Here is a 57,671-nt window from a genome sequence, read left to right on the forward strand (position 1 = left end):
ATTGGCGTGGACGCAGGAGCGCGACGTCGACATCGATTACCATGTCCGCCGCTCGGCGCTGCCCGCGCCGGGCAGCATGACCCAACTGCTGGATCTGGCGTCCAGCCTGCACGGTTCGCTGCTGGACCGGCACCGCCCGCTATGGGAGATCCACCTCATCGAGGGCCTGACCGACGGCCGTTTCGCACTGTATTCGAAGATGCACCACGCGTTGATCGACGGCGTCTCCGCCCAGCGCGTGCTGCAGCGCACGCTCACCAGCGAGCCGAGCTCGACCGAAACCAAGGTGCCGTGGCATCTGCCGCGCCGCGGGCCGCGAACCGAAAGGTCGGCATCGGCGCTGGGCGGCGTCGCGCGAAACCTGATATCGGCGGCCGCATCCGCGCCGACCGCGCTGCGGGTGGCCAGGGCCGCACTGCTGCGCCAGCAGCTGACGCTGCCGTTCGAGGCCCCGCGCACCATGTTCAACGTGCCGATCGGCGGCGCACGCCGCTGTGTAGTGCGGTCCTGGTCGCTGGAGCGGGTCAAGCAGGTGAAGAAGGCGACCGGTTCGACCGTCAACGATGTGGTGCTCACCATGGCGGCGGGTGCCCTGCGCGCCTACCTGCTGGAGCGAAACGCGTTGCCGGACAAGCCGTTGATCGCCATGGTGCCGATCTCACTGCGCAGCGACGAGGACGGGCAGGACAGCGGCGTCAAGGTCGGCGCGATCCTGTGCAATCTGGCCACCGATGTGGCGGATCCGCTCACCCGGCTGGCCGTCATCCGCGAGTCGATGCTGCGCAGCAAGGAGGTCTACCGCGAGCTGTCGCCGCGCCAGACGATGGCGCTCTCGGCGCTGATGCTGAGCCCGGTGGTGTTGAGCCTGGTGCCCGGCCTGGTCTCGCTGACCAGCCCGCCGTTCAATATCGTCATCTCGAATGTGCCGGGACCGCGAGAACCCATGTACTGGAACGGCGCTCGGCTCGACGCCACCTATCCGCTGTCCATCCCGTTCGACGGGCAGGCCGTCAACATCACCCTCACCACCAACGCGGGCAACCTGGACTTCGGCGTCGTCGGTTGCCGCCGCAGCGTCCCGGAGCTGCCCCGCCTGCTCGACCATCTGGAATCCGCGCTCACCGCACTGGAGGACGCCGCCCGCTGAGCGTCAGCGCATCTGGGTGATCCGCCAGAGTTTGCGCGGCAACTCGCCCTCCTCGAAGGGCGCCACCTCCACCAGCCGCCAGCCCGCGGCGACGGCATCCACCAGCGCACGGGTGAAGAAATGCACGGCGAAGCCACCGTGCTCGTAGATGTCGTCGCCGTGGGCCAGGCCCGCGCCGTAATGCGCGTCGCCGGTGTGGCGGACGGTGTAGACCATGGCGCCGCCGGGACGCAGCACGCGACGGATCTCCGCGGCCAGCGCGAGGATCTGCGCGGTGGACAGGTTCATGCACAGCAGCATGTGCGCGAAGACCGCGTCGACGCTGTGGTCCGGTAACGGAATCGGTTGGCGCACATCGTATTCGATGGTGTGGATCAGATCGTTCAGCCCGGCGGCGGCCGCGGTCTCGGTGAGCTGGGCCAGACCGGTGCCGCTGAAGTCGGCGGCGGTGACCCGGAACCCGTTGCGGGCGAAGTGGATCGCATCCCTGCCGTGGCCGCAGCCGAGCTCCAGCACCTCGATCGCGCCCGCCGCACGGAAGGTCGCGGCCGCGTGCACGGCCGCCGTCGACGGCCGCTCGCCGTACATGCCGGGATGGGCCAGGTAGGTCCGCTCCCAATGCTCGTGCTGGTCAACCATGCCGCGCCGCCTTCCCGCCGGAGGTCCCGCCGCTACAGCTTGCCCGAGTCCGGGACGGCCCGGTACTGCCGGGTCAAACTAGAACGTGTTACTGTCGAAATGTGGTGGTGACACCTGTCGGATTCGCCACGGCCGCACCATGGCGATAACCGCGGCCGACGGCGAATCCGACCCTGCCTCAGGGCAGTCTTTTTGACACCAGTTCTAGAACAGCGCGGTCGGCAGCCGCACCAGCGAGTAGGGAGATCCGCACCTATGCGTACCGAAATCTGCGACCGGCTGGGAATCGAATTTCCCATCTTCGCCTTCACCCACTGCCGCGATGTCGCGGCCGCGGTCAGCAATGCCGGCGGGCTCGGCGTGCTCGGCGCGGTCGGCTTCACCGCCGAGGAGTTGGAGGTGGAGCTGGCGTGGCTGGACGAGCACGTGCACGGCGTATACGGCGTCGATCTGGTGATCCCGTCCAAGTACGAGGGCCAGGGCATCGAGGGACTCACCCCCGATGAGCTGGAAACCAAACTGGCGGAACTGGTTCCGCAGGGCCACCGCGATTTCGCGGAGAAGATCCTGGCCGACCACGGGGTACCGCCGCTGCCGGAGGGCGAGCACCACAATCAGCTGCTCGGCTGGACCGCGACAACGGCGGCACCGCAGGTCGAGGTGATCCTGCGGCATCCGAAGGCCAAGCTGGTGGCCAATGCGCTCGGCACCCCGCCGCCGGATGTCGTTGCGCAGGTACAGGATTCGGGCAGGCTGATCGGCGCGCTGTGCGGTTCGGTGAAACATGCGCTCAACCACAAGGCCGCCGGGCTGGATTTCGTCGTCTGCCAAGGCACCGAGGGCGGCGGCCACTGCGGTGAGATCTCCTCGCTGGTGTTGTGGCCGCAGGTGATCGACGCGGTCGGCGAACTGCCGGTGCTGGCGGCCGGCGGCATCGGCAACGGCCGCCAGGTCGCGGCCGCGCTGGCGATGGGCGCGCAGGGCGCGTGGACCGGTTCGCTGTGGCTGACCGTGGAGGAGGCCAACGTGCCGCCCGCGCAGATGCGGACCTACATCGACGCCAGCAGCCACGACACCGTGCGCTCCCGCTCCTGGACCGGCAAACCGTGCCGGATGCTGCGCAACGACTGGACCGACGCCTGGGAACAGGCCGACACCCCGGACCCGCTGCCCATGCCGCTGCAGATGATGGTGGCACTGGACGGCGTCAAGCGCGGGCACCGCTATCCCGATGCCGCACGGGACGTCAACTTCAACCCGGTCGGTCAGGTGGTCGGCATGATGAACCGGGTGGAGCGCTCGGCCGATGTGGTGCAGCGGTTGATCGGGGAGTACGTGGAGGCGTGCGACCGGCTGAACAAACTGAACGGTTAGCGACGGTGGATCGAAACTCCTTACCGCCCAGCCGGATATCGGCTACCGAACAGTTGGACTCACTATTTTCCCGTCCGATTGCTAGGCTCCCTCTTCGCGTATTGCGGACCCGGATGCGAATCCGGTTGGGAGGTAGGGATGTATCCGTGCACGAACCCGCTGTGCGACAGCGGCGAGCACGAGTCGGCGACCTGTCCGGACCTGGTTCCCCGCGAGGAGCCGCGCGTCCGGAATCTGATCATCGTCGCGACCATGGCACTGCTGATCATTGCCGCGCTGGTGATCGCGGCGGCAGCGGCGGTGCATCGGTAAGCGCACCGCCCTTTCCGTCTGAGACAGATGGTTTGCCCAGTACTGGACGGCAATTCGGGCCCGGATCGGTCTCGACCCGAAAACGGCTCGGCACCGGGTCGACCAACCGGTTACCTTGCGGCGGAGGAATTCACGAACGATCAGGCGGTCGCGGCGTGCCCATCGGCGGCATCGCCATCGGCTCCGGCGCCGAGCAGTTCGACGAACCGGGCCACCACCTTCTCGTGGTACATCCCGAACAGATCCTCGAACAGCGCGAGCTGCGCATCCGACGGTCCGCTGCCCGAATCCCACACGGCCGCCAGGGCGCGCCACACCAGCACGTGCAGATCGGCGGCCCCGGCGAAGTACGCCTGCACCGCCTCCGGCACCTCGAGCACCATCTCGCCGACCGAGTTCAGAATGGCCCGCTGCATGCTCAGGCCGAGGTGGCCGAGCAGACGGCGCACCAGGCCGACCTCGATCGCGAGAATCCGGCGTAGATCCGGATTATCCAGCCGGGCAAGCGATTCCAGCTCATCTATATCGGCCTTGAGTATCGCGGGATCGATGAGCTCGTCGAGTCCGGTGTATGCGAGCAGCGCGTCCATCACGATACCGCGCTCCACCTCGACGATGTCGCGGAACATCTCGATCGCGACATCCGGCATCGGAATCGAAAAACGGAACAGGTGCCGGTACACATCGATACCGCCTGCCTCGCGAACGTCGCGAATGGTGAAACCCTTACCGCGCCGGGCCTCGACGAATCCGTACGATTCCAACCTGCCGAGGGTCAGCTGGGCGGTCGCGCGGTTCATATCGAATTCCTCGGCGACCTGACGGACCGACGGCATGAGATCGCCCGGCTGATATTCCCCCGCGGCAACCCGGCGTGCCAGCTCGTCGGCAACGTCGGCGACTACCGTTTGGGATCCCATCAGTTGTCACCTTTCGACTACTTGCGATTACGTCCCAGACAGTCTAAGCCCTGCCGTGCCCGACCGCACGTGTGTAACACTGGTCAGCGCACAGTGTGAGGTGAGTCATGGCTAAGCGATGGGGCAGCGGTCAACAGAATGACGAATCGTCAATGGGGCGTGCTCGGCTGTTCGCGGTGGGCGCGAACGGGAAGCTTCCGGTCAGCGGCGCTGTGCGAAATACCAAATTGGCCGCGCTGCCGGTGGCATTCGCCGGGCGCCAGGCCGCCGGCGTCGGCAAACGGGTACTCGGGCGATCGGCCGCCGAGGTCAACCGGGAAATCCAATTACGAACGGCCCAGCACATTTTCGAGGTACTCGGCGAGCTGAAGGGCTGTGCCGCGAAATTGGGCCAGCTGCTGGCCATCTACGAGCTGGCGCTGCCGCCGGATATCGCCGAACCGTACAAGATCGCGCTGAGCCAGCTCCAGGATTCCGCGCCCGCCATGCTGCCGCGCACCGTGCACGCCGCGATGGCGGCCTCCATGGGCGACAATTGGCGTTGGCATTTCCGGGAATTCGACGATCGGCGCGCCGCGGCGGCCTCGATCGGCCAAGTGCACCGGGCGATCTGGCGCGACGGCACGCCCGTCGCGGTGAAGGTGATGTATCCGGGTTCGCGACAGTCGGTCGCGGCGGATCTGGAGCAGCTGCGCCGAATCTCCATGCTGGCCACCGTATTTCTGCCGGGCGCCGACGTGAAGGCGGTGACCGAGGAGATCTGCCGGTGCGTCGAGGCCGAACTCGACTACGCCGCGGAAGCGGAGTACCAGCGCGCGTTCGCGGCCGCGTACGCCGACGATCCGGACTTCTACGTACCGCGGGTGATCGATCAGCGCGGCGATGTGCTGATCACCGAATGGCTGGACGGCACCCCGGTGCCACGCGTCGTCGCCGCGGGCGCCCGGGCCGAGCGGGACCGGGTCGGCATGCTGATGCTGCGCTTCGTGCTCTCGGGTTGGGCCGACCACGGATTGCTCTACAGCGATCCACATCCCGGCAATTTCCGGATACTGCCGGACGGCAGGCTCGGCGTCGTCGACTTCGGCGCGTGCTGCGCCTGGCCGCCCGACGGCTTCACCGAACTCGCGGTCGACTACTGCAACGCCATGTTCAACGGCGGCCCGCTCGATCTGGCGGCGGCCACGCGGCGGCACGGATTCGTCTCGGCGGGAAGGGCTTTCGACACCGAGGAGCTGTTCGCCTCGGTGATCCCGTGCACCGAGCCGTTCCGGTTCGACACCTTCCGGCTGACCATGCGCTGGTTACGCAAGCAGGTATTGCGCACAACCAATCCGCGATTATCCAATGTGACAAGACAATTGACGATGCCGAGCTATTTCACCCCGTTCGCGCGGTCGTGCCTGACCCTGATCGGCACGATGTGCCAACTGGAGACCGAGGGCGCGTTCCGCTCGGAGATCCTGCACTGGCTGCCGATGCTCGACGAGGTGGCGCAGGACGCGGATATGCCGGTGGATCTGGCGGCGGTGCGACAGCGGCGGGCCGGCGCGCGGCGGCCGGATATCTCCGGCGTCGGCTAATCTGGATAACTGTCCCAGACATTGTTATCGTCATGCTATGACCGCTCCGACCCGGCCGCTCAATCGGCTGGTGACCCACTTCTTCGACCGGGCCGCCCGCGCCTACGACCAGGCGGCACTGCAGCGGATCGCGTACCGCCCGCCGCAAGACGAAATGCTGCGCGAACTGCGCGCGGCTGGTTCCCGGCGGATCGCCGATATCGGTTGCGGTACGGGCATTTTCACCACTCGGCTGCTGCGTGAGCTGGAACCGGAAGCGATATACGGCATCGACCTGTCGGAGGGCATGCTCGAACAGGCCCGCGCCAGATCCGGCGAGGTGACCTGGCTGCACAGCCGCGCGGAGAGTCTCCCGTTCGTCGACGGTGAACTCGATGCGGTGGTCACCACCTCGGCATTCCACTTCTTCGACCAGCCCGCGGCGGTCGCGGAATTCCGCCGGGTGCTGATGCCGGACGGGCTGGCGGCAGTCGCCACCATGCACCCCAAGACCCGGCTGGGCCAGCTGTTGATGGACGGCCCGCTCGGCGTCGCCCACTGGCCGACACCGGCGGAGGTACGAAAATTGTTCGGCGACTTGGATTTCGAGGTGGTCGCCCAGCGCAGGGTGCACCGGCCGATCCCGGAATGGCTGGTGCCGGACGTCATCACGGTTGGGCGCAAACGTTATTGACCGGAGCCCCACCCGATCAACTCCCACGTCGGACTCACTCCCGCCTGCACAGGTGTGCGAGGCGGCCGAGCCGACCACACATTAGGCGTACCTCCGCATTCGCTCCGGCCGTGCACGGTCCGTGGGCGGGCTTCGCCCGGCAGCGCATATTAGGATCGCGGGGAGCTCTTTCGGGAGGGAGACACGGTGACGGTGGAATCGGTGCTACCCGCACCCCCGGTACCGCAGTGGTTTGCGGATTTGTTCGCGCATCGGCGCTGGGTGCGGCGGAACAAGCCGTTCCCGCACGTATATGCGAGGGACGTATTCGTGCCGGAGTTCTATCAGCGGCTGGCCGATGAATTCTTCCGGGTGCAGCGCGAACGGCCGGACGATTTCGGCAAGGTCGGCGAGAACTACAGCGCTACCGGCATATCGCTGGGCGCGCTGCGCAACGGCCCGCTCGCGCTGTTCATCTCGCGGGAGTGGCACGACCTGATCGCCAAGGTGGCTGGGATTTCGGTCACCGGTGATATGGACGGTTCGCTGCACCATCATCCGCCGGGCAGCCCGTACGGCTGGCCGCACAACGACCTGAACCCGGCCTGGTTCCCCGGCGACCCGCCGGGGCCGAACGAGGTCAAACTGGCCGACAGCTCGGTGGCGATCAAGAACGGCACGCGGGCGCCGGGCGTCACCGCCAGGGAGACGGTGCGCGCGGTCGCGGTGCTGTTCTATCTGGCCAATCCGGACTGGCAGCCGGGCGACGGCGGGGAGACCGCGCTGTACGAACATATCGGCGATGGCACAACAACGCCGACTTTGGTTCCGCCGCTGGACAATTCGCTGGTGATGTTCGAATGCACGCCGCGGTCGTGGCATACCTACGCGGGCAACAACCGCCATCAGCGCAACAGCGTGGTGATGTGGCTGCACCGGCCGAAGGACGATGTGGTGCAGCGTTGGGGAGAGGATCGCATTGAGTACTGGTGAACGCCGAGTCTGCCTGCTGACCGGCGCGGGCGGACTACTCGGCGACGCGTTCTGTCGCGCCTACTACCAGCAGTACGACATCGTGGCGGTCTGCCGCGGCCGCACCCCGGCCGCGCCGTCGCAGGACGAGTGGTATGTCGATCCGCTGGATCCGGAAACGCCGGTGCCGGAGAACGATTCGCGCATCCACGTGCTGCGGGCCGAACTGCTGGAGCCGGGTGAGGTAGAACGGGTCGTCGATCTGACGCTGGCCAAATTCGGCCGGGTGGACCTGTTGGTCAACAATGCCGCCTACGTATCGCTGCAACCGCGCGGCGTGGTGGACGGCGAGACCGCGCTCGACGAGTTCTACACCCATATGGCGGTGAATGTCGGTGTGCCGCTGCGCTTCGCGACGCGGCTGGCGCAGCGGTCCTGGATGCACGACAACGGCGAGAACCGGGCGAACAACCGGAATGTCGTGAATATCTCCAGCATTTCGGGGTCGAACGTCTATCGCGGGCAGACCGTGTACGGCACGTCCAAGGCCGCGCTGAACCAGCTCACCCGCGCGCTCGCCGCCGAATTCGCCGAATTCGGGGTGCGGGTGAACGCACTGGCGCCCAACAGTTTTCCCGCTCTCGTGCCCACCGAGCGGGTGGCGCAGGCGATCACCGAACTCGACGAGGGCACGATGACGGGTGAGGTATACAGCGTCGGGGCCTAGCGCGTAGCTATTCGGCGAGACCGGTCGCGCGCGCGGAGAACTCCCAAAGCTGTTCGGCCAGTTCCGGATCCGCCGCCTGCCTGGTGCGCGGCGGCTCCTCCAGCTTGAATCGGTTGTAATACTTGCCGTTGATGTCATCGGACGTGGTGGCCAGGTGTACCAGCGGGTCCGCGCCCTTGTCCGGCTGGATGAAGAACGGCCGGGACAGCGGCGAACGGATGAGCCTGCCGAGGCCGAGCGGGGCATGATCGTAGACGTGGGTGGCGACCGAGCCGGGATGGAATGCGGCGGTGACCAATCCGCTGCCGGCGGTCCGCCGGGCCAGCTCCCTGGTGAACAGGATGTTCGCCAATTTGGTTGTGGCATAGGCGCCGAACTGGCTGAAGGCGCCGGTCGGCGCGTTCACCGTGGTCAGGTCGAGCCTCGCGAAGCGATAGGTCAGGCTCGCGGTGTTGATCACCCTGGCCTTCGCCCGGCGCAACTCGTCGAGCAGCAGGTTGGTGAGCAGGAACGGCGCCAGGTGGTTGATCTGGAAGGTCAGCTCATTACCGTCCTCGGTGACCGCGCGCCGGGGTAGCGCACCGCCCGCGTTATTGGCCAGTATGTCGATGCGCGGATACCGATCTCGCAATTGGTCGGCGAGTTTGCGCACCTCGCCGAGCTTGGCGAAATCGGCGAGGAACGCCTCGCCACCCACCTGACGCGCCACCTCGGCCGTGCGCTCCGGCGAACGCCCGACCACCGCGACGGTCGCGCCGCGGGCCGCCAACTTCTTCGCGGCCTGCGCGCCGATGCCCAGGCTCGCGCCCGTTATCACCACCGTCTTCCCGGCCAGATCGGTTTCCGCCATCGCTACCTCCCACGCACGATCGTCAATTGCCTCCGATAGTTGTCGCTACCGCCGGTAACGGCAAGAGTTTCGGCGCGGTGTGCGGCGATCTCGTCGGCGCTCCGATCGCTGACCTGCCGACCGGTCGAGTCCCGCGTGTTGGTGTGTATGGTGCGGCTGGCCCTCCTACATACTCACAGGAGCATTCGGCCGCACGTCCTGGCCGAGGCAGGTGTGAGGTGGCGAGGGCCGACGCAGCTTCAAACTCGATCGAAAGTGCCGAAACGACATGCGAGTCGACGGGCGGGACATCCCGGTCACGGGCAGCCTGCTACAGCCGCTGACCCGGCGGACAAGTGACATCATCCGGGTCGTGCTCGCCGCGCTGTGGCTCGCGGTGGTCGTCGCAGGTTCGCTGATCACCCGCCCGGAATGGCTCGCGCTGGAACGGTCCGTCTCCAATATCGTCGGCTTCCTCAACCCGGATCAGTCCAATCTGATCTACCTGGTCTACGGCATGGCGATCCTGGCGCTGCCGTTCGCGATCCTGCTGGAGCTGATCATCGGCAGGCAGTGGAAACTGCTCGCCGGATACGCCGCGGCAGGCGCGATGGCCGGGCTGCTGCTCTCCATCACCGGCACCGGGCTGTCCGCGCCGAAATGGCATCTGCAGGTGCCGGATCGGCTGGACACCTTCCTGTCCCAGTTCCTCGACGATCCGCGCTGGATCGCCATGATCGCGGCGATGCTCACCGTGTCGAGTCCGTGGCTGCCGACCCGGCCGCGCCGCTGGCTGTGGTTCCTGCTGCTCGCCTTCGCACCCATCCACCTGGTGGTCAGCCTCGTCGTGCCCGCCAGGGCGATGTTCGGGCTCGCGATCGGCTGGCTGGTCGGCGCGGTGATCGTGCTGCTGGTCGGCACGCCGGCGCTGGAGGTACCGCTGGAGGCCGCCGTCCGGGTACTGGCCCGGCGCGGCCATACCGTCACCGCGATCCGGGTGATCCGGCCCGGCGGTCCAGGGCCGCTCGTGCTCAACGCGACCGTCGACGGGCCGGAGCGCATGCTGGTGGTCGATATGTACGGCCGCAATCAGCGCAGCCACGGCGCGCTGCGAATATTGTGGCGCTGGTTGACCTTTCGCAGCGGCGAGGTAGCCGCGCTGCACGCGTCGATGCACCGCGCCGTGGAACATCGCGCGCTGATGGCGCTGGCCATCGACGATATCGGGCTGGCGGCGCATGCACCGGTCGCGGTGGCCGCGCTGGAACGCGGCTGGATGGTGTACGCGCACACCGTGCCCAAAGGCACCCCGATCAACGAATTGCCAAGCGACGTATTGCCTTCGGTGTGGAAGTCGCTGGCGACGCTGCACGCCGAACAGATCGCGCACGGCGATCTGAACCCGCACGAGATCCGGATCGACAACGGCACCACCCTTTTCGGCGGATTCAATGCCGCCGAATACGGCGCGTCCGACGCTCAGATCCACGCCGACGCCGCCCAGTTGATGGTCGCGACAACGGCGCTGTTCGGCGCGGAGACCGCGGTGCGCGCCGCGATGGATTCCCTTGGGCAGCAGGCGGTGCTGGCCGCCTCTGGACGACTCATCAAGTCCGCCATGCCATCCGGCCTGCGCAAGGCGATACCCGATTGGTCCGCCGCGGTTTCGGCGGCCCGCGACGAGGTCGGCAAACAGACCGGCCGCGACCGCATCGAGGCCGACCGGGTCACCCGGTTCAGCCGCAACCAGCTCATCCAGCTGGTGCTGCTGATCGGATTGGTCTATGTCGCATACCCGTTCATCAGCCAGGTGCCCACCTTCTTCACCCAGCTGCTCACCGCGAACTGGTGGTGGGCGCTGTTCGGGCTCGGTGCGTCGGCGCTCACCTATCTCGGCACCGCGGCGGCGCTGTGGGCCTGCGCCTCCGGGCTGGTGAAATTCACCAACCTGGTGATCATGCAGGTGGCAAACACCTATGCGGCCACCACGACGCCCGCCGGTATCGGCGGTCTGGCGTTGAGCGTGCGGTTCCTGCAGAAGGGCGGGCTCGGCGCGGTCCGGGCGACGGCGGCGGTCGCCCTCCAGCAGGCGGTGCAGGTGATCACCCACATCGGCCTGCTGCTCGTATTCAGCGTGCTCGCCGGTACCTCGGCCGATCTTTCGCATATCGTGCCCGACCCGACGGTGCTCTATCTGCTCGGCGGTGTCGGGGTCGGCATCGTCGGCGCGTTCATGTTCGTACCGAAACTGCGTGGCTGGCTGAATGATTCGTTCCGGCCACAGTTACGTCAGGTCCTCAGCGAACTCGGCGAGCTGGCCAGGGATCCGAAACGTTCCTCGGTGATCATTCTCGGCTGTGCGGCGCTGACGCTAGGCCAGGCGCTCGCGCTGTGGGGCAGCGTCCAGGCGTTCGGCGGCGGCACCACCTTCATCACCGTCACCATCGTCACGATGATCGGCGGCACGCTGGCGTCCGCGGCGCCGACGCCGGGCGGTGTCGGCGCCGTCGAGGCCGCGCTGATCGGTGGTCTGGCGGCCTTCGGTCTTCCCGCGGAGATCGCGGTGCCGTCGGTACTGCTCTACCGCGTGCTCACCTGCTGGCTGCCGGTATTCGGCGGCTGGTGGATCATGCGCTGGCTCACCGCGCGCGACATGATCTGACGGTGGATAGTAACGTCCGTTAGCTCAAGGGACGGTTAAGAACGACACCGACTCCCGACTCGAGCAAATGTACTCGAGCAGAATGTTGTTCATTTCCGGTCAGCTGTTCATGATCGGAGGGACGCGTCGAGTGCGCCATAGGGCATGCGGCGCAATCTGTTCCGCTCGGGACGGATCGGCGAAGTTGTTCGAAAGTGGGGAGGACCATGGACCGCCGTGTCCACCGGACCAGAAGCGTGCTGCATCGCGCCTTGATAGAGCTGATGCTGGAACGCGGCTACGACCGAATCACCGTGCGCGACATACTCGCTCGCGCCGATGTCGGACGATCGACGTTCTACGCGCACTTCCGGGACAAGGATGATCTGCTGCTGGTGAGCAGCACCGAATATCTGCGCGCCGCGGTGGCGGCGGCCAGGTCGGAGCGGGCGAGCGCGGAACCGCTCGCGCCGATCGCGACGCTGTTCCGGCTGGCCGCCGAACATCCCGAGGTATACCGGGCGCTGTTGGGCCGCAAGAGCAGTGGCGTACTGCTGCGCGCGACCCAGCGCATGGTGGCGGAGATCCTCACCGAACAGCTCACCGGTCGGCTCGGCCTGGATGAGGCCGAATTGGCAAGCACCATCACATTTTTGGCATGGGGTGTGGTCGGTCTGCTCGGCGCGATCGCCGAAGCCGATCCGCCGATCACCGCGGACCAGGCATACGAGCGCTTCGTCCAGTTGGTGGGGCCGGGGCTCATCGCCGAGGTCGCCTGAGCCGAAAGACGCCGCGCGGGAATCAGTTTCCGTACTGCAGGGTGTCGGGCCGCTCGACCAGGAGGACGTGCGCCGGATCATCGGCCACCGGGCGGTGCCGAACACCCTTGGGCACCACGAAGATTTCGCCGGCCCGCAGGATTACCGGCTCGCGCCCCTCGAGTTCGATCCGGAACGAACCATCCCAGCACAGGAACATCTCGTCCTCGTCGTGATGGTGCCACGGGAACTCGCCGTGCAGTTGGGCGACGCGGACCACCGAATCGTTGACCACCGCCAGCTCCCGCTGCTGGAAGGGCCCCGGCAGGCCCGCGATGACCTCGGGTATCGAAACCGGTTCGGTGCTTCGTGCTGTCGTCATAGCGCCATCGTCCGGCGGCTCCGCGTGCCGATCCAGCGCCAATTCGGCAGAATTGGTTTGCTCATGGATCCAATCAAGGTGACCGAACGACTCGGCCGCTGGTCGGCAGGCCGCGGACCGCTCTATGTGCTGCTCGCCGCGCGGCTGCGCCAGCTCATCGACGACGGCGAACTGCCGCCGGGCACCCGGCTGCCGCCGGATCGGGTATTCGCGAGTGCACTCGCGGTGGGGCGCAGCACCGTGGTGGCCGCGTACGACCTGCTGCACGGCGAGGGCCGGATCGTCCGGCGGCAGGGCAGCGGCACCCGGGTCGCGGGACCGGCCACCGCGAGCGGTCCCGACACCACCGCCGAACCGATGTTCCTCGATCTGTTGGAGCCGCGGGCCGGTGTCGTCTCGCTGGCCTGTGCGGCGCCCGATACGCCGCCGCCGGAACTGATCGAGGCGTACACCGCGATACTGCCCGCGCTCGCCCGGACCACCGATGACATGGGCTATCACCCGGCCGGTCATTCGGCGCTGCGCCGTGCCATCGCCAGTCGTTTCGCCGAGCGCGGCGTGCCGACCGAACCGGCCCAGATCCTGGTGACAACCGGTGGGCAGCAAGCGCTTTCGCTGCTGGCCCGGGCGTTTTCCCGGCCCGGGGACCGGGTGCTCGTCGAGGCGCCGACCCACCCCGGCGCGCTGGAGGTGTTCCGGGAGGCGGCGACGGTGCTGCGCGGCCTGCCGCCCGGGTTGGCGGGCTTCGCGACGGCGGTGCGCGAGCACCGTCCGGCGCTGGCGTACGTCATCCCGACCTTCCACAATCCGACCGGCGCGGTGCTGACCGCGCTGGAACGCGCCCGGCTCGCGGAAATGGCTGTCGCGCAGGATATTCCGGTTATCGACGACGAGGTGCTGGCCGAACTCGGCTTCCCCGGCGTCGAAACGCCGCTGCCGTTGGCCGCGTATATGGACAACGGCATAACCACTGGTTCGCTGAGTAAAACCATCTGGGGCGGCCTTCGCATCGGCTGGATCAGGGCGGATGCGGCCGTTGTCGGCCGGATGGCCCGGCTGCGCGCGGTACACGACCTCGGCGGCAATCTGCCCGCCCAGCTGGCCGCGGCCGAATTGCTGCCGCTGATGGGAAAGGTGTTGCGGCGCACGGCCGTCGAGCGACAGCAGCGCCACGACCACTTGCGCGCGGAACTGGGCAGGCTGCTGCCCGAATGGCCGGTGCCGCCGGTCACCGGCGGGCAGACACTGTGGGTGTGCCTGCCGCGCGGCGACGGCACCTCGTTCACCCAAATCGCGCTGCGCCACGGCGTTTCGGTGCTACCGGGCAGCGGGCTGGACCCCGGTGACGAGTACACCGACCACATCCGCCTGCATTTCATGCACCCGCCGGAGGTGCTGAGCCGGGCGGCCGAGCGGCTCGCCGACGCGTGGCGCGACTACCGGCCACCGGCGCACGCGCCGAAAGTGCCTTCGCCGTTGGCCATCTGAGCGCGTGCGATCAGCGTGCGTCGAGCAGTTCGAGCGCCTCGGCGGCGGTGCGGCAACCGTTCGTGACCAACTCCAGGCTGGCCAGCGACGCGGTGTGCATATCTTCGGTCATCGCGGCGACGCAATCCGACACCGGATATACGGTGAACCCGAGATCCGTTGCGTGCCTGGCTGTTTGCTCGACGGTGATATTGGTGGCGACGCCGGTGACGAACAGGGTGTCGATACCGCGCTCGGTGAGCCAGGCCGCGGCTCGGTTACCGGCCAGCCCGGAGAGCTTCTGGTTGTCGAACACCTCGGTCGCCTGGTCGATCATTTCCGGAATCAACTGGCTGCCAGGAGACTCCGGGCGCAGCTCGGTCTGCGCCGCACCCACCGACCGCATGAATCCGGTATTGCGCACCAGTTCGCCCTCGCCGACCGGAATGGTGAACCTGGTGAACAGCACCGGTACCGAACGATCCAGAGCGGCCCGATGGAACGCGACCGCGCGCGGGACCACCCCGCTCTTCGCCACCGGCGCAGCGAAGATCGGCCCGAAGAACCCCTCCGGCTTGATCACATTCACCTGCCAGTGCAACGCGAGCACCGCCGCGCGAATTCGTGGGACTGCCATGCGCCCGAAGATAGCAGCCGCGCGTCGTTGTCAAGCCGAGCCGACTTCCCGCAGTTGGGATTTCACCACCTTGCCGCTTGCGTTGCGCGGCAGCTCCGGCACCAGCACCAAAGCCTTCGGATGCTTGTAGCGGGCCAGATTCTCGTTGAGGAACGGCTCCAGTTCGGCCAGTGTCAGCTCATCGCTCGAATCATTCAGTGCGACAACGGCGACCGGCACCTCGCCCCACTTCTCGTGCGCCCGGCCGACCACCGCCGCCTCCCGGATCTTCGGATGCGCGAACAGCGCGTTCTCCACCTCGGCGCAGTAGATGTTCTCACCGCCGGAGATGATCATGTCCTTCTTGCGGTCCACCACCCAGATGAAGCCCTCCGGGTCCTGGCGCACCAGATCGCCGGAGTGGAACCAGCCGCCGGCGAACGCCTCGGCCGTCGCCTCCGGCTTGTTCCAGTAGCCCTGCATGAGAGTCGGTCCGCGGTAGACGATTTCGCCGACCTCGCCGGGCGCGACATCGTTCATCTCGTCGTCGACGATGCGGGCCTGGATGGTCGGGATCGGTTTGCCGACCGAGCCCAGTTTGCGCAGCGCGTCCCGGCCCTCCAGCACACAGGTGATCGGCGACATCTCGGTCTGGCCGAATACCGCGACGCTCACCGCGTCCGGGAAGCAGTCCGCCATCGCCCGCAGCACCGTCTCCGATGCGGGCGCCGCGCCCCAACCGAGCACGCGCAGTGCGAGTTTGCGCTGTTTGACGGTCGGATGGTCACAGATGAGCTGCCATTGCGCCGGGACGCAGAATGCGGAGGTCGCGCCCTCCGCCTCCACCGCGTCGAGATATTCGCCCGCGTCGAAGGCGCCGAGCGGATGCAGAACGGTCTTGGCGCCCAACAGGAACGCCGGCGCCAAGCTGCCGAGCCCGGCGATGTGGAACAGCGGCGACGAGCAGAAGCCGATGGTCTCCTGATCCAGCTGCATCGCCCGGATACAGGTCAGCGCTTGGGAATTCATATTGGCGTAGGAGAGCACCGCACCCTTCGGGCTGCCGGTGGTGCCCGACGTATACATGATCAGCGCGGGAGTATCTTCCGGGATATCAAGGGGCACATGGGGTTCGCCCGGCTCGGCAAGCGCGTCTTCGAAGCCGACCACACCGTCGCCCGTTCGGCCGCCGATGACGAAACAGGTTTTCAGCTCGGCGAACTGGGCCGTCATCGCCGTCGCCAGCGGTTGCAGCAGCGTATCGGTGACGATCGCCTTGGCGCCGCTGTCGCCGACGATGTAGGCGACCTCGGGCGGGGTGAGCCGGAAATTCACCGGGACCGCGATCGCGCCGAGCGCGTTGACGCCGAAGACGGCCTCCAGATATTCCGGATAGTTCAGCGCGAGGATCAGCACCCGATCGCCGAAGCCGACGCCGCGCCGGGCGAGCGCGTCGGCGAATCGCAGTGAACGCTCGTGCAGCTGCCGCCAGGTGGTGTCGACGCCGCGAAACCGCACCGCCACCGCGTCCGGGCGCATGGCCGCATGGGTGGCGATCTGGTTGTTCCAGTGGTTGCGCCGCGACCGGATCGGCTCGTCGAACGCCTGGGTGGGAGTGGTCATCCACTGACTCCTCTCGGGCCGTCGGCCGGGTGGGTGCTGCTGCGCCGACGGGCTGAACTGCGAGCAGATTAGCAAGTAACTTATTTACACATCAAGGGAAACGAGCGTTAATCGTTCGCCGCTGGCCACCGCTGTGGAACAACCACTTCTAGCTGCCACTTTACCGCCGGACACATAGTACGAGCGGCATCGCATCGCCACTTCAGATGCGAATGGCGACTCACTTATGAGTTGACAGCAAGCAGTATCGCACCGCACGATCGGGGAAGGTCCGGGCGCGCCGCCCGGTATGCGGGGATCGGCCGACGCCGCGAAACGACAGGAGAGCGCCATGCTGCGGACCAGGTTCACCGAGACCTTCGGGGTGGAACACCCGATCGTCCAAGGCGGCATGATGTGGGTCGGGCGAGCCGAACTGGTCGCGGCCGTCGCCAATGCGGGCGGCCTCGGCTTCATCACCGCGCTCACCCAGCCGACCCCCGACGACCTGCGCCGGGAGATCGCGCGCACCCGGGAGCTCACCGACAAGCCGTTCGGCGTGAACGTCACCATCCTGCCGTCGATCAACCCGCCGCCGTACCAGGAGTACGTGCGGGCGATCATCGAGAGCGGCGTGCCGATCGTCGAGACCGCGGGCAGCAATCCGGAACCGTTCCTGCCGTACTACCGCGATGCCGGAATCAAGGTGCTGCACAAGTGCACCAGCGTCCGGCACGCGCTGAAGGCGCAGCGGATCGGCGTCGACGGCGTGAGCATCGATGGCTTCGAATGCGCGGGCCACCCCGGTGAGGACGATATTCCCGGTTTGGTGCTGATCCCCGCCGCCGCAAGGGTTTTGGATATTCCGATGATCGCCTCCGGCGGTATCGCCGACGCCAGGGGACTGGTCGCCGCGCTGGCGCTCGGCGCGGACGGCGTCAATATGGGCACCCGCTTCCTGTGCACCCAGGAGTCGTCGATCGCGCACCGGGTGAAGGAGCAGATCGTCGCCAACTCCGAGCGCGACACTCAGCTGATCTTCCGCACCATGCACAACACGGCCCGCGTCGCCGATAACGCGATCAGCCGCAAGGTTGTCGAAATCGAAAAGGCCGGAGGCACTTTCGACGATGTCCGGGACCTCGTCTCCGGCGCCCGCGGCCGCCGGGTCTTCGAGGACGGCGACCTCGACGCTGGCATCTGGTCGGCGGGCCTGTGCCAGGGGCTGATTCACGACATCCCGACCTGCGCCGAACTCATCACCCGCATGGTCGGCGAGGCGGAGGAGCTCATCACCGCGCGGCTCGCCGAAAAGGTGGTCCTCGCCTGACTCAGGCCAGATATATGACGGCGATGCCCGCGGTGACGGCGCAGGTAGCCAGGATCCGCGGCATTCCGAAACCCTCCTTGAACAGGACAGCACCCAACACGGCGCCGACGATGATGCTGGATTCGCGCATGGCGGCGATATCGGCGAGGGCGCCGCGGGTCTGCGCCCACAGAATCAGGCCGTAGGCGAGCACGCTGAGTACGCCGCCGGTCAGGCCGATTCGCCATACCGGGCGCACCGCGGTCACCAGGGCACGGCCGCGCACGGCGAATGCGGCGATCGGCAGGGCGGCCTGGCCCAGCAGCATCAACCAGGCGATGTAACCAAGTGTGCTGTGCGCCAGCCGAACTCCGATACCGTCCACCGTCGTGTATGCGGCGATCACCAGCCCCGTCGCGAATGCGGCGCCGATGGCGGCCGGCCTGCTCGGATGTATGCGATGACCCCAGAACACCAGGCAGGCAAGGCCGATCGAGATCAGCAGGACTCCGGCGAGTTGCCCGGCGCTGGGAATCTCACCCAGCACCAGTGCGGCGAGCAGGGTGACCACCAGCGGCGAGGTGCCGCGGGCCAGCGGGTAGGTCTGACTGAGATCGCCGAACCGGTAGGACAGCATCAGCAGGCAGTTGTACGCGATATGCAATGCCGCCGAAGCCGCCAGATACGGCCAGCTGCGTGGATCCGGCCCAATCGCGAGACATACCAACGGAATTGCGCAGAGCGTGCAACCCAGCGTTACCAGCGTCAGCGACGCCGTCTTATCCGGAATCCAGTGCGCGATGGCATTCCAGCCGGCATGCAGTAGCGCCGCGACCAGGGCGGCGAGTACGACCTCGACCGGAATTCCGGACGTCGACAGGTTCGCTGCGTTCATGGCGGACTCTCTCGCTCGGCCCGTTTCCGGGCAGGTTGATGGAGTCCTCCAGGCTTTTATCCCGTCAGATGTCGGCCGCGGCCTCGGCGTAGCTCGGTCCAGTCCGCGCGGACCTGATTATGTTGCGGCTGAGTGCGATTGGTGCTCGCACCGGCGGCCCGCACGCGGAACCCTATACGCGATCAATGTTTTCGACCCTAGCCGTTGCGGGCCGGTAGCACGAGTGGGTTTTCGGTCACTTCTTGGCGGCGCGGGCGGTGACCGCCGCGTAGTCGTGACCAGCGATCAGCTCGATACCGTCGGGGAGGGCGTGCAGGCGGTGAATGGTCTCGAAAGTGGCATCCCGGTCTGCATCGAACAGGTTGCCCGGCATCGGCGCCTTCTCCCGAATCAGCTCCACCTGCAGCTTGTTCCACACCGCGTCGCCCGCTAGCAGCACCCGACTGCCGTCGTCGACGGCGAGCAGCACCCCGATGCTGCCGGGGGTGTGGCCCGCGAGATCGACGAGCACGACCGAACCGTCGCCGAACAGATCCATGCTGCGCGGGAAGGTCAGCACCGGTGGCCCGTCGAGTTCGAAGGTGTCGAAGGTGCGGGCGCGCAGCGGGCCGCGGGCGACGCCGATCGGCGCGTGCGGACCGCCCATCGCCCATGCGTATTCGACCGCGGGCAGCCGGATCGAGACCGACGACGGCAGCTCCAGCAAACCGGAGACATGATCCCAGTGCAGGTGGGTCGGTATTACGAAATCGATGGAATCGGCCGGGATATCGCGCGCGGCCAGCGCATCGGACAGGCCGAGCACCGGCTTATCCGGCGCGACCAGCAACGGGATCGGGAACGGCAGCTCCGGCAGCACCCGCCGGTGCACACCCGAGCACAGCGCCGGATCCACCAGGAAACGCGCCCGCGGATGTTCGATCAGGAAGGCGGACATCGTCATCCGGATTTCCCGCAGGCTGCGCGCGCCCTCCGCGACGATCGTGGTGGGCGCGGACATGGTGGCCTGCGCCAGCACCGTCAACCGGACAGTGTTGGCGGCGGCGGGTGCGGGATGCGCGACCAACCGGGCGAGCAGTTCGGTATCGGCGGGGCGGGGGCGGACCAGGCGGGCCGGTGTCGCCGCGACGGCGGCACAGCAGCGCAAGACCGTTGACAAGGTCGGAGTGCGCTGTGCGCGGGCGTTTCCGGTGGCTGAGTCGGGCACGCAGTCACCGTAGGCGATCGGCGACGGGCAGCGGAAGGGCAGGGCGGACCCGCGAAAGACCGGGTTGTCCGGCCCCCGATCTCCGGCATAATCGCGGGAGTACCGTGCACGGCGGCAACAACTGCCCGGAAGCGGGTAGGGAGGGTGGCGCGATGCGGACCGGACTTCCGGGCGGACAAGGTTTTTCTCGTTACGGCACCGCGAGCCGTGGCAGCGCGCTGCCCATCGGACGCGCGATGTTCACCGTCCTATACAACCCCCCTGGCAACGCCGATCCGGCCGACCGCCGATCGCGATGAACGCGCACAGCGCGTCCGGCCCCCCGGTATCGATCATCGGAATCGGTTGCAGGCTGCCGGGAGCGAGCGGAGTCGACGAATTCTGGCGGCTGCTGCGCACGGGCCAGGACGCCATCACCGACCCACCCCCCGGCCGGCTCGGGGCAGGGCCCGGCGGATACCTGCGCGATATCGAATGGTTCGACAGCGACTGGTTCGCCATCTCGGCGCGCGCGGCCGCGACGATGGATCCGCAGCAGCGGCTCGCGCTGGCGGTCTCGGTCGAGGCGCTCGACGATTCGGGAATCGGCTATCGGACAAGGGGTTCCGGTGCGGCGGTGGTGTTCGGGGCCGGTGGTTACGAGCACGGTAGCGCGCTACTCGGCGGCGGCGGGCACGACGCGCCGTACGCGATCACCGGATCGGCGCTGAGCATCATCGCGAACCGGGTCTCCTACGTACTGGATCTGCACGGGCCGAGTTTCGTTGTGGACAGCGCCTGTTCGTCCGCGCTGGCGGCGATCGACCTCGCGGTGCGGCTGCTCGACGATCCCGCCGTGCCGTTCGCGATCGTCGGCGGCGTCAACCTCGCGCTGCTGCCGCATACCGCGAATTACCTTGCGGAGAGCGGTTTCCTGGCGCCGGACGGGCGGGTCAAACCGTTCGACGCGGACGCCGACGGATACGCCAGGGCCGAGGGCTGCGCGGTGGTCGTGCTGCGGCGCACCGCCGACGCGCTGCGCGACGGTGACCGGATCTATGCCGAAATCGCCGGTACCGCGGTGGGTTCCGACGGCAGAACCGAGGTGTTGACCGCGCCGAACGGGTCAGCGCAGCGGCAGGTCATCCGAACCGCCTGGGACCGAGCCGGACTCGACCCCGGTGCCGCGGGCTATATCGAATGCCACGGTATCGGAACCCAATTGGGTGACACGGTCGAGGTGGCCGCGCTCGCCGCGGCGCTCGGCCCGCACACCGCACCGGTATGGATCGGCTCGGTGAAATCGAATCTCGGCCATCTCGAGGCGGCCGCGGGCATTACCGGCCTGATCAAGGCCGCCCTCTCGATCCGGCACGGGACCATCGTGCCGACGATCAACCTGCACAGCGAGAATCCGGCGCTGCGACTCGCCGAACACGGGCTCCGCGTCCCAACCGAACCCGTCGACTGGAGCGGCACCCCGCTGCCGGAACGGTTCGCCGGTGTCAGCTCATTCGGCCTCGGCGGCACCAATGCCCATGCGGTGCTGCGCGGCATCGCCGCCCCGCCGTACACCCGCGGCGACGAACCGCCGTACCTGATCCCGGTCACCGGCCGCGATATCGCCGCGCTGCGCGCACAGGCCGATCACCTCGCCGACTATTTCTCGGTCGACCGCAACGCATCTCAGCCCGAGTCCGATATCGGGACACACGACGACGTCGCCTCCGGAACCCGCGTCCGCAAGCGCCCGGACGAGCCGGTGTCTGCGCGCCACGATTCCGCCCACCGCGCGGTACGGAACCGGAATGCGAACACGGCCGCACCGGTTTCCGACCGGGACAGCGGCGAGTTGGTCGACGCGCGTCGAACGGCGGCCGACCCTGTCGAATCGATCGGTGCGCGGCAGCAGATGCCTACCGACGAAGCGCGAGCGGCGAGCCGAAGCACAGCCCTGCCCAGCCTCCTGTCGAATCCGGCTGCGGCGGTTGGGGACCAGGGTTTCGATAACCCGAATCGCACCGTGACCCATTCCGGTGAGGCGAGCGCCTCGGCGGGTGTGGCCGACGATCGAGCTACGGGGACCGGCTGGGCCGAGGGTGAATCCCTGCGCAATACCGGCCAACTGCGCGCTGCCGTCGCGGCGGTCGCGCGGCTGATTCCGGAGACCGCGCGTGCGGCGGTGATCGCCAGGGACAGGGCCGATGCGGTCGAGCGGCTGCGGGTGTTGGCGCAGGGCGGCTCCGATGCCGGGGTGGTCGGCCCGACGACGGTTACCCGGACGGGCGGGGTGGTGTTCCTGTTCTCCGGGCAGGGCGGGCAGCACGCGAAGATGGGGCGGGCGCTGGCTGCCCGGTATCCGGTATTCGCGCGGGCGCTGACCGAGGCAGTGGACGCCGTCGCCGCGGCGGGCGGGCCGCGAATCTGGACGCCGCGCAACGGATTCACTCTTGAGCGCGCGGCGCTCGGCGAAACCGGCAGCGCGGCAACCGAACTCGTGCAACCCGCCATATTCGCCTTTCAGGTCGCGATGGCGGCGTTGCTGGCGGCATGGGGTGTCCGGCCGGGCGCGGTGATCGGGCACAGCCTCGGCGAGGTGGCGGCCGCCGTGGTGGGCGGCGCGTTGACGCTGCCGGATGCGGCGCGAGTCGTGATGTGGCGCAGCCGAATACTGTCCCAATTGGATGGGCGCGGCGCGATGGCACTGCTGGACGCGCCCCCGGACGAGGTCGCCACGCTGGTGGAGCCGATGCGAACGGAGATCGGGATCGCCGCGGTGAACGGCCCGCGCTCGGTGGTGGTCTCCGGCACCCCGCGCTACATCGATACGCTCGTGCGCCGGGCCGAGCGGCGCAATATCTTCGCGCAGCGCATCGCCGTCGCTTTCGCGGCGCACAGCCCGCAGGTCGCGCCGCTGGTCCCGGAATTGCTCGGCGCACTGGCCGGATTGGCGCCGCGCACCCCGCACACCACCATCTATTCCACCGCCCGCGACGGCAGCTCGGTCACCACCATGGACGCCGCGTACTGGGCCGAAAGCGCCACGGGCACGGTCGAACTCGCCGCTGCCCTGGAATGCGTTGCCGCGGACGGTTTCTCGACCGTCGTCGAGATCTCGCCGCATCCGGTGCTCACCGGGGCGGTACGCGAATACCCGGAACTGCGTGACGCGGCATACGCGGCCTGCGGCCGGGAGGACGAGGCCGCCGCATATCTCACCTGCCTGGCCCGGCTGCATGCCGATGGGCGGCCGGTGGAATGGGCGGCGCAGGGACCGTTCACCGGCGCACCGCCACTACGCAATTGGACCGAACGCAAATTCCCGCTGCTCACCGGTTCGGCCCAGGAGCCGACCGAAACCCGCACGCCCACCGAGGATCTCGCCGACCATATGGTGCTCGGCATGCCGACCGTACCGGCCGCGTACTGGTTGCACCGGCTGCTCGAGCTCACCCGCACCCAAGGATGGCAGGAGGCACCCGGGTGGGTGAGCTCTACGGCGGTAACCGATTTCGTGATCCATGAGCGGATAGATCTGGCCGAACTGCCCGCCGTCACCTACCGCCGCAACGGCGATGGAAGTATGCGGGCGGAGGCCACCGGCGGCGGAGCGCTGGCATCGTCCCGGCCCGCCGGTGGGCCAACGCCCGCCGATATCGTCGCATGGATGCGGTCGGTCGATGGTAATCGGGCCCGGCATCACCGCATGCGGCCGATTTCACCAGGCCTTTTCTATGACACGCTGCGCATGCGCGGCCTGGCGTACGGGCCGCGCTTCCGCCCGCTGCGCGCCATCGCGGCCGAACGCGACGGTGCGAGCGGAACAGCCAGCGCCCTGGGTATTTTCGAGGCCGCACCGCTGCATCGCACGGCGACATTGGACGGCTGCCTCCAGCTGCTCGCCGCCGCGGCGTCCGATGAACTGCCCGCCGAGGCGGTGCCGCTGCCCATCGCCATCGAATCCGGTTGGGTCTCCGGCGAATCCGACCGGGTGCTGCTGGATGCGCACGCCTTCGTCCGGGAACGCACGCCCGATGGGGTGATCGGCGATGTCATCGGCACCGATCAGCACGGTGCGCCCGCGGTCGCGCTCACCGGTGTGCACCTGCGGTTCGCCAGGACAGATCGGGCAGTCGACCCGTATCTCACACCGGCTTTGGTGTCGGAAGTACCCCTGTACCAAGAGGTTTGGGTTCCGCTGCGCGGATCCGGCACCGGGCCGGCCGCGGTGCCGGAGCGGGCCGTCGTCATCGGCGAATCGCACGCCGCCATCCGGCTGGCCCGGGAACTCGAGCGCCGTGTGCCGACCGAGCGGGTGGCGCGCGATCCGGATGCCGCGAGCGCGGCCGTCGCATCGGTACTGTCCGGGCGCGGCATTTCCTCCGGGATCGCGGTCGTGATCGTGTGGCCGCAGCGGTCCGACGACGCGCGCGACGACGATGCGAACCGCCGCACCGTCACCGCGCTCACCCGGGTGCTGGAGCTGCTGCAATATCTGCAATCCACCGACGCCCCAGCATCTTTGACGGTCGTGCTGCCGGTGGAGGCGTTGGCGCAGCGCACACGGGCGATGCCCGTGCCCGGTGCGCTCGCCGGGCTGGTGCGCGCGCTGCAACTGGAATCGGACCGCCCGATTCAACTGGTGTGGACCGACGGTCATCACGACAGCCTGCGATCGATCGCCGACAGTGTTTCGGCCGCACGGCATTTCGACGAGTTGCGGCTGGCCGAGGGCACCGCGCATATTCGCCGCTTCACCAGGGCGCGACCGCAGTCCATCGGGCCCGTCGCGATCGATCCGCACGGAACCTACGTGGTCACCGGCGGATTGGGTGCGCTCGGCGCGCTCACCGTGCGCTGGCTGCTCGACGCGGGCGCACGCGACGTCGTCGTGCTGACCCGCACACCGCGTCCGCTGCCCGAACCGCTGGAGGATTTGGAGGACCGGCTCGTCGTCGTCCGGTGCGATGCCGCCGATCGCGACGATCTGTGCAACGCGCTCAACGATATTCGCGAATGCGGCTCCACCGTCCGCGGCGTCGTGCACGCGGTCGGCGCACCGGTGAGCGCGCCCTTCGAGGCCATCACCGCCGACCAACTCACCCGGGTGTGCACGCCCATCCTCACGGCCGCACGCAATTTGATCGAGCTCACCGCACGCGATCCCATCGATTTCGCGCTGCTGCACTCGTCGGCGGCCGGCGCCATCGGCGCTCCCGGACAGGCCGCCTACGCGTCCGCGAGCGCCGCATTGGATGCGCTCACCCTCGCATACCCGAACCGCCCGGTGCGCAGCATCGGTTGGGGCGCATGGGAATCCCCGCACCCGACCGGTGACGCCCCCCAACCCCACCGCGCGGCCACCCGCCCCTTCGACCCCCAACGCGGCACCGAACTGCTCACCCAGCTGCTGCGCTACCCGGGCCCATACCTGCTCGCCCTGGACTACCAACCAACCACCGACACAACCCCGCTCACCCGCCGCCTCTCGAAACTCCTTGATGGCGAGCCGGATTCGGACCTAGCCGACGACACGGACGGCGCACCGGCACACAGCGAACCGGCGCTGCTATCAATCGAATCCGGCGGCGCGAATGCCGCGGGCTAGGCGTACCTCCATCTTCGCTCCGGCCATGCGCGGGCTGAAGACGGCTTCGCCGACAGCGCCCCTTCGGCGTACTTCCACATTCGCTTCGGCCATGCGCAGGTCTACGAACGACTTCGCCGACAGCGCTCATCAGGCGGGTGCTTCACAACAGCTGTCAGCGGCCACGAGATTTTCCCGTGAACAGCGAGTTGCGTGGACCACAGAGGCTATTCGGCTTCGGTCCCATACTCGGCTCCGATAGTCCGGGCCAGATCGAGCAAGATCGCTGCCTGCTCGGCTTCGCCCCACCCGGTCAGCAACCGTCCGACGAACTCCAGGAATACCGGCCGATGATGGGGTGGTAACCGGTCCGCGAGCTGAGCGAATGCAGCTGCCGAACATTCGCTCAAGCCCATGGCTATCGTCAGCACCTCGGTGTCGACCGACAGCGCCTGCCTGAACTCGTCCGGATACCGGATGAGCGCCCAGGCCGGATACTCCCGGGTCCGCAGGACCGCATCCGGTACCGGGTCGATCAGGTTGTCGAATCGGTCTTTGCACAAAATCGTGGTACCACGTCTGGCCACCTTGTATTCAGTCCCGGTCGGAAACCACACCTCGGCCAGATAGCCTTCCGGAGGACCCTCGTATCGCACCGGACCAGTGTCACAAACCATGACGCCGCGGACCAGACCTCCAACCGACAGCCACCAAACGACCGCACGGAGCGATTGCCCTCCACGCATCAGCGGAATAGCTGAAAGTTATTGGCTGAGGGCCAGATATTTTCCCGCCAAGTGACCGCCGATGGGATTCGACTGGCCGCCGACACACAGCAGGTACGCACCCCGCACAGGCGTCCGGCTCAGGCGCGGAGCGACTCTATCGACGGCCCCGCGACCGGTCGGCGGTCGATGTGCCGAAACGCGCGCGGATCTGCTCGTGAACTGGGGTGGTGAGCGCCATTATTGTTCGATGGCCAGTGCGAATATTCCCGTGAAATGGAAGGACGAGCCGGAGGAGCATGATTATCCCGCGGCCGCCGACTATTTGGAGTTGCTCGCGGATCCGGACACCGTTGCGGAGGTGATCGAGGACCTGCGCAAGGCGCCCATCGTGCACAAGAAGGCCAAGGACATACTGCGGGCCGCGAATCTGGAACTGCTCTCGCCCGAGAATCCGTATGTCCGCAATGACCTGATAAAGATCAATGCCGGTAAATCGCTGTCACCGATCCTGTTGGTGCGCGGTGATTTTCGCAAGGGTGCGCCGATGGTGATCGCCGACGGCTACCACCGGGTGTGCGCCATCCACTGGGCCGACGAGAATATCGCCATCCCCGCGAAGATCGCGGCCCGCCCGTGACATTCTCCACCCTCGCGCTCGTGGTGGCGCTCGGCCTGTTCGGGCCGATTCTGGCGCTGCGCAAGGCGTGGCACATCCCGGTGATCCTCGGCGAGCTGGTGGTCGGAATCATCTTCGGCACCACCGGATTCGGGGTGCTGCACTACTCCGATCCGATCTTCACCTTCCTGGCCGATATGGGCTTCGCCGTCGTCATGTTCGTCGCCGGAACCCATGTGCCGGTGCGGGATCCGGCGGTGCGCTCGGCGCTCGACTCCGGCGTGCTGCGCGCGGTGCTGGTCGGCTTGCTGGCCGCCGCGGCCGGATTCGGGGTGGCCGAATGGTTCGGCACCGGGCACGGCGCGATCTACGCGGTGCTGATGGCGTCGTCCTCGGCGGCGCTGGTCCTGCCGATCATCGATTCCGTTGGGCTGCAAGGTAAACCGGTGCTGGCCTTGACGGCGCAGGTGGCCGTCGCGGATACCGCGTGCGTGGTGGCGCTGCCGCTGGTGATCGATCCCGGCAATGCCGGGCGCGCCGCGCTGGGGGCGCTCGCGGTGGCGGGCTGTGCGGTGGTGCTGTACTTCCTACTGCGCTGGCTGGAGGGTTCGGGTACTCGGCGTCGGATCCACAAGGTCTCCGAGGACCGGGCCTTCGCGCTCGAATTGCGCGGCAGTCTCGCCATCCTGTTCACGCTGTGCGCCGTGGCCACCCAGACCCATGTGTCGATCATGTTGGCGGGCTTCACGGCCGGGCTCGCGGTGGCGGCGGTCGGCGAACCGCGCCGAGTGGCCAAACAGCTGTTCGCCATCAACGACGGCTTCCTGGGTCCGCTCTTCTTCGTCTGGCTCGGCGCCCGCCTGAACCTGCGCGACTTCGGCACCCACCCGCGGCTCATCCTGCTCGGGCTCGCCCTCGGCTTCGGAGCCGTACTCGTGCACCTGATCCCGCGCCTGCTCGGCCAACCCGTCGGCTTCGGCGCACTGGCCGCCGCCCAAATCGGCGTCCCGGTCGCCGCCGTAACCGTCGGCACCCAACTACATGTGCTGGTCCCCGGCGAAGCCGCCGCCCTCATGCTCGGCGCCCTCGGCACCATCGCGACCGCCGCCGCAGCCGCCAGCTGGCTCGCCGCCAAGCGAACACCGACCCCAACCGCCAGCCCCTAACTCAGCCGCTGACAAAGTGTTTACGCCGAACCCCGATTATGAACCTGACTCCGTCTATGCGGGGTGTCCGGTTGATCGGCGCGATGCGGCGCTACAGCGCCAGACCGCTGCGACGACGCAATAGCTTGCGCGAGAAGTAATTTGTACTCAACAAACCGCGAAGCGACTACTCGGCCCCTCGCCCCAGCAGCCGATCCGTCTCGCGCCGTTCACGTTTGGTCGGCCGCCCAGATCCCCGATCCCGGCGCGGCATCGCCGCGAGAATCTCCTTCGGCGGCGGAGCGGGGCTGCGGTCGATCAAGCATTGCGCGGCGATGGGAGCACCGACCCGCTTGGTAATGACCCGCGAAACGATAACAATCCGCTCGATACCCCCGGCCCGAATCCGAACCTCGTCACCGGGTTTGACCGGCTGCGCGGGCTTCGCTGTCGAACCGTTGACGCGCACGTGTCCGCCTCGACAGGCCTCCGCCGCAGCGGATCTCGTTTTGAACAACCGAACCGCCCAAGTCCAGGAGTCCACTCGGGCCTGACTGAGTTCGGAAGCGGTCACCCGCTATACGATACGACGCGCGGTGACGACCTGGTTGGGGTGCAGCGAGGTGTAGGTGACGGGCTCACCGGACTGAACCGCGTTGAGCAGCTTGCCATCACCGGCGTAGATGCCGACGTGTCCGCCGCCGTTGGTGACGACGATATCGCCGGGCTGCAGGTCCTGGAAGGCGATCGGCCTGCCGACATGCGACTGTTCGAAGCTGGTGCGGGGTAGCTCGATGCCCGCCTGGCGGTACGCCCACTGGACGAGGCCGGAGCAGTCGAAGTTGTAGGGGCCCGCGGCACCCCAGGAGTACATGGCGCCGACCTTGGTCTTGGCGGCGTCCAGCGCGACATGGCCGGGAGAGTTGTCCCACGGGTTCGGAATGGCGTCGAAGCCCTGGGCGCCCGGGATCTGCATCTGCTGCGGGAGTGCGGGCGGCGGTGAGTTGAGCGTGTCGTTGAGCTGCTTGACCTGCTGCTCGAATTCCGGTGGCACCGGAAGGTCGAAGCTGCCCATGCCAGGCACGTTGATGGTCGCGGCCAAGGCCGGAATCGCGGGGAAGGCTCCCGTCGTCACGGCCGCTGCGCCCATAACAAGGGCGCCCTTCACGGAATTCGGAACCCGAGATTCCCGTTGCAAGCTGTGCTTACCCACCGAGCTGCATCTCCGATCTTGCTGCTCACCCGCCGACCGGAGCGTTCGGCGACCTGAAAAAGGCCGCACGGAACACACCTTGGACAAACCGAGGTTCCCGGTACGACAGCCGGAATGTGTTGTCCGAGCTGCCGTTTAAGCGGTGACCTAGTGGCGTCGCCTCACTTATGAGGCGGCTGCCCTCCACTAAGTCACGAGAAGATTACGATGCCGCAGCGATGTTGTCCAGCGCACAGCGTCGGGCTTTAAGCGGGGCTTCAACAGGCGGGGCAAACCTGCAGTACGCGGGCGGTGAGCCCGCGACACGCCGGTGGGTAACGACGCGATCTCGTTACCGTTATCGAACCGAGAACGACGGCCGTTACACCGATTTGGGCGATTTGGTCTATTCCGCACCGTTGCTCCGCCGGTTGCGGTCGGCGAGCGCCTTCTCCAATTCGGCGATGCGCCGCCGCGCGTCGGCCAGCCCGACCTCCAGCTGGCCGAGCGCCATCACCAGCGGGCCGACCGCGAGATCGGCGACCAGCTGTGGATCGTCGAAGCCCTGCTCGATGGCGACCAGGATGTTGGACCGGATCCGGCCCGCGACCGTCGCTCCGGCCGGAACGTTCCAGGATTCCACCACTTCGGCGGAGGTGCTTGGGGTGAAGTCGTCGGACATGCCGCTCCGTTCCTGAACCGGACACAACGCGAAACCGCAACCAGCGTAGAGAGTTATACGCCGACGGCAATAGTGTGAATACAACATTCCGCGACAGGAACCTAAGGTCATCTAGAACACGCCGTAGATCGCCCCATAAAGGGCTCGACCGACGCGCTACGGTGTTAGGGCATGGACCCCGTGCGGAATCCGTATGCTCCCGGAGCCGGACAGCGCCCGCCCGAACTCGCCGGGCGCGACAAGCAACTCAACGCCTTCGATGTCGTCCTGGAGCGCATCGCCCGCGGTCGCCCGGAACGCAGCGTCATGCTCACCGGTTTGCGCGGTGTCGGAAAAACGGTGCTGCTCAACCAACTTCGCTCCGCGGCCATCTCGCGCGGCTGGGGCACCGGCAAGATCGAGGCCAGGCCGGACCAGGAGTTGCGCCGCCCGCTGTCCTCGGCGCTGCACATGTCCGCGCGGGCCATCGCGACCGCGCACCGCAATTCGGAGCGGGTCGACGATTTCCTCGGCATACTCAAGGCTTTCGCGTTGCGCGCCACCGCGGACAAGGGCATGCGCGAGCGCTGGCAGCCGGGTATCGACGTCCCCGCGGTCACCGGTCGCGCCGATTCGGGGGATATCGAGATCGACCTGATCGAGCTGCTGAAGGAGGCCGCGGGCCTGGCCAGCGATATCGGGGTCGGCATCGCCATCTTCATCGACGAGATGCAGGATCTCGGTCCGGCGGATATTTCCGCGATCTGCGGCGCCTGTCACGAATTGAGCCAGGACGCAGCGCCTTTGATCGTGGTGGGCGCCGGCCTGCCGCATCTGCCCGCGGTGCTCTCGGCCTCCAAGAGCTATTCGGAACGCCTGTTCAGCTACCACCGCATCGATCGGCTGGACCGCGAATCCGCGGATCAGGCGCTGATCGCCCCGGCACAGCGCGAGGAGGTGAAGTTCACCGACGCGGCGCTGGACGCGCTGTACCGCAAGGCCGATGGCTATCCGTACTTCGTGCAGGCCTACGGCAAGGCGGCCTGGGATCAGGCGCCCGAAAGCCCGATCACCGCACAGGATGTCGAGGTGGCCGCGCCCGCGGCGGAGGAGGAACTGGCGGTCGGTTTCTTCGGCTCCCGCTATGAGCGAGCTACGCCCGCCGAGCGAGAATATATGCGCGCCATGGCCGATTTGTCCGGTGATGACGGCCCGGTGGCCACCTCGGCGGTGGCCAGCGAACTCGGCCGCAAGCCCGCATCGCTGTCGCCGGCCAGGGACGGCCTGATCAAGAAGGGTCTGATCTATTCGGCCGAGCGCGGCACCATCGGTTTCACGGTTCCGCACTTCGGGCGTTATCTGCGCAGCGTTTCGTAGCCGCGAATTCGCCTGTCTATCAAGATCATTAGAGATTGATAGAAATCCGTCGACCTGCGGGCCTACCGACGGGTAACAAAACTTCCTACACTCGAATGTGATTCTGATCACCTCCGAGGAGGACATCATGGCGACCAGCGCGAAAGTCGACGCCACCGAAGAACAGGCCCGGGCACTAGTCGAGGAATCTCGCGAAACCAGCTGGGCCAAACCATCTTTCGCCAAGGAGATGTTCCTCGGACGGTTCCGGCTCGACCTGATCCACCCGTATCCGCAACCCGATGCGGAGGACGCCGCGCGCACCGAGGCCTACCTGGCCAAGCTGCGTCCCTTCTGCGAAACCATCGACGCAAGCGTGATCGAGGCGGAGGGGCGCATACCGGCGGAGTACGTCAAGGGGCTGGCCGAACTCGGCTGCTTCGGCCTGAAGATTCCGAAAGAATATGGGGGACAGGGGCTTTCCCAGGTCGGCTACAACCGCTCACTGATGCTCGTCGGCTCGGCGCATCCGAGCCTCGGCGTGCTGCTTTCCGCGCACCAGTCCATCGGCGTCCCGGAACCGCTGAAGCTGGCGGGCACCCCCGAGCAGAAGGCCGAATTCCTGCCCCGGTGCGCGGCGGGCGCGATCAGCGCCTTCCTGCTCACCGAACCCGACGTCGGCTCCGATCCGGCCCGAATGGCAAGCACCGCAACGCCTACCGAGGACGGCGAGGCGTATCTGCTCAACGGCGTGAAGCTGTGGACCACCAATGGCGTTGTCGCGGAGCTGCTCGTCGTGATGGCCAGGGTGCCGAAGAGCGAGGGCCATCGCGGCGGCATCTCCGCCTTCGTCGTCGAGGCGGATACGCCGGGAATCACGGTGGAGCGCCGGAATTCGTTCATGGGGCTGCGCGGTATCGAGAACGGCGTCACCAGGATGTACGACGTGCGCGTCCCGAAGGGCAACCTGATCGGTCGTGAGGGCGACGGCCTCAAGATCGCGCTCACCACCCTGAACGCGGGCAGGCTCGCCATTCCGGCGCTGTGCACCGCCGCCGCCAAGTGGTCGCTGAAGATCGCCAGGGAGTGGAGTTCGCAACGCGTGCAATGGGGTCGGCCGGTCGGCGAGCACGGCGCGGTCGGCGAGAAGATCTCCTTCATCGCCGCGACCACCTACGCACTCGAAGCGGCCCTTGATCTTTCGGCGACCATGTGCGACGAGGGACGCAACGATATCCGCATCGAGGCGGCGCTGGCGAAACTGTGGGCCTCCGAGATGAGCAGCCGGATCGCCGACGAGCTGGTGCAGATCCGCGGCGGCCGCGGCTATGAGACCGCCGCCTCGCTGCGGGCCCGCGGCGAACGTGCGGTCGCCGCCGAACAATTGGTGCGCGATCTGCGGATCAACCGCATCTTCGAGGGTTCCAGCGAGATCATGCGACTGCTGATCGCCCGCGAAATGGCCGATGCGCACATGTCGGCGGCGGGTGCGCTGGTCGACCGCAATGCCGAGTTCAAGGACAAGGCCAAGGCGGCGGTCGGTGCGGGCGGCTTCTATGCGAAATGGTTCCCGCAGTTGACCGTCGGCGCGGGCACGGTGCCCGGTCCCTATTCCGAATTCGGCTCGCTGGCAAGGCATTTGCGCTTCGTCGAACGCGGCTCGCGCAAGCAGGCCCGATCGCTGGTGTACGGAATGGCGCGCTGGCAGGCCGGATTGGAGTACCGGCAGGGCTTCCTCGGCCGCATCGTCGATATCGGCGCCGAACTCTTCGCGATGGCGGCGGCCTGCGTGCGCGCGCAGGCGTTGCGCGCCGCGGGCGCCGCCGAGGCCGCGGCCGCCGAGGAACTCGCCGACGCCTTCTGCAGGCAGTCCCGGATCCGGGTGCGCGCGCTGTTCGACGCGCTGTGGGAGAACACCGACGATGACGATCGCGCGCTCACCCGCAATGTCCTCGACGGCCGGTACCAGTGGCTGGAGGGCGGCGTGCTGGATCCGAGCGAGGGCACCGGACCGTGGATCGCCGAATGGCAGATGGGTCCGTCGACCGAGGAGAACCTGCTGCGTCCGTTCCTGCCGTCCACCCGGGTGGGCGGCTGAGGCTGGTCATGACCGGCGCCGCCGACGTCGTGCCGGGCCGGGGACGTCGGCGGTAACGGTCTGTCACCAAATATCGGATGAGCTAGCAAATTCGCTATATATACGCAGACTTCGGTCGCATCACTCGATAGCGGAATCTAGACATATCTAGGAGATCTGCTCGATCGCCCGATACTTCGGCATCGAGGCGGCCTTCGATGGTCTTCTAGAAAAATCTAGTCTATTGCCTAGACTTCAGTAGATTCTCCTGACAACCCGCGCAGGTCGATTCGCCGCGTCGGTTGGACAACTTGTCCATAACGGCAGGTGTGGGCGGTTAACGCACCGGAAATCATCTTCGACAACCGGGCAAGAGCGCTCCGTCAGCCAGGAGAACGTCATGTCCTCGCCCATCGCCCGCCGCGCCGCCGATTTCGACGGCCACCGCAGCACGGTGTCGGCCGATGACGGTGTCCCGATCTCGGTACGCACCTTCGGCGCCACCGACGCATCCCGCACCGTCGTCTTCGTACACGGCCACTGCCTGCGCACCGAATCCTGGACCTTCCTGCGCGATCAACTGCTGCGCCAGTGGGGCGACGACACCAGGATGGTCTTCTACGACCACCGCGGGCACGGCGAATCCGGTGTCGCGCACCCGTCCACGTACACCATCGACCAACTGGCGGGCGACCTGGACACCGTGCTGCGCGCGATCGCGCCCACCGGACCGATCATCTTGGTCGGCCATTCCATGGGCGCGATGGTCGTGCTCGCATACGCCCGGCTGTTCCCGGCCGCGGTCGGCACCCGCATCGCCGGTGTCGCGCTGATCGCGGGCGCCGCGAACGGGCTCACCGAGGTCGGCCTCGGCCGCTTCCTGAACCGCTACGCGGTGCATTCGCTGCAGCTCGCGGTGACCAGGGCGCCGCGCGTGATGCAGGCGTCGAAACGGTTGTCCCGCAAGATCTTCGAGCCGATCATGCGGGAGGCCACCTTCGGCACCCGCAAGGTGAGCCCGCGGATGATCGCGGTGGCGACGGCCATGCTGAACGAGACGCCGCTGCTCACCATGTCCAGCTTCCTCGCATCGCTGCGCGCCTTCGACGAGACCGCGACGCTGCACCGGCTCGGCGCCATCCCGGCGCTGGTGCTGGCCGGATCCGCCGACATCGTCGTGCCGTTCGCGCATTCGGTGGTGCTGGCCTCGCAGCTGACGGGCGCGGAACTGGTGCGGATCGAGGGCGCCGGGCACAGCGTGATCCTGGAGCGCGCCGAGGAGGTGGCGCTGTCCATCGTCGCGCTCGTCGACCGGGCGTTGACGACGCTGGCCGGTCCGGAGTACGCGGCCGCCGGTTGAGCGCTCGCCGGTTGCCGGGTGACCGGGTGGTCATTCCTACCAAAAGGAAGGTTCAGGCTGCGGCAACTTTCAGGCGAACCGCCAGAATCGCGGTCCCGACGAGCCATTTCGGTATTTGTTCTGTACTGTGTTGTAGATCACGATGTGCGGTGCGTCACTCGACTTGGCAGCGCCCGGGTCCTGGCAGACCATGGAACCAGCGCTACCACCGAAGTTCGCGTGCCCCACCGAGGAACACTGGAGGTATCGATGACACGCAGCGAACTCGCCGAACTCCGCTACGCGGTCGGCCAGCTCCGGCAATCCATCGGCGCACTGCGCACCCACTACGGCGACGCCAACACCGTGCGCCGACTGGAGAACGATCTCGAACGGCTCGTCATAGACGCCGACGAGTTCGAGCAGTCGCCGCCACCGGTGGTCACCCGGCGCGCGCAGGACACCATCTACGTGCCCGACAGCAAATCCGATGAGACGGATTGGCTCGGGGCGCAGGACGAGGGCCTGGGATTCCACTCGCGGCCGCGCACCAAGTAGGGCGCGTCCAGGCCGCGCCGGAGGTCGGCGCGGCCGAATAGTCTTCCCAACCCTAGGGACAGTAGTTCTTGGGGCAATCAATTCGGTTGCGGTACACATAGCCTTTTGAGCGTTTATGTACTGCAACCGAAGGGGTTTCGATGAGAAGGGCGATCGCCGCCACCGGGCGAGTCGCGGCCGCCGGGCTCTCCGGTCTGGCCTTCGTAGCAGTTATCGGCTCCGGCGCCGCTCAGGCCGCACCACAGGACTGCGCCGTCCAGCGTGACATTTTCAGCGCGTCCGCGATCTGCCAGCCCGACGGGGGCTCGAACTACGTGCTGCACGTCGACTGCGTCGGCGTCTACGCCTCCGGGCCGTTCCCGCTGTACGGCATCGGGTCCTACTACAACCTCACCTACCCCTTCACGCCGACGGGTCAGCGCACCTCGATCGGCTGCACGGGTACCGGTCCCGGCGTCGTCGGCGTGGTGACCAACGCCTACGTGGAGATCTACCGCGGCTGATCCATCGCCTGCGGCACAACAATTTTCGTCGCACATTCGCCAGCGGCCACGATATCGGCACCCGATGTCGTGGCCGCTGGTCGTTTGCGGCCCCGCGATCGTTGAAAAGTCCTGCGGCTCAACAGTTATCCCGCGTATCCCGGCATTCGCCGAAACAACCCGCAGCCCGTAGCGGATAGCGAACCTTTTGGTCGAAACCGAATAATTTGCGGTCGGTTCACCACAACGCACCGATCGGTGCCGAATGTCCGAATGTGGCGCAAATCACGGGCATTCCGGCGGGTCAGGTTTGCCGGGACCCTGCTTACGCCATCACCGGGGTGTCGTATGGTGCTCAGCATCACATTCGACTGCGGAGGTAATGATGACCAACCGCACATCAGATCAGCGAGGCATCCACCCGTGAGCGAGCGCAGCGAGCGAACCATGAACACAGCGCCCTCGGCGGTCACGACGGAGCCGAGCGCCAGCGAGGTGCAGTCGTGAGTGCCGCACCGACTATCTCGGAAACGGGAACCGGAGTATTCAGCAGGACAAGGGCCCGGATCGGCGAACGCACGCTGCGCACCGACCGATGGTGGGTGCCACCGCTCGCCACGGTCGTCGGGCTGGCCGCGTTCATCATCTACGCGACCGTCAGAGCCTATGTGCGAGCGGATTATTGGGACGAGCGCTACCACTACCTGACACCGTTCTATTCACCGTGTGTCAGCACCGATTGCGCGACGGGTTCCACCCATTTCGGCGCCTGGTTCGGGCATATCCCGGCCATCCTGCCGCTGGGTTTCATGGTGCTGCCGTTCCTGCTCGGTTTCCGATTGACCTGCTACTACTACCGCAAGGCCTACTACCGCTCGGTGTGGTTCTCCCCGCCGGCCTGCGCGGTCGCCGAACCGCACGCCAAGTACACCGGCGAGACCAGGCTGCCGCTGATCATCCAGAACGTGCACCGCTATTTCTTCTATGTGGCGGTGATCGTTTCACTCGTCAACACCTGGGACGCGATCTACGCCTTCCACGGTCCGAAGGGCGGATTCGGCTTCGGCCTCGGCAACATCATCATCTTGATCAACGTGATCCTGCTCTGGGCGTACACGCTGTCCTGCCATTCCTGCAGGCATATCGCGGGCGGCAGGCTCAAGCACTTCTCCGCCCATCCGGTGCGCTACTGGTTCTGGACTCAGGTTTCCAAGCTCAACACCCGGCATATGCAGTTGGCCTGGACCACCCTCGGCACCCTCGTGCTCACCGACTTCTACGTGATGTTGGTTGCCGGAAAGCACATTTCGGACCTGCGGTTCATCAACTGACCGCCCACAAACTTCAGGAGTATTCGCTGCCATGCCAGAAGTGGAACGGCACAAGTACGACGTCGTCGTGATCGGGGCCGGCGGCGCCGGTCTGCGCGCGGTGATCGAGGCCAGGGAACACGGACTTTCCGTCGCGGTGGTGTGCAAATCGCTGTTCGGTAAGGCACACACCGTGATGGCCGAGGGCGGCTGCGCCGCCTCGATGGGCAATGCCAACGAAAAGGACAGTTGGCAAACCCATTTCAAGGACACCATGCGCGGCGGCAAATTCCTCAACAACTGGCGCATGGCCGAACTGCATGCGCAGGAGGCGCCGGACCGGGTGTGGGAGCTGGAAACCTATGGGGCGCTGTTCGATCGGACGGCCGACGGCCGGATCAGCCAGCGCAACTTCGGCGGCCACACCTATCCGCGGCTCGCACACGTCGGCGACCGCACCGGCCTGGAGATCATCCGCACCATGCAGCAGAAGATCGTCTCGCTGCAGCAGGAGGATCACGCGGAGACCGGCGATTACGAGTCGCGCATCAAGGTTTTCGCCGAATGCACCATCACCGAACTGCTCAAGGACGGCGACCGGATCTCCGGCGCGTTCGGCTACTGGCGGGAATCGGGCCGGTTCGTGCTGTTCGAGTCGCCCGCAATCGTTTTGGCGACCGGCGGCATCGGCAAGTCGTACAAGGTGACCTCCAATTCCTGGGAGTACACCGGCGACGGTCACGCGCTCGCGCTGCGGGCCGGGGCGACGCTGATCAACATGGAGTTCCTGCAGTTCCATCCGACCGGCATGGTGTGGCCGCCCAGCGTGAAGGGCATCCTGGTCACCGAGGGTGTGCGCGGTGACGGCGGGGTGCTGAAGAACTCCGAGGGCAAGCGGTTCATGTTCGACTACATCCCCGCGGTGTTCAAGGGTCAGTACGCGGAGACCGAGGCCGAGGCCGATCAGTGGCTGAAGGATAACGATTCCGCGCGCCGCACCCCGGATCTGCTGCCCCGCGACGAGGTGGCGCGGGCGATCAACTCGGAGGTGAAGGCCGGGCGCGGCACCGAACACGGTGGCGTATTCCTGGATATCGCCTCCCGGCTGCCCGCCGAGGAGATCCGGCGGCGGCTGCCCTCGATGCACCATCAGTTCAAAGAGCTTGCCGACGTCGACATTACGAAGGAGCCGATGGAGGTCGGCCCCACCTGCCACTACGTGATGGGCGGTATCGAGGTGAATCCGGATACCGGAGCCGCCACGGTGCCGGGGCTTTTCGCGGCGGGCGAATGTTCCGGCGGTATGCACGGGTCGAATCGCCTTGGTGGAAACTCGCTTTCGGATCTGCTCGTCTTCGGTAGACGTGCGGGGCTCGGCGCGGCGACCTATGTGGAGCAGCTGTCCGAGCGCCCGACGGTGTCCGATGCCGATATCGATGCGGCCGCGAAATCCGCTGTCGCACCGTTCGATCCGCCGAGTGTCGGATCCGGCGAGAATCCCTACACCCTGCACACCGATCTGCAGCAGGCGATGAACGATCTGGTCGGCATCATCCGCAAGGAGCACGAACTGCAGCAGGCCGTCGAGAAGCTCACCGAGCTGCGCAGCCGCTTCGCCACCGTGACGGTCGAGGGGCACCGGCAGTTCAACCCCGGCTGGCATCTCGCCCTCGATCTGCGAAATATGTTGCTGGTCAGCGAATGTGTCGCGCAGGCGGCCCTGCTGCGGACGGAGAGCCGCGGCGGGCACACCCGCGACGATCATCCGTCCATGGATGCCGACTGGCGCAACAAGCTGCTGGTGTGCTCGATCGATCCGGCGACCGCGAAGAATCCGGTACCCGATGTGCGGGTGGTCCCGCAGGACCAGGTGCCGATGCGCGAAGACCTGCTCGCCCTGTTCGACCTGGGCGAGCTCGAAAAGTATTACACCCCCGCCGAACTCGCCGGACATCCGGCCAGCTCCGGCGCGGCCACGGAAGGTGAGGCGTGACAATGGGTTACGACGCCAAATTCCGCGTATGGCGCGGCGACCTGGACGGCGGCGCGCTGCAGGATTACACGGTGCAGGTGAACGAGGGCGAGGTGGTCCTCGACGTCATCCATCGCCTACAGGCGACCCAGACCCCCGATCTGGCGGTGCGCTGGAATTGCAAAGCGGGCAAATGCGGTTCGTGTTCGGCCGAGGTGAACGGGCGACCGCGGCTGCTCTGCATGACCCGCATGTCCACCTTCACCCAGGACGAGCTGATCACGGTGACGCCGATGCGCACCTTCCCGGTGATCAAGGACCTGGTGACCGACGTATCCTTCAACTACGAAAAGGCAAGGGAGATACCGTCGTTCACGCCGTCGCCGGATCTCAAACCCGGTGACTACCGGATGCGGCAGGTCGATGTGGAGCGCTCGCAGGAGTTCCGCAAGTGCATCGAATGCTTCCTGTGCCAGAACACCTGTCACGTGGTGCGCGACCATGAGGACAATAAGCACGCGTTCGCGGGGCCGAGGTACCTCATGCGGATCGCCGAGTTGGAGATGCATCCGCTCGATGTGGCCGACCGGCGCCAGCAGGCCCAGGAGCAGCACGGGCTCGGCTACTGCAATATCACCAAGTGCTGCACCGAGGTGTGCCCGGAACACATCAAGATCACCGACAATGCCCTGATCCCGCTGAAGGAGCGGGTGGTGGACCGCCAGTACGACCCGGTGGTCTGGTTGGGTAACAAGCTGTTCCGCCGCTGAATCGCTGGACGCAACCGGCCGAGGCGAACTCGGCCGGTTGTTTCGGCGCACCCGGGTTCACATAAGCGCCACGACGCCGACCGCGACCGCCCACACCAGGAGGCCGACGAACAGCGCCGACAGATACGAACCGGTGAGGATGAAGATCCCGACCGCCGACACCGCGAAAAGCAGCGTGACGATCAACCATTCAACCCAATCGCCCGGCCGCAATTTCCGATACCGGGCGTTGGAATTCTTCAGCCCACGGTCCACAAAAGGTGGTCTACCCGGCAATCAGGACAGTCAAACGCGATTCCGTTGCCGAATGTGTTCCATTTTGTAACAACCCGCGCAAGATCGCGCAGCCGATCCGGCACGTGGCCCGGGCCCGACGCACCGCCGGACCCGGCCGCAGTCCTACTTGCCGGGACGGTCGAACTCACCGTCCTGTACGCCCGCGATGAACGCGGCCCACTCGCCCGGCGTGAAGATCAGCGCTGGTCCGTCCGGATTCTTCCCGTCCCGTAGGCCGACGTGACCGTCCGCGAGCATGGCCACCTCGACGCTGTCCTTACCGGCCCCATCGCCCGCCCGCTGCCACACGGCATTGGTCAGGTCGACAGCGGCGCCCTTGTTGACACTCATACCGTGGTGCTCCTCAGATCGCGCCACCGGCGACGGCAGCGGTGAACGTATCCCACTCTCCTCTGTCGAACACTAGCGCCGGCCCGGCGGGGTTCTTGCTATCGCGCACTCCGACGCGATCGCCGGAGAGGAACGCGACCTCCACACAGTCCTTGGAGGCTCCGCTGCGTGTGCTCTTGAACCAATTTGCCTGGGCCAGTTCACTGTTCATGCAACATACTCCTTCGCCAGCTGCCGGAGCAGATGTCTGCTCTCCTGAATATCCAACGCACAGCGCCGCAGGCACTCGTGCGCCAGATGGTAACGCCGGACATCGGCCAGCCTCTCCAGGTAGAGATCCCCGGTGAAGCCCTCGACATAGACCACCGGTGGCTCTACAGGCTGCCCTTTGCTGTCTGTCCCGAAACACAGGACGGTGAACGGTCCGGTCGAATCCCCGAGGGGTATACCGGCCGCGAACGGCAGGATACGCAAAGTGATGTTGGGCCTGGTGCTCAAATCGGCGAGATGGCGTAGCTGCGCCGCCATCACCTTCACGCCACCCACTACCCGCCGCAATACCGATTCATCAAGCACCACATCGACATTCGCGGGCGAGGCCTTGCGGGTGATCAGTGACTGCCGCTGCATCCGCAGCTGCACCCTGCGCTCCACCTCGGGCTCGGACTCCTCCGGCTTGCCGAGCCGGATCAGCGCCCGCGCGTAATCGGCGGTCTGCAACTGGCCGAGCACGAGTTCGGACTGGTAGGCGGTGAGCTGCTTGGCCGAGGCCTCCAAACCCACGTAGACGTCGAAGTTTTCCGGAATCAGGTCACCGTAGGCGTGCCACCAGCTCTTCACCGCCGCCTGCAGCGCAAGGCCTTTCAGCCCATCGGTGACCGGCTCGGGTATGCCGTAGATGCGGCACAACTCCTGCACGTCGATGGTGCGGATGCGGTCCGCCTGACCCTTCTCCAGCCGCTGCAAAGTGCTCGCGCCCCACTCCATCAGGCGCGACGCCTCGGCGATGGTGAGTCCGGCCTGGGTGCGCCAGTCGCGTAGATACCTGCCGAGCTGTCTGCGCGGCAGCGTCGATGACGCGCTATCGTCGCCCTCGTCGTCCGAATTCTTCGCCGCTTTCGCCGATCTCGGTGACACAGCCCGCTCCGTTCTGTGTTGTTCGCGTCCGCCGCGCGGGATCGCCGCGCCGAGGACGCCGATGGGTCGGATCCGACCCGAGCGCGCACGGGGCCACCACAAGCTCGGTTCCCCGTGACTTCGCTTGGGCTCAGGGCAATTCAGTGACAGTGCACGTCGAGAGCAACGGCCGCTCCCTCGTCCACTATGGAGAATGTTCCTCCCCCCGATGGATTTCGTGCTGGGAATTCGCGCCAAAAGTTTGGATATCCACCAAGGGCGCCTTTCGGTCCGCGACGCGATGGTGTGCTGTGCGTGTGCCCGGCGCCGAGCGGACGGAACGGCTGCCGCACGGCGAAATGTCCGGGCCCGCTTCAGGTATCGCACGCAGGAACGAGGAGTCATGGCTGTACACGTCATAGGGTCGTCGTTGATGACCAGCGATCTTTCCCCCCATCAAGCCCGCAGTGTCGGGCAGGAAAGCTGGGTGGTTTCCTATCTCCCCGGGCGCACGCTAACCGGCGCACAGGCCGTCGCCGCCATGCAGGTAGCCGATGTGGTGCCGCCGCTGGTCGCGGCGGTCGGCGCCTTCGCCGACGACGTCGGGCTCACCACGCTGGAGGCCGTTGGCATGGTGGTCTGGCAGGCGCCGTGGGCGGGCCGATGCAATTGATCAGTGTGCGTGAGCCGGTGGTGGCGCTGCTGGCGTGTGGCCGGGATCCGGGGGAGATGACGACCCAACAGGCCCATGCCGCAATGCAATTGCACATCGACTGCACCGTCGATCGATGCCGGGTGCGGCGCCGGGCGCGCACCACCCTGGTCGAGGCGGGCAAATGCGTGCTCGACGAGCGCGCGCTACCGTATCCGCCGCGATGACCTCCTCAGTGCCAGGTGTGGTCGGTGAGCGGGGTGCGTGGGCCGAATTTCGGTTTGTGCGCGTGGCCACTGACCTCGAGCAGCCGCACGGCCCGATAGCGGTGTGGCCGTAGCGGTTCCAGATACTCGACCATCTCGTCATCGTCGATGGGGTGGCCGAGCAGGGTCCAGCCGATGATGTCGGCCAGGTGGTAGTCACCCACCGAGAGCGCGTCGGCGTCGCCGTAGGCGCGCTGGGCGATCTCGGCGGCGGTCCACACCCCGATGCCCGGCACGCCGCACAGGCGCCGGGCCGCCTCGGCCGGAGCCAGATCCGCGGTTTTCTCCAGCGAGCTCGCGATCCGCGCCGCCCGGACAATGGTCTGGGCCCGCTGCGGTCCGACATTCGCGCGGTGATACGTCCAGGACGGAATGCGGCGCCAGGTCTCGGCGTCCGGCGGCAGCAGCAGGCCGTCGGGCGCCGGGCCCGGTGCCGGAGTGCCGAACTGGCGCACCAGTTTTCGCCACGAGGCCCGGGCGGATACGGTGTGCACCTTCTGTTCCAGCACGGCCGGGACCAGCGCCTCGAACACCAGACCGGTGCGCAGCATGCGCAGGCCGGGAAAGCGGCGGTTGGCGTCGACGAGCTTGGGATGCACCGGGGCGAAACCGGATACGTCCTCGTCGAGACACAGCATGTGATCCAACCGGTCCAGGAATTCGGCGGCGCCCGCACCCCAGGCCGCGGCGTCGATCGTTCGCCGATCCTGCTGCCGCAGGCGATAGGTGACCGGGCCGGTCGGCATTCGCGAGGCGTGCCAGTGCGCGCCGTCGCCGGTCACCCGATGGCATGGATCGCCGGTGCCACGGCCGAGCGGGGCCACGGTCGCGGCGAGATCGATCGGGCGGTCCGCGGTGATGCGGCGACGCATCGGCTCGGATATCCGGTGACCGACGGGGTGGGTAAGCACCGTGACATTCTGCCGGGCCGCGCGTGAAACGCCGCACAGATTGACCGCTATGTCAGCACGTTTTAGTATTCGTGCCAAATGTGCAGCACGAAATTGGAGATTATCGTGGCTGGAAGCGCGAAAGAGCAGGTCTGCCCGGTATGCGGTCGCCCGCTACCCGCACCGGCAGATCGCGGACGCAAGCGGCAATATTGCAGCGCAACCTGCCGTAGCGCGGCGCGGCGGCAGCGCGACCGCACGGAATCGAACCCGGCACACCAGACCAATCCCGTAAATGATGGCTTGACAGTCGATGCTCGTAAAGCTCATATTTACGACGTGGTCACGAATCCGACTTCGCCGCTGACTCGGGTGGCGAGTGCGCGGGACACCGCCCGCAGCGCCGACGAGGCACTGCGCGCCGCGGTGGACCGGGCACGGGATGCGGGCCACACCTGGCAGGAGATCGGCGAGGTGCTCGGCACCACCAGGCAGGCCGCATTCCAGCGGTTCGGCAGGCATATCGATCCGGCGACCGGGGCGGTCATGCCGAGGGAATCCACCCGAACCGACCTCGTCGAACACGCGGTGGCGCTGCTCGGCGCGTGGCGCGAGGGCCGGTGGGCGGAGGTCCGCAGGGATTTCGACGACACCGCGCTGCGCGAGATCACCGAGGACCGGCTCGCGGACGCCTGGGCGACGGTCGTCGGACTGGTCGGCCGGTACGAGGGAATGGGCGCGCCGTTCACCAGACGCACGGGCGCGCACATCATGGCTTACGTACCAATGCAATTCGAGGGCGGGGAGATGACAGGGCGAGTGTTCTACGACGAGAACGCCAAGGTCACCGGGCTGTTCATCAGACCTCCCGAGGCCGTATAGCCGCCGCCAGGACAGCAGTCGATTCACGTCTCACGCGGAGGACACAATGGGAAATACACGTCGGGCCAAGCGGATTCGGCGGATCGGCGCGGCCTGCGCGCTCGCCGCCTGCCTGCTGCTGACGCCGGCGACGAGCGCGACCGCCGCACCGCCGTCCGCACAAGACCAGCTGAGCTGGTTCGTGGGCGCGTCGGCGCGTGCCCCGATTCCGGAATCCGAAGTCACCGAACATCTGTCCGCCGCGGCGCTGTCCGCGGTCGGCGGGGCCGACGGTTTCAACAAGGCGCTCGTCCACGTCGGCAAACTCACCGAACAGCCAGGGGCACAGGCGAGTCCGACCGCGGTATCGGCCCTGCTCGATTCCGCCGACGGCACCCGGCTGACGGTGCTCTCCGTCGACTCGGCGGGTTTGATCACGATGCTGCAGCTGGCGCCGATCGCCAAGAGGTGGGCCGAGATCGATGACGAACTCCGCGCCTCGGCGCCGGAGGCATCGTTCGCCGCGGCCGAGATCGACTCGAACGGTTGCCGCCTGATCCACGGCGTCAACCCGGACACTGCCCGGCCACTCGGTTCGGCCTTCAAGCTGTACGTGCTCGGCGCGCTCGAGCAGGCGGTCGCCGACCACCGGCTGAATTGGTCCGATCAGCTGGCGCTGAACGAGGACTGGAAGAGCTTGCCGTCCGGCGTATTACAGGATCGCCCCGCGGGCACGCGGCTGAGCCTGCAGGAGTACGCCAATTACATGATCTCGATCAGTGACAACACCGCCACCGATCACCTGATCCACACCATCGGCCGGGATGCGGTCGCCGCGCAGCTGTCCCGCTTCGGCAATGCCGATCCGCAGCGCAGCCTGCCGTTCCTGACCACCAGGGAGATCTTCGCGCTCAAGGGCAATTCCTACCCGACCGCCGCGAACGCGTATCTGGCGCTGCCGCAACCGCTGCGCGCCGCCGCACTGCCCGCGCTCGATGCCGTGCCCAGGGACCGGATAGCCATCTGGCAGCGGCCGGAGAATATCGACACACTGGAGTGGTTCGCCTCGCCGAACGATATCTGCCGGGCGTATACCGGTCTGTGGCAAGCGAATTCGCAGCCAGATGGTGGCGGGATCGGGACCGCGCTCTCGATCAACAACAGTGGTATCGCGCTGCCGACATCGCAGTACCCGACGGTGTGGTACAAGGGCGGTTCCGAGCCCGGCGTGCTGACCCTCAACTATCTCGCGCGGACCGCCGGCGGGAAGGTACTGGTCGCCAGCGTGATGCTGTCCGACCAGCAGGCGGAGCTGCCCGCGACCACGACGCTGAACGCGGTCGGTATCGCGCACGCCGCGATCCGGCTCGCCGACCAGGAGGCCGCGCGCTGACCGTTTGATTCGGCCGGTGCGAAATCCGTTGTCGCACCGGCCGAATCGCCGCTCTGCTATATCAATTCGATATAAGCGCTAGGCGCACGGTATTTTGTAACGCGACTAGTGAATGTGGCGATAGTGATTCCGATCGGCAAACAGCTGGCAGGCGCCACGACGGAGGTATCGAATGATCACCAATTTGCTCAACTGGTTGCTCAATGCTTGGGGTAACGTTTCCGCAGGTAGTTCGGGTTACCAGATTCCGCCGGGCACCCTGCCGTTCGGCAGCTGACACCCTTTACCGCGCACCCGTCGCCACCACTGCGGCCGGGTGCGCGGTTTGTTGTTCGCGGTCGGCGGCCGAGTTGCCGATCGAGTGGACCGATTATCGCGGTACGAGGCCGGTTTGCCGAGGTCGCGAATCATCGTGCCGCGTCAACCGTCCGCGGACGCGTCCTGAACTGTGTCGAGCCCCGACAGGAGCTGCGCGAGGTGGACACCGCGCCTGCCCGCCAGCTGCGCGGCCTGCGTGCGACAGGAGAAACCGTCGGCGAGCAGGATCGCCGACGCGTCCGCCCGCAGCGCGGGCAACAGGCCGTTCTCGGCGACGGCAACTGAAATGCCGTATTTCCCGCGCCGCATTCCGAAGTTTCCGGCAAGTCCGCAGCATCCAGTGATTTCGGTCACTTTCATTCCGGTCTTCTCCAGTAATTCCCGGTCGGTTCGGAAGCCGAGAATCGAATGCTGATGACAATGCGGCTGCACCACAACGGACTTCCCGGTTCGGCTGGGCGGCCGCCACTCGGGATGTTCGGACAGAAACTCCGCGAGCGTGCGCACGGCGGCCGCGGTGGCGGCGGCCCGCGGATCGTCGGGCAACAACTCCGGCAGATCGGATCGCAGCGCCGCCGTACAGGACGGTTCCAGGCCGACGACGATCCCGCCGGCGGCCACATGCTCATCGAGCGCGGCCAGGGTCGCGCGCAAACGCTTCCGGGCCCCGTCGAGTTGGCCGGTGCTGATCCAGGTGAGCCCACAGCACACCCGCCGCTGCGGAATCCGCACCCGATAGCCAAGCGACTCGATCAATTCGACTGCGGCCCAAGCAATTTCCGGATCGAACGCATCGGTGAACGTGTCGACCCACAGCATTACGCCGGGCCGGTGTTCCGCCACCGATGCCGCGGCGGCCGAATCCGCGGTACCGCCCTGGACAAATGCCGAATCCGACTGAGCGACAGCGGGCCGTGCCGGAGTGTGCGCGACTGCATCCCCGGACTCTCCGGCACGGCGTTCCGAGGCGCGCCCTCGCCACATGCGGCGGAAGCTGCGCTCGGCGAGGCGGGGGATTTCCCGATGCGAATCAATTCCGGCGGCGCGCAGGCCGATGCGGCGCAGCCAGGCTATATCGGATAACGCGTTGGCCAGCTTGGGTATTCGCGTCGCCACGGTGAGCCAGCGGGGGAGTTGGCCGAGGGTGTAGTGGTCGATCGGGCGCGGACGACGCCGATAACGCCGGTACATCGCCTCGGATTTGTAGGTTGCCATATCGACGCCCGCCGGGCAGTCGGAGCGACATGCCTTGCAGGACAGGCACAGATCGAGCGATTCGGCGACCGCCGGATCGGACCACGGTAGCGCGCCGCGCACCACATCCTGCAGCACCCGGGCGCGGCCCCGGGTACTGTCCTTCTCATCCGCGGTGGCCAGATAGGACGGGCACATGAAACCGCCCGCCGCGCGGGTGTCGGCGCGGCATTTGCCGACGCCTACACAGCGGTGCACCGCGGTCAGCAGATCGCCACCGTCGTGCGGGTAGGCGAAACCGCCTGCGGCGCCGACCTTTCGCAAACCCGCCAGCCGTAGGTCGACGTCGATCGGGCGCGGGTCGACGAGAACACCCGGATTCAGCACATTGTCCGGATCGAAAAGCGCCTTGTATCCGGCGAATACGTCGAGCACCTCGCGGGAGTACATGACACGCAACAGCTCCGAGCGAGCGCGCCCGTCGCCGTGTTCGCCGGACAGCGATCCGCCATGCCGGACGACCAGCTCCGCGGCGTCGAAGAGGAAGGCACGGAAGCGTTTCGGCGCATCGGCGATCGGCAGATCGAGCCGCACATGGATACAGCCGTCGCCCATGTGGCCGTACAGCAGTCCGTCTACTCCGTGCGTGCGGGTCAGCTCGCCGAATTCGCGCAGGTACGCGCCGAGATTCGCGGGTGGAACGGCCGCGTCCTCCCAGCCCGGCCAGGCCGGTTGGCCGTCGGGGGTGCGGCCGGCCAGTCCGGCGCCGTCGGCCCGGATATGCCAGAGCGCCGCGGCGGCAACGGGATCGGTGACGATCCTGGCGTCGATCGCACCCGCGGTCCGGCACAGTCGTTCGGCCGCCGCGTATGCCTCGGCCTGATCACCGCCGACCGTCTCCACGAATAGCCAGCCGTCACCGCGCGGCAGGTCCGGCACCGCGCCGCGGTGGGCGCGCACCACCTCCACCAGCCGCGCATCGATACCCTCCACCGCGATCGGCCCGCAGGCCATGACCGAGGCGATATCGTCTGCGGCACTTGCCATATCGGCGTAGCCGAGCACGGTCAGCACGGTTGCGCGCGGCAGCTCGACCAGTTCCAAGGTGGCATCGAGCAGCAGCCCGCAGGTGCCCTCGCTGCCGACGAATGCCTTCGCCACGGCCGAATTACGTTCGGGCAGTAGATGTTCCAGGCCGTACCCGGAGGCCTGGCGGTCGAACCGGCCGAGGTCGGTGCGCAGAACGGCCAGGTTCGCCCCGGTGAATTCGGCTAGTCCCGGCACCGCCGACAGCTCGTTCGCGAGTATCCGCTCGGTGCCCGTACCATCCAGAATTCGCAGTTCGCGCACGGTATCCGAGGTGCGGCCCCAGGCGACGGCGCGCGGACCGCAGGCATTGTTGCCGATCATCCCGCCGAGCGTGCACCGATTCTGCGTCGACGGATCGGGGCCGAACCGCAGCCCGTGCGGCCGCGCCGCCGCCTGTAGTCGCGAAAGCACAACGCCCGGTTGCACCCGGGCCAGCCGGGTTTCGGCGTCGATCTCCAGGATCGCGTTCATATGCCTGCTGAAATCGAGCACGATCCCGGGCCCGATCGAATTGCCCGCCACCGAGGTGCCCGCACCCCGCGGTGTCACCGAAATGCCCTCGGCCCTGGCAAATTCGAGTGTCGCGGACACATCGGCGGCGGATCGCGGAAATACGACGGCCAGCGGTGGCACCCGATAGTTCGACGCGTCGGTGGCGTATTCCGCCCGCCGCCGCACCGACCCATCCACCTCGCCCGCCAATCGCCCGCGCAGCGCGGCCACCATCCGATCCTCGGCCATTAAGCCAGCCTAGATGGGGCCGCCGAATCACTTCTTCCGGCAGACGGCGCTCAGCAGGGCGAGCCGGGTGACCGGCAGGTTTTCGTCTAGCCATTGCTGGATCGGCACCAGGCCGGGTTCCATCAGTTCGAAGCCCTCGCACAGCCGGGCGACCTCGGTCTCCGAGCGAAATCGGATCTGCGCGGAGCTGCCGAAGGTGTCGTTCGTGGATTGAGCCATGAAGTCCCTGGCGCTTTCGTCCCATCCGTGGGTGAGGGCCAGGTAGCTGCCCGGCGCCATGGCATCGCGCAGGCGGGCGAAGATGTCGTCGGGGCCTTCGTCGTCCATGACGTAGTGCATGACGCCGACGAGCAGGATCGCGACCGGCTCGGACCAGTCGATTCCGGCCTCGGTGTGGCACCGCTCGATGAGCTCGACGGGCCTGCGCACATCGGCGAGGATCGGCGTCACGCCCGGCGCGGCGGAGAACGCCGCGTGGGCGTGCGCGTCGACCACCGGGTCGTAGTCGACCGACGCCACCAGCGCCGTCGGCTGGATCTTGCGCGCCACCTCGTGCGCATTGGGTGAAATGGGTATTCCCGCGCCGATATCGATGAATTGACGGATGCCCTGCTCGGCGGTGAACTGCACGCAGCGCAGCATGAATTGTCTGCTGAACCAGGCCATGGTTCTGGTATCCGGTGCGACGGCGAGCATGCGATGGGCGACCAGCTGATCGATTTCGTAGTTGTCCTTGCCGCCGAGCATGTAGTTGTATATGCGCGCCGCATTCGGCTTCGACGGATCGACGCCCACCGGTGCGCGCGGATGTTCCGGCACCGTGCCTCCCTCGAATCAGTCATCGGCTCCGCGCCATCGATTACGCCGATTCGCTTGTGGTATCGGAGGTTTCGCATAACTCCGATATGTCTTATTCTCCTGTCGCATCGTCGACGGCGCGATGCTATCCCAGCGGTTCGCGCCGCGATCCGGCGTGGCCGCACCGGGGAAAGAGGCCCGCACCAGCGGCAAATCCCGGATGCTCACATTCTCATCGACGTAAACAACGCACCGCCTACCGTTCGGGACGGAAACCGGCGAACGATTCGCCCCCTTCCAAAATGCCGGTTCCAGCTGGAACGGCCGCGAAGACGACCCGGCGAATTCGCCATCGGCGAACGCCGGCGGGCCCGGGAACACTTGCCCTCAACTTTTGTTGAGGTCTTAGTGTCGGTGCACCGGAGTTGGATGGTCCGGGCATGGAAGGAACGGGTGGCATGAGTATCGAGTCGGTGGCCTGGAGTCAGCTGTATCGGCAGGCGCACGCGCCGCAGGAGCGGCGCGCGTTCAGCCGTGCGACGGCCCGGCGCATCATCGCGTTCGCGCGGCCGCATCGGCTGCCGCTGCTCGGATTCCTGGTGTTCAGCATCGCGTCGGCGCTGCTCGCGGTGGCCAATCCGGTGCTCGCCGGGCGGGTGGTGAACGATATCGTCGGGCATGCCGCCCCGCGTTCGGTGGTGACGCTCGCGGCGATCATCGGCGCGGTGGCCGTGCTGGACGCCGCGCTCGGCATCGCGATCCGCTGGCTGTCCGCCCGCATCGGCGAGGGCCTGATCCTCGACCTGCGGACCGCCGTCTTCGATCACGTACAGCGGATGCCGGTCGCCTTCTTCACCCGCACCCGCACCGGCGCGCTGGTGAGCAGGCTCAACAACGATGTGATCGGCGCGCAGCGGGCGTTCAGCTCGACGCTTTCCGGCGTCGTCACCAATATCGTGACGCTGCTGCTCACCCTGGCGGTGATGGTGCGGCTGTCGTGGCAGATCACGCTGCTCGCGCTGCTGCTGTTACCGCTGTTCATGATTCCGGCGCGGCGCATGGGGGTCCGGGTCGCCGGTATCCAGCGCGAGGCTGCCCAGCTCAACGCCGCGATGAGCACCCAGATGACCGAGCGGTTCTCCGCGCCCGGCGCCACCCTGGTCAAACTGTTCGGCAGGCCGCAGCAGGAGTCCGACGAATTCGCGCTGCGCGCCGGACGGGTGCGCGATATCGGGGTGCGCACCGCCATGCTGCAGACCGTCTTCGTCACCGCGCTGACGTTGGTTTCCGCGCTGGCGGTGGCGCTGGTGTACGGGCTCGGCGGTTGGTACGCGCTGCGCGGGCAGCTGGATGCCGGTGCGGTGGTTTCGCTTTCGCTGCTGCTCACCCGGCTGTACAGCCCGCTCACCTCGCTGGCGAGCGCCCGTATCGACATCATGTCGGCGCTGGTGAGCTTCGAGCGGGTCTTCGAGATCCTGGATCTGGAACCGCTCATCGAGGACGCGCCCGATGCGAAACCGGTTCCGGCCGGCCCGGTTTCGGTGGAATTCGACGACGTCCACTTCGCCTATCCGGCCGCCGACAAGGTTTCGCTCGCCTCGCTGGAGGATGTCGCGACCCTGGACACCCGCGGCGGAGTCGAGGTGTTGCACGGGATTTCGTTCCAGGCGCGGGCCGGGCAGATGATCGCACTGGTCGGCTCGTCCGGCGCCGGGAAATCCACCATCGCCCAACTGGTTTCGCGCCTGTACGACGTGGACGGCGGCGCGGTCCGGCTCAACGGCGTCGACGTACGCGAGCTGACCGGCCGGTCCATCCAGGACACCGTCGGCCTGGTGACCCAGGACGGCCATCTCTTCCACGCGTCCGTGCGGGAGAATCTGCTGCTGGCCCGGCCCGAGGCCACCGAGGCGCAGCTGTGGGATGCCTTGACGCGCGCCAGATTACGCGAACTGGTCGAGAGCATGGCCGATGGTCTGGATACCGTGGTCGGCGAGCGCGGCTACCGGCTTTCCGGCGGCGAACGCCAGCGTCTGACCATCGCGCGGCTGCTGCTCAAACAACCGCGCGTCGTCATCCTCGACGAGGCCACCGCATCGCTCGACTCGACCTCGGAGGCCGCGGTGCAGGAGGCGCTGGCCGAAGCCCTCGACGGCAGAACGGCTTTGGTGATCGCGCACCGGTTGTCCACCATCCGCAACGCGGATCGGATCCTGGTGCTCGAGGACGGCCGGATCATCGAGGAGGGCACGCACGGACAGCTGCTCGGCGCGGACGGGCGGTATTCCGAGCTGTACCGGACGCAGTTCGCCGACGACACCGAACAGGTGGCGGCCTGATCGGTCATCCCCGGCGGGTCTGCAGGCCGTCGAGCATGCGGTCCAGGCCGTAGGCGAATTTGCGGTCGCGGATCCGCTCTGGATCTTCCCAGTCGGAGGGCGGACTGGAAGCCTGAACGCGCGGAAGGTCTTTCGTGGCCGCCTCGACGACGGGCCGCAGCTCGGCGAGCATCTCCCGCTCCGTCTGGCCGCTGCGGTTCAGCACCGTCAACCATGCGGCCTCGGTGATGCTCATACCGATGACGTAGCTCCACAGGGCGGTGATGGCGTCGCCCGCCTCCTCGGTGTCGAATCCGCCGACCTCGAACAGCGCGACGGATTGATCGGTCGTCCGCATGTAGTTCGGCCCCAGATAGGACAGACCGACCTGGCCGAGGGTCATCGCCATCCACGGATGACGCAGCATCATCGCCCGCAGGCTGCCCGCGAATTCCGTTGTGGCCGTGCGCCATTCCTCGCGCTTGCCGATCTTCGGCACCCGGATCTCGCCGTACACCTCGTCGACGACCAGCTCGATGAGCTCATCGCGATTGGCCACATGGCGGTACAGGGAGGTGGCGCCGGCATTGAGCCGGGCGCCGAGGGTGCGCATGCTCAGCGCGTCCATACCGTCGGCATCGAGTAGCCCGATCGCCTCGGCCACGATGTGCTCCCTGGTCAGGGCGGGTTGTTCGCGGCCGCGGCGCGGGCGGGTCCAGACCGAGCTGACCGCCGGTTTTTCGGTTGGCACTGCATCTCCCTTCGTTACCGCAAGCATAGCGCACGTCGTTCGCTCTTGCGTACGTCTCAAATCTATGCGTACAGTGTTCGCAACACGGAAACGTTGTACGCAACACCGCGAGAGAAGAGTTATCCGATGGACACGACCGCAACGCGCGATCCGAGGCGCTGGTGGATCCTGATCGTGCTGTGCCTCAGCACGCTCGTCCTGGTCATCGACAATTTCGTGCTGGCCGTGGCGGTCCCGCCGCTGGCCGCTGACCTGCACGCGAGCGCCCAGGACATCCAGTGGATCCTCGATTCCTACATCCTGGTCTTCGCGGGCGCCCTGCTCACCGCGGGCAGCCTCGCCGACCGCTTCGGCAGGCGGCGGGTGATGGTGCTCGGCCTGGCCCTGTTCGGCCTCGCCTCACTGGCCGCGACGCTGGCCGCCAGCCCGATCGAGATGATCGCGGCCCGCGCGGTGATGGGTGTCGGTGGGGCGCTGGTGCTGCCGAGCACGCTCTCCATCCTGATCACCGTGTTCGACGACGCGGAACGCCGCAAGGCGATGAGCTGCTGGAGCGCCGCGTCGGTGCTCGGCCTGGTCGGCGGTCCGGTACTGGGCGGCGTGCTGATCGCGCACTTCTGGTGGGGCGCGGCCTTTTTGATCAACATTCCGGTGGCCGCGCTGGCCATCGTCGCCGCACTGCTGCTGATGCCGGAATCCAAGGGGCCGTGGACCAAGCCCGACCTGCCGGGCGCGCTGCTGTCGGCGATCGGGATGACCGCGCTGGTGTGGACCATCATCGAATTCCCCAAGGGCGGCTTCGACCACGCGAGCACACTGAGCACGCTGACCGTCGCCGTCGCCGCCCTCGGCGCCTTCGTGTGGTGGGAGCGGCGGGTCGAGCACCCGATGGTGCCGCTGAGCCTGTTCGGCAATCGGGATTTCAGCGGCGGCAGCCTCTCGCTGACGCTGGTGCAGGTCGCCAACGGCGGTCTGCTGCTGGTGCTGACCCAATACCTGCAGTTCGTGCTCGGCTACTCGCCGACCGAGGCCGGGCTGGCGTTCATCCCGATGCTGCTGGCCTCCATCCTGTGCAACGCGCTGGGCGCTGGGCTCGGCACCAAGATCGGCAACCGCACCCTGGCCGTCACCGGCATGCTGATTTCCACCGCGGGACTCTGCCTGCTGGCCACTATGTCCGCCGACAGCGGCTTCCCGCTGGTGGCGTGCGCGCTGGTGGTGCTCGGGGCGGGGGCGGGACTGGCCCAACCCGCGGCCGTCGCCACGCTGATGAGCGCGGTGCCCGCCGAACAAGCCGGGGTCGGCTCGGCGCTGAACGACACCATCCAGCAGGCGGGTGCCGCCCTCGGCATCGCGGTGCTCGGCAGCGTCCTGTCCAGCACCTTCGGCAACACCATGCCCGCCACCGCACCGGAGGCCGCGCGCCGCTCGATCGGTGACGCGCTGGCCGTGGCCGCACAGACCGGTGATTCCGGATTGGTCGCCACCGCCCGAGACGCCTTCACCCAGGCGATGTCGGCCAGCTTCTACGCGGGCGCGGCGGGCATTCTGGCGGGGGCGGTGGTCGCGCTACTAGTCATGCGCAATCGCAAGACTCCCGTCGCGCCGGAGGGAGCCGAGGCCGCGGCGGAACCCGAACTGTCCCTTGCCGAGTGACACCGCTCCGCCGCCCGCACCGACGATCGCGAGCGCGGGCAGCAGAACCGCACGACCGACCCGCCGATTCCTCGAGTCGGCGGGTCCAGGAGCCGCGCCACGCAGATCGGGAAAGCGAAGCGCCCCCGATCTCGGAACAACGCCTGGTACGCACGACGAAAGCCGAGCGTCAGCGAGGCGTCGTCGTGCGTACCCCGCCGATCAGAATTCGCCCGCGACACCCAGAATCGTTCGGCCCGAATGCGTTCCACCCTGGATGGCCCGCAGCACCTTTTCCGCGTCGGTGATGGGCGCGTAGTTCTCCAACCGCGAAAGATGTTGCGGCCGATACTCTTTGCCGAGTTTGGTCCACAGCTCCCGGCGCCGGTCGATCGGCACGTACGCCGAATCGATGCCGAGCAGCGCGACACCGCGCAGGATGAACGGCATAACCGTGGTCGGCAGGTCGGAGCCGCCGGTGAGCCCGCTGACGGCGACCGCGCCGCCGTAGCCGATCGAACTCAGGATGTAGGCCAGCGACTTGCCGCCGACGCTGTCCACCGCGGCGGCCCACTGCGCCTTGCCGAGCGGACGCAGCTTGGCCTCGGGATCCTCGGGCAGCCTGCCGATCACCTCGTTCGCGCCGAGTTCGGTGAGCAGATCGCCCGCGTCGGTCTTACCGGTCGACGCGATCACCTCGAAGCCGAGGCCGGACAGAATATCCACCGCGACGCTGCCGACACCGCCGGTCGCGCCGGTGACCAGGACCGCCCCGTCGTCGGGGGTGAGGCCGCGATCGAGCAGCGACTGCACGCTCAGCGCCGCGGTGAAACCCGCGGTGCCCAGCGCGGCGGCGTCCCTGGCGTTGAGCGTGTCCAGTTTGACCACCCAGTCGGCGGGCACCCTGGCGTATTCGGCGAAGCCGCCGTTGTGCGACACCCCGATGTCGTAGCCGTGCGCGACCACCAGATCGCCCGGCGCGAAATCGTCGACGTCGGTGGCGAAGACCTCACCGATGATGTCGATGCCGGGAATGATCGGATACTTGCGCACCACACCACCGCGCGGGGTGATCGCGAGGGCGTCCTTATAGTTCGCGCTCGAGTAGTGCACCTTGATCGTGACGTCGCCAGGTCCGAGGAAATCCGCACCGACCTGCTGGCGCGCCAGCACGATCCCGCTGTCCGATTCGTGTGCCACCATCGCCAAGAACTCCATGGACTCGAGCATACGAGCGGCGCGGGCGATCGGCGCGGCTATGAAACGCGCGCTACTGCGGCACCAACTCCAGCCGGACGCCGAGCAGCCGCACGGGCCGATCCAGCTCGAATCGGTCGACGATGCGCAGCGCCGCCGCCACGATCGTCGGCACATCGGTGGTGGGCTCGGCCAGCTTCTCCTGTTTGCTGCGGGTGTAGAAGGTGTTGCTGCGCACGGTCACCGAGACCCGCATCGGGATCCGGCCCGCGGCGGCCATCTCCTCGGCGACCTCGGTGGCCAGGCGAGCCACCTGGGCGCGGATCTCGGCACGGTCGGTGAGATCGTGTGGGAAGGTCTCGGATTTGCTGCGGCCCACCGGAATTCGCGGCTTCTCGGTCACCTCGGTATCGCCCTTGCCGCGGCCGAGCACCCACAGATACGGGCCCGTGTTCGGGCCGAATTCGGCGGCGAGACGGTGCCGATCGGCGGACATCAGGTCGGCGACGGTGTTTATGCCGAGTTCGGCGAGCCGGGCCGCGATCCGGCTGCCGATGCCCCACAGCGCGTTCGTCGGCCGGTGCGCCATCACCTCCGACCAGTTGGCGGCGGTGAGCCGGAACATCCCCTGTGCGGCGGCGATATTCGGCTCGGCCGAATCCTTGTGCGACGACTTGGCGAAGCCGGTGGCCAGCTTGGCGGTGAGCTTGTTGTCCCCGATGCCGATGGCGCAGGTGAGCTCCAATGTGGCGATGGCGGCGCGGATTTCGCGGGCCAGCGCCTCCGGATCGTCGGTGTCGGCGGCGAGGAAGGCTTCGTCCCAGCCCCAGACCTCGACCCGGCCCGGGAAGGTGCGCAGCAGCGACATGACCTCGTCCGACGCCTCCTCGTAGGTGGTCATATCCAGTGGCAGGAAGATGCCGTCCGGACATTTGCGCTGTGCGCTGCGCAGCGCCATCCCGGCCCGCACGCCGTAGGCCCTTGCCGGATAGGACGCGCAGGTCACCACCTTGCGGGGCTCGGTGGGGTCGCCGTTGCCGCCGACGATGACCGGCAGGCCGCGCAGCTCCGGATGACGGCGGAATTCCACCGCTGCCTGGAACTGGTCGAGATCGACGTGCAACAGCCAACGGGCCATAGGTCGTTCCTACCGCACACCGGTGACAACCTGGGGACTTCCGGACATCGGGTCGCGACCGCCGCCGAGCCGTACGATTCCGGAGAGAGTGAGCGAGGGGAGGTCCACATGGCCGACACATTCGAACCGCGGCTGCCGGCGCAGGTTCCGCAGAATCTGATCGGCGATACCGATCGCGAGCTGGTCGCGCGCCAGCTGCAGCGCGCCGTCGAGGAGGGCAGGATCGATCTGTTCGAACTGGATAAGCGGCTCGTCGCGGTATACGCGGCGCGAACCTCGACCGAACTCGTCGCGGTCACCGCCGATCTGCCCGTGCCGGTGGCCGAACCACTGGAGCTGCGCACCGGGAGCGGATCGCGGGAGAAGGTCGGCAACTGGATCGTCCCGTCCGAGATCACCCTCGAAGTCCGTTCCGGCTCGATAAAACTCGATTTCACGGAGGCGTTCTGCCCGCACACCGAGGTGACGGTACGGGTCCAGGTGGGGTCGGGCCATGTGCAGCTGATCATGCCGCGCGGCTGGCAGGTCGAGTTCGATCGAATCGAGGTCCGCAGCGGCGACCTGCAGAGCAAGGTGACCGAACCGCGGCAGCCGGGTGCGCCGCTGCTGCGATTCGAGGGCCAGGTCGGTTCGGGTTCGGTGCTGGCCCGCTATCCCCGCCCGCCGCGCCGGTCGTTCTGGGCGTGGCTGCTGCGCCGCCCGCGTCCGGTGGCCTGATAACCGGCCGGTGGCCGGATCACGAACGGCGGCAACAACTCACGACGATCACGCGGACTCCGCGTAATCGGCCGCGGTGACCCGGCCGGTGATCCGGCGCACCACCTCGGTGAGCGATGCCGGATCCAGACCCGCGTCCGAGCGCGCCGCGACATACATATCCGGG

The 57,671-nt window shown here is 67.1% G+C and carries 52 protein-coding genes and 1 pseudogene (2 of these 53 only partly in view); 30 read left to right on the top strand and 23 right to left on the bottom strand.

The window, feature by feature from the left end:
* A protein-coding gene (locus F5544_RS45145; RefSeq protein WP_167478782.1) for a WS/DGAT/MGAT family O-acyltransferase crosses the window boundary here: on the top strand, positions 1–1,147 show its 3' portion. The gene continues 206 nt to the left of window position 1, outside the view; only the last 1,147 of its 1,353 coding nucleotides appear in the window; the start codon falls outside the window, past its left edge; it ends in the stop codon at positions 1,145–1,147.
* A gap of 3 nt (positions 1,148–1,150) precedes the next feature.
* On the opposite strand, the gene F5544_RS45150 is transcribed toward F5544_RS45145, so the two are convergent.
* Positions 1,151–1,786, bottom strand: a complete 636-nt coding sequence (locus F5544_RS45150) for a class I SAM-dependent methyltransferase (protein WP_167478783.1) — start codon at positions 1,784–1,786, stop codon at positions 1,151–1,153.
* Between the two features lie 255 nt (positions 1,787–2,041).
* On the opposite strand from F5544_RS45150, the gene F5544_RS45155 reads away from it, so the two are divergent.
* A complete protein-coding gene (locus tag F5544_RS45155; RefSeq protein WP_167478784.1) occupies positions 2,042–3,160 on the top strand; it encodes an NAD(P)H-dependent flavin oxidoreductase in 1,119 nt (372 codons plus the stop codon).
* Positions 3,161–3,298: 138 nt separating this feature from the next.
* Positions 3,299–3,472 carry a hypothetical protein gene (locus F5544_RS45160; protein ID WP_167478785.1) on the top strand — a complete coding sequence of 58 codons (174 nt, stop codon included), beginning with the start codon at positions 3,299–3,301 and terminating at the stop codon, positions 3,470–3,472.
* Positions 3,473–3,612: 140 nt separating this feature from the next.
* Here F5544_RS45160 and F5544_RS45165 read toward each other — a convergent pair whose 3' ends face one another.
* Entirely contained in the window at positions 3,613–4,392 is a 780-nt protein-coding gene (locus F5544_RS45165) for a GntR family transcriptional regulator (RefSeq protein WP_167478786.1), read from the bottom strand.
* Positions 4,393–4,544: 152 nt separating this feature from the next.
* On the opposite strand from F5544_RS45165, the gene F5544_RS45170 reads away from it, so the two are divergent.
* From F5544_RS45170 to F5544_RS45185, 4 genes are all read left to right on the top strand, one after another.
* Complete coding sequence (locus F5544_RS45170; protein ID WP_238847005.1) at positions 4,545–5,975, top strand: ABC1 kinase family protein; 1,431 nt, start codon at positions 4,545–4,547, stop codon at positions 5,973–5,975.
* A gap of 37 nt (positions 5,976–6,012) precedes the next feature.
* Entirely contained in the window at positions 6,013–6,648 is a 636-nt protein-coding gene (locus tag F5544_RS45175; protein WP_167478787.1) for a class I SAM-dependent methyltransferase, read from the top strand.
* Positions 6,649–6,834: 186 nt separating this feature from the next.
* On the top strand, positions 6,835–7,620 hold the full coding sequence (locus F5544_RS45180; RefSeq protein ID WP_167478788.1) for a 2OG-Fe(II) oxygenase family protein: 786 nt from the start codon (positions 6,835–6,837) through the stop codon (positions 7,618–7,620).
* Positions 7,607–8,326, top strand: coding sequence for an SDR family oxidoreductase (locus F5544_RS45185; RefSeq protein WP_238847006.1), 720 nt, complete (start codon positions 7,607–7,609; stop codon positions 8,324–8,326). The genes F5544_RS45180 and F5544_RS45185 overlap by 14 nt, the downstream gene beginning before the upstream one ends.
* A gap of 7 nt (positions 8,327–8,333) precedes the next feature.
* Here the strand turns inward: F5544_RS45185 and F5544_RS45190 are convergent, their stop codons facing one another.
* Positions 8,334–9,176 carry an SDR family NAD(P)-dependent oxidoreductase gene (locus tag F5544_RS45190; RefSeq protein WP_238847007.1) on the bottom strand — a complete coding sequence of 281 codons (843 nt, stop codon included), beginning with the start codon at positions 9,174–9,176 and terminating at the stop codon, positions 8,334–8,336.
* A gap of 268 nt (positions 9,177–9,444) precedes the next feature.
* On the opposite strand from F5544_RS45190, the gene F5544_RS45195 reads away from it, so the two are divergent.
* Together F5544_RS45195 and F5544_RS45200 are read left to right on the top strand one after the other, a co-directional pair.
* The gene (locus F5544_RS45195) at positions 9,445–11,817 is read left to right on the top strand and encodes a lysylphosphatidylglycerol synthase transmembrane domain-containing protein (protein ID WP_167478790.1); all 2,373 of its coding nucleotides are present in this window, start codon (positions 9,445–9,447) and stop codon (positions 11,815–11,817) included.
* A gap of 206 nt (positions 11,818–12,023) precedes the next feature.
* Complete coding sequence (locus F5544_RS45200; RefSeq protein ID WP_167478791.1) at positions 12,024–12,575, top strand: TetR/AcrR family transcriptional regulator; 552 nt, start codon at positions 12,024–12,026, stop codon at positions 12,573–12,575.
* A gap of 22 nt (positions 12,576–12,597) precedes the next feature.
* On the opposite strand, the gene F5544_RS45205 is transcribed toward F5544_RS45200, so the two are convergent.
* The gene (locus tag F5544_RS45205; protein ID WP_167478792.1) at positions 12,598–12,936 is read right to left on the bottom strand and encodes a cupin domain-containing protein; all 339 of its coding nucleotides are present in this window, start codon (positions 12,934–12,936) and stop codon (positions 12,598–12,600) included.
* Positions 12,937–12,999: 63 nt separating this feature from the next.
* Between F5544_RS45205 and F5544_RS45210 the strand changes: the two genes are divergently transcribed.
* Positions 13,000–14,424, top strand: a complete 1,425-nt coding sequence (locus F5544_RS45210; protein WP_167478793.1) for a PLP-dependent aminotransferase family protein — start codon at positions 13,000–13,002, stop codon at positions 14,422–14,424.
* A gap of 10 nt (positions 14,425–14,434) precedes the next feature.
* Here F5544_RS45210 and F5544_RS45215 read toward each other — a convergent pair whose 3' ends face one another.
* Positions 14,435–15,040: a cysteine hydrolase gene (locus tag F5544_RS45215; protein WP_167478794.1), complete on the bottom strand. Its 606-nt coding sequence runs from the start codon at positions 15,038–15,040 to the stop codon at positions 14,435–14,437.
* 30 nt (positions 15,041–15,070) lie between these two features.
* The gene (fadD5, locus tag F5544_RS45220; RefSeq protein WP_167478795.1) at positions 15,071–16,642 is read right to left on the bottom strand and encodes a fatty-acid--CoA ligase FadD5; all 1,572 of its coding nucleotides are present in this window, start codon (positions 16,640–16,642) and stop codon (positions 15,071–15,073) included.
* A 331-nt stretch (positions 16,643–16,973) separates the two neighbouring features.
* On the opposite strand from fadD5, the gene F5544_RS45225 reads away from it, so the two are divergent.
* A complete protein-coding gene (locus F5544_RS45225; protein ID WP_174867539.1) occupies positions 16,974–17,951 on the top strand; it encodes an NAD(P)H-dependent flavin oxidoreductase in 978 nt (325 codons plus the stop codon).
* Position 17,952: 1 nt separating this feature from the next.
* Here F5544_RS45225 and F5544_RS45230 read toward each other — a convergent pair whose 3' ends face one another.
* Together F5544_RS45230 and F5544_RS45235 are read right to left on the bottom strand one after the other, a co-directional pair.
* The gene (locus tag F5544_RS45230) at positions 17,953–18,825 is read right to left on the bottom strand and encodes an EamA family transporter (RefSeq protein ID WP_203217480.1); all 873 of its coding nucleotides are present in this window, start codon (positions 18,823–18,825) and stop codon (positions 17,953–17,955) included.
* Positions 18,826–19,060: 235 nt separating this feature from the next.
* A complete protein-coding gene (locus tag F5544_RS45235; RefSeq protein ID WP_238847008.1) occupies positions 19,061–20,032 on the bottom strand; it encodes an MBL fold metallo-hydrolase in 972 nt (323 codons plus the stop codon).
* A gap of 295 nt (positions 20,033–20,327) precedes the next feature.
* Between F5544_RS45235 and F5544_RS45240 the strand changes: the two genes are divergently transcribed.
* Positions 20,328–25,619, top strand: coding sequence for a type I polyketide synthase (locus F5544_RS45240; RefSeq protein WP_167478796.1), 5,292 nt, complete (start codon positions 20,328–20,330; stop codon positions 25,617–25,619).
* Positions 25,620–25,825: 206 nt separating this feature from the next.
* On the opposite strand, the gene F5544_RS45245 is transcribed toward F5544_RS45240, so the two are convergent.
* Positions 25,826–26,254 (bottom strand): hypothetical protein, encoded by a 429-nt coding sequence (locus F5544_RS45245; RefSeq protein ID WP_167478797.1) that lies wholly within the window; start codon positions 26,252–26,254, stop codon positions 25,826–25,828.
* Positions 26,255–26,573: 319 nt separating this feature from the next.
* Here F5544_RS45245 and F5544_RS45250 point away from each other — a divergent pair, with 319 nt between their 5' ends.
* Together F5544_RS45250 and F5544_RS45255 are read left to right on the top strand one after the other, a co-directional pair.
* The gene (locus F5544_RS45250) at positions 26,574–26,963 is read left to right on the top strand and encodes a hypothetical protein (RefSeq protein WP_167478798.1); all 390 of its coding nucleotides are present in this window, start codon (positions 26,574–26,576) and stop codon (positions 26,961–26,963) included.
* Complete coding sequence (locus F5544_RS45255; protein ID WP_167478799.1) at positions 26,960–28,108, top strand: cation:proton antiporter; 1,149 nt, start codon at positions 26,960–26,962, stop codon at positions 28,106–28,108. Before F5544_RS45250 ends, F5544_RS45255 begins: the two co-directional genes overlap by 4 nt.
* A 166-nt stretch (positions 28,109–28,274) precedes the next feature.
* On the opposite strand, the gene F5544_RS45260 is transcribed toward F5544_RS45255, so the two are convergent.
* The 3 genes from F5544_RS45260 to F5544_RS45270 all read right to left on the bottom strand — a co-directional run bounded on the left by F5544_RS45260 (position 28,275) and on the right by F5544_RS45270 (position 29,961).
* Positions 28,275–28,661, bottom strand: a complete 387-nt coding sequence (locus tag F5544_RS45260) for an RNA-binding S4 domain-containing protein (protein WP_167478800.1) — start codon at positions 28,659–28,661, stop codon at positions 28,275–28,277.
* A 3-nt stretch (positions 28,662–28,664) separates the two neighbouring features.
* Positions 28,665–29,237, bottom strand: a complete 573-nt coding sequence (locus tag F5544_RS45265; protein ID WP_167478801.1) for a C40 family peptidase — start codon at positions 29,235–29,237, stop codon at positions 28,665–28,667.
* 448 nt (positions 29,238–29,685) lie between these two features.
* Positions 29,686–29,961 carry a hypothetical protein gene (locus F5544_RS45270; protein WP_167478802.1) on the bottom strand — a complete coding sequence of 92 codons (276 nt, stop codon included), beginning with the start codon at positions 29,959–29,961 and terminating at the stop codon, positions 29,686–29,688.
* Positions 29,962–30,132: 171 nt separating this feature from the next.
* On the opposite strand from F5544_RS45270, the gene F5544_RS45275 reads away from it, so the two are divergent.
* The 8 genes from F5544_RS45275 (at position 30,133) to F5544_RS45310 (ending at position 39,804) form a co-directional block, all read left to right on the top strand.
* The gene (locus tag F5544_RS45275) at positions 30,133–31,317 is read left to right on the top strand and encodes an AAA family ATPase (RefSeq protein ID WP_167478803.1); all 1,185 of its coding nucleotides are present in this window, start codon (positions 30,133–30,135) and stop codon (positions 31,315–31,317) included.
* 127 nt (positions 31,318–31,444) lie between these two features.
* The gene (locus tag F5544_RS45280; RefSeq protein ID WP_167478804.1) at positions 31,445–33,394 is read left to right on the top strand and encodes an acyl-CoA dehydrogenase family protein; all 1,950 of its coding nucleotides are present in this window, start codon (positions 31,445–31,447) and stop codon (positions 33,392–33,394) included.
* A 379-nt stretch (positions 33,395–33,773) separates the two neighbouring features.
* On the top strand, positions 33,774–34,733 hold the full coding sequence (locus tag F5544_RS45285) for an alpha/beta fold hydrolase (RefSeq protein WP_167478805.1): 960 nt from the start codon (positions 33,774–33,776) through the stop codon (positions 34,731–34,733).
* 249 nt (positions 34,734–34,982) lie between these two features.
* Positions 34,983–35,270 carry a hypothetical protein gene (locus F5544_RS45290; RefSeq protein WP_167478806.1) on the top strand — a complete coding sequence of 96 codons (288 nt, stop codon included), beginning with the start codon at positions 34,983–34,985 and terminating at the stop codon, positions 35,268–35,270.
* 140 nt (positions 35,271–35,410) lie between these two features.
* Complete coding sequence (locus F5544_RS45295; protein WP_167478807.1) at positions 35,411–35,773, top strand: hypothetical protein; 363 nt, start codon at positions 35,411–35,413, stop codon at positions 35,771–35,773.
* Between the two features lie 500 nt (positions 35,774–36,273).
* Positions 36,274–37,083: a hypothetical protein gene (locus F5544_RS45300; RefSeq protein WP_428847209.1), complete on the top strand. Its 810-nt coding sequence runs from the start codon at positions 36,274–36,276 to the stop codon at positions 37,081–37,083.
* Between the two features lie 31 nt (positions 37,084–37,114).
* Entirely contained in the window at positions 37,115–39,055 is a 1,941-nt protein-coding gene (locus F5544_RS45305) for a fumarate reductase/succinate dehydrogenase flavoprotein subunit (RefSeq protein ID WP_167478809.1), read from the top strand.
* Between the two features lie 2 nt (positions 39,056–39,057).
* Entirely contained in the window at positions 39,058–39,804 is a 747-nt protein-coding gene (locus tag F5544_RS45310; RefSeq protein WP_167479961.1) for a succinate dehydrogenase/fumarate reductase iron-sulfur subunit, read from the top strand.
* Positions 39,805–39,861: 57 nt separating this feature from the next.
* Here the strand turns inward: F5544_RS45310 and F5544_RS45315 are convergent, their stop codons facing one another.
* From F5544_RS45315 to F5544_RS45330, 4 genes are all read right to left on the bottom strand, one after another.
* Positions 39,862–40,059 carry a hypothetical protein gene (locus F5544_RS45315; RefSeq protein WP_167478810.1) on the bottom strand — a complete coding sequence of 66 codons (198 nt, stop codon included), beginning with the start codon at positions 40,057–40,059 and terminating at the stop codon, positions 39,862–39,864.
* A gap of 144 nt (positions 40,060–40,203) precedes the next feature.
* A complete protein-coding gene (locus F5544_RS45320; protein ID WP_167478811.1) occupies positions 40,204–40,431 on the bottom strand; it encodes a DUF397 domain-containing protein in 228 nt (75 codons plus the stop codon).
* Between the two features lie 13 nt (positions 40,432–40,444).
* A complete protein-coding gene (locus tag F5544_RS45325; RefSeq protein WP_167478812.1) occupies positions 40,445–40,642 on the bottom strand; it encodes a DUF397 domain-containing protein in 198 nt (65 codons plus the stop codon).
* The gene (locus F5544_RS45330; RefSeq protein ID WP_167478813.1) at positions 40,639–41,568 is read right to left on the bottom strand and encodes a helix-turn-helix domain-containing protein; all 930 of its coding nucleotides are present in this window, start codon (positions 41,566–41,568) and stop codon (positions 40,639–40,641) included. The genes F5544_RS45325 and F5544_RS45330 overlap by 4 nt, the downstream gene beginning before the upstream one ends.
* Before the next feature lie 412 nt (positions 41,569–41,980).
* Between F5544_RS45330 and F5544_RS45335 the strand changes: the two genes are divergently transcribed.
* Positions 41,981–42,220, top strand: a complete 240-nt coding sequence (locus F5544_RS45335; RefSeq protein ID WP_342760406.1) for a hypothetical protein — start codon at positions 41,981–41,983, stop codon at positions 42,218–42,220.
* Positions 42,211–42,426, top strand: coding sequence for a hypothetical protein (locus F5544_RS45340; RefSeq protein ID WP_167478815.1), 216 nt, complete (start codon positions 42,211–42,213; stop codon positions 42,424–42,426). Before F5544_RS45335 ends, F5544_RS45340 begins: the two co-directional genes overlap by 10 nt.
* Before the next feature lie 5 nt (positions 42,427–42,431).
* Here the strand turns inward: F5544_RS45340 and F5544_RS45345 are convergent, their stop codons facing one another.
* Positions 42,432–43,337, bottom strand: a complete 906-nt coding sequence (locus F5544_RS45345; RefSeq protein ID WP_167479962.1) for a DNA-3-methyladenine glycosylase family protein — start codon at positions 43,335–43,337, stop codon at positions 42,432–42,434.
* A 426-nt stretch (positions 43,338–43,763) separates the two neighbouring features.
* Between F5544_RS45345 and F5544_RS47740 the strand changes: the two are divergent.
* The 3 genes and pseudogenes from F5544_RS47740 to F5544_RS45355 all read left to right on the top strand — a co-directional run.
* A pseudogene (locus F5544_RS47740) lies at positions 43,764–43,877 on the top strand (DUF3887 domain-containing protein); the annotation flags it as partial.
* Between the two features lie 24 nt (positions 43,878–43,901).
* Positions 43,902–44,237, top strand: a complete 336-nt coding sequence (locus F5544_RS47745) for a DUF3887 domain-containing protein (RefSeq protein WP_255663632.1) — start codon at positions 43,902–43,904, stop codon at positions 44,235–44,237.
* Between the two features lie 46 nt (positions 44,238–44,283).
* The gene (locus tag F5544_RS45355) at positions 44,284–45,609 is read left to right on the top strand and encodes a serine hydrolase (RefSeq protein ID WP_167478817.1); all 1,326 of its coding nucleotides are present in this window, start codon (positions 44,284–44,286) and stop codon (positions 45,607–45,609) included.
* A gap of 420 nt (positions 45,610–46,029) precedes the next feature.
* Here F5544_RS45355 and F5544_RS45360 read toward each other — a convergent pair whose 3' ends face one another.
* Together F5544_RS45360 and F5544_RS45365 are read right to left on the bottom strand one after the other, a co-directional pair.
* Positions 46,030–48,951, bottom strand: a complete 2,922-nt coding sequence (locus F5544_RS45360; protein ID WP_167478818.1) for an FAD-binding and (Fe-S)-binding domain-containing protein — start codon at positions 48,949–48,951, stop codon at positions 46,030–46,032.
* Between the two features lie 27 nt (positions 48,952–48,978).
* Positions 48,979–49,770, bottom strand: a complete 792-nt coding sequence (locus tag F5544_RS45365; protein ID WP_238847009.1) for an SAM-dependent methyltransferase — start codon at positions 49,768–49,770, stop codon at positions 48,979–48,981.
* Positions 49,771–50,207: 437 nt separating this feature from the next.
* Between F5544_RS45365 and F5544_RS45370 the strand changes: the two genes are divergently transcribed.
* Positions 50,208–52,088 carry an ABC transporter ATP-binding protein gene (locus F5544_RS45370; RefSeq protein ID WP_167478819.1) on the top strand — a complete coding sequence of 627 codons (1,881 nt, stop codon included), beginning with the start codon at positions 50,208–50,210 and terminating at the stop codon, positions 52,086–52,088.
* A gap of 4 nt (positions 52,089–52,092) precedes the next feature.
* Here the strand turns inward: F5544_RS45370 and F5544_RS45375 are convergent, their stop codons facing one another.
* The gene (locus F5544_RS45375; RefSeq protein ID WP_238847010.1) at positions 52,093–52,818 is read right to left on the bottom strand and encodes a TetR/AcrR family transcriptional regulator; all 726 of its coding nucleotides are present in this window, start codon (positions 52,816–52,818) and stop codon (positions 52,093–52,095) included.
* Positions 52,819–52,944: 126 nt separating this feature from the next.
* On the opposite strand from F5544_RS45375, the gene F5544_RS45380 reads away from it, so the two are divergent.
* Positions 52,945–54,474, top strand: coding sequence for an MFS transporter (locus tag F5544_RS45380; RefSeq protein WP_167478821.1), 1,530 nt, complete (start codon positions 52,945–52,947; stop codon positions 54,472–54,474).
* 201 nt (positions 54,475–54,675) lie between these two features.
* Here the strand turns inward: F5544_RS45380 and F5544_RS45385 are convergent, their stop codons facing one another.
* Both F5544_RS45385 and F5544_RS45390 read right to left on the bottom strand, forming a co-directional pair.
* On the bottom strand, positions 54,676–55,671 hold the full coding sequence (locus F5544_RS45385) for an acryloyl-CoA reductase (protein WP_167478822.1): 996 nt from the start codon (positions 55,669–55,671) through the stop codon (positions 54,676–54,678).
* Positions 55,672–55,723: 52 nt separating this feature from the next.
* The gene (locus tag F5544_RS45390; protein WP_167478823.1) at positions 55,724–56,788 is read right to left on the bottom strand and encodes a DNA polymerase IV; all 1,065 of its coding nucleotides are present in this window, start codon (positions 56,786–56,788) and stop codon (positions 55,724–55,726) included.
* A 108-nt stretch (positions 56,789–56,896) separates the two neighbouring features.
* Between F5544_RS45390 and F5544_RS45395 the strand changes: the two genes are divergently transcribed.
* Positions 56,897–57,505: a DUF1707 SHOCT-like domain-containing protein gene (locus tag F5544_RS45395; RefSeq protein WP_167478824.1), complete on the top strand. Its 609-nt coding sequence runs from the start codon at positions 56,897–56,899 to the stop codon at positions 57,503–57,505.
* A gap of 48 nt (positions 57,506–57,553) precedes the next feature.
* Here F5544_RS45395 and F5544_RS45400 read toward each other — a convergent pair whose 3' ends face one another.
* On the bottom strand, positions 57,554–57,671 hold the final stretch of the coding sequence (locus F5544_RS45400; RefSeq protein ID WP_167478825.1) for an FAD-dependent monooxygenase. 1,481 nt of this gene lie beyond the right edge of the window; only the last 118 of its 1,599 coding nucleotides appear in the window; the start codon falls outside the window, past its right edge; its stop codon occupies positions 57,554–57,556.

The organism is Nocardia arthritidis (genome assembly GCF_011801145.1).
GTDB lineage: Bacteria > Actinomycetota > Actinomycetes > Mycobacteriales > Mycobacteriaceae > Nocardia > Nocardia arthritidis_A.

Coding starts and splice junctions, on each gene's coding strand:
- F5544_RS45150 (WP_167478783.1), bottom strand. CDS start 1,786: ATGGTTGACCAGCACGAGCATTGGGAGCGGACCTACCTGGCCCATCCC.
- F5544_RS45155 (WP_167478784.1), top strand. CDS start 2,042: ATGCGTACCGAAATCTGCGACCGGCTGGGAATCGAATTTCCCATCTTC.
- F5544_RS45160 (WP_167478785.1), top strand. CDS start 3,299: ATGTATCCGTGCACGAACCCGCTGTGCGACAGCGGCGAGCACGAGTCG.
- F5544_RS45165 (WP_167478786.1), bottom strand. CDS start 4,392: ATGGGATCCCAAACGGTAGTCGCCGACGTTGCCGACGAGCTGGCACGC.
- F5544_RS45170 (WP_238847005.1), top strand. CDS start 4,545: ATGGGGCGTGCTCGGCTGTTCGCGGTGGGCGCGAACGGGAAGCTTCCG.
- F5544_RS45175 (WP_167478787.1), top strand. CDS start 6,013: ATGACCGCTCCGACCCGGCCGCTCAATCGGCTGGTGACCCACTTCTTC.
- F5544_RS45190 (WP_238847007.1), bottom strand. CDS start 9,176: ATGGCGGAAACCGATCTGGCCGGGAAGACGGTGGTGATAACGGGCGCG.
- F5544_RS45195 (WP_167478790.1), top strand. CDS start 9,445: ATGCGAGTCGACGGGCGGGACATCCCGGTCACGGGCAGCCTGCTACAG.
- F5544_RS45200 (WP_167478791.1), top strand. CDS start 12,024: ATGGACCGCCGTGTCCACCGGACCAGAAGCGTGCTGCATCGCGCCTTG.
- F5544_RS45205 (WP_167478792.1), bottom strand. CDS start 12,936: ATGACGACAGCACGAAGCACCGAACCGGTTTCGATACCCGAGGTCATC.
- F5544_RS45210 (WP_167478793.1), top strand. CDS start 13,000: ATGGATCCAATCAAGGTGACCGAACGACTCGGCCGCTGGTCGGCAGGC.
- F5544_RS45215 (WP_167478794.1), bottom strand. CDS start 15,040: ATGGCAGTCCCACGAATTCGCGCGGCGGTGCTCGCGTTGCACTGGCAG.
- fadD5 (WP_167478795.1), bottom strand. CDS start 16,642: ATGACCACTCCCACCCAGGCGTTCGACGAGCCGATCCGGTCGCGGCGC.
- F5544_RS45225 (WP_174867539.1), top strand. CDS start 16,974: ATGCTGCGGACCAGGTTCACCGAGACCTTCGGGGTGGAACACCCGATC.
- F5544_RS45230 (WP_203217480.1), bottom strand. CDS start 18,825: ATGAACGCAGCGAACCTGTCGACGTCCGGAATTCCGGTCGAGGTCGTA.
- F5544_RS45240 (WP_167478796.1), top strand. CDS start 20,328: ATGAACGCGCACAGCGCGTCCGGCCCCCCGGTATCGATCATCGGAATC.
- F5544_RS45250 (WP_167478798.1), top strand. CDS start 26,574: ATGGCCAGTGCGAATATTCCCGTGAAATGGAAGGACGAGCCGGAGGAG.
- F5544_RS45265 (WP_167478801.1), bottom strand. CDS start 29,237: ATGGGCGCAGCGGCCGTGACGACGGGAGCCTTCCCCGCGATTCCGGCC.
- F5544_RS45270 (WP_167478802.1), bottom strand. CDS start 29,961: ATGTCCGACGACTTCACCCCAAGCACCTCCGCCGAAGTGGTGGAATCC.
- F5544_RS45275 (WP_167478803.1), top strand. CDS start 30,133: ATGGACCCCGTGCGGAATCCGTATGCTCCCGGAGCCGGACAGCGCCCG.
- F5544_RS45280 (WP_167478804.1), top strand. CDS start 31,445: ATGGCGACCAGCGCGAAAGTCGACGCCACCGAAGAACAGGCCCGGGCA.
- F5544_RS45285 (WP_167478805.1), top strand. CDS start 33,774: ATGTCCTCGCCCATCGCCCGCCGCGCCGCCGATTTCGACGGCCACCGC.
- F5544_RS45290 (WP_167478806.1), top strand. CDS start 34,983: ATGACACGCAGCGAACTCGCCGAACTCCGCTACGCGGTCGGCCAGCTC.
- F5544_RS45295 (WP_167478807.1), top strand. CDS start 35,411: ATGAGAAGGGCGATCGCCGCCACCGGGCGAGTCGCGGCCGCCGGGCTC.
- F5544_RS45305 (WP_167478809.1), top strand. CDS start 37,115: ATGCCAGAAGTGGAACGGCACAAGTACGACGTCGTCGTGATCGGGGCC.
- F5544_RS45310 (WP_167479961.1), top strand. CDS start 39,058: ATGGGTTACGACGCCAAATTCCGCGTATGGCGCGGCGACCTGGACGGC.
- F5544_RS45320 (WP_167478811.1), bottom strand. CDS start 40,431: ATGAGTGTCAACAAGGGCGCCGCTGTCGACCTGACCAATGCCGTGTGG.
- F5544_RS45325 (WP_167478812.1), bottom strand. CDS start 40,642: ATGAACAGTGAACTGGCCCAGGCAAATTGGTTCAAGAGCACACGCAGC.
- F5544_RS45335 (WP_342760406.1), top strand. CDS start 41,981: ATGACCAGCGATCTTTCCCCCCATCAAGCCCGCAGTGTCGGGCAGGAA.
- F5544_RS45340 (WP_167478815.1), top strand. CDS start 42,211: ATGCAATTGATCAGTGTGCGTGAGCCGGTGGTGGCGCTGCTGGCGTGT.
- F5544_RS45345 (WP_167479962.1), bottom strand. CDS start 43,337: ATGCGTCGCCGCATCACCGCGGACCGCCCGATCGATCTCGCCGCGACC.
- F5544_RS47745 (WP_255663632.1), top strand. CDS start 43,902: ATGCCGAGGGAATCCACCCGAACCGACCTCGTCGAACACGCGGTGGCG.
- F5544_RS45355 (WP_167478817.1), top strand. CDS start 44,284: ATGGGAAATACACGTCGGGCCAAGCGGATTCGGCGGATCGGCGCGGCC.
- F5544_RS45360 (WP_167478818.1), bottom strand. CDS start 48,951: ATGGCCGAGGATCGGATGGTGGCCGCGCTGCGCGGGCGATTGGCGGGC.
- F5544_RS45370 (WP_167478819.1), top strand. CDS start 50,208: ATGAGTATCGAGTCGGTGGCCTGGAGTCAGCTGTATCGGCAGGCGCAC.
- F5544_RS45380 (WP_167478821.1), top strand. CDS start 52,945: ATGGACACGACCGCAACGCGCGATCCGAGGCGCTGGTGGATCCTGATC.
- F5544_RS45385 (WP_167478822.1), bottom strand. CDS start 55,671: ATGGAGTTCTTGGCGATGGTGGCACACGAATCGGACAGCGGGATCGTG.
- F5544_RS45390 (WP_167478823.1), bottom strand. CDS start 56,788: ATGGCCCGTTGGCTGTTGCACGTCGATCTCGACCAGTTCCAGGCAGCG.
- F5544_RS45395 (WP_167478824.1), top strand. CDS start 56,897: ATGGCCGACACATTCGAACCGCGGCTGCCGGCGCAGGTTCCGCAGAAT.